The 56920-nt window shown below is 62.0% G+C and carries 54 protein-coding genes, 1 tRNA gene and 1 pseudogene (2 of these 56 only partly in view); 33 read left to right on the top strand and 23 right to left on the bottom strand.

Translation table 11 applies throughout. From position 1 onward, the window contains the following. Positions 1–34: the final stretch of an RHS repeat-associated core domain-containing protein gene (locus tag HU764_RS07145; RefSeq protein WP_186703716.1), read on the top strand. 4571 nt of this gene lie to the left of the window's left edge; 34 of the gene's 4605 nt are visible here — the last part of the coding sequence; the start codon falls outside the window, past its left edge; its stop codon occupies positions 32–34. Beyond that, positions 35–355 carry an Imm45 family immunity protein gene (gene imm45, locus HU764_RS07140; RefSeq protein ID WP_186680809.1) on the top strand — a complete coding sequence of 107 codons (321 nt, stop codon included), beginning with the start codon at positions 35–37 and terminating at the stop codon, positions 353–355. It begins immediately after the preceding gene. Between the two features lie 137 nt (positions 356–492). Here the strand turns inward: imm45 and HU764_RS07135 are convergent. From HU764_RS07135 to HU764_RS07100, 8 genes and pseudogenes are all read right to left on the bottom strand, one after another. Continuing rightward, positions 493–879 (bottom strand): annotated as a pseudogene (locus tag HU764_RS07135) (transposase); the annotation flags it as partial. A 358-nt stretch (positions 880–1237) separates the two neighbouring features. Next, a tRNA-Gly gene (locus tag HU764_RS07130) sits at positions 1238–1313 on the bottom strand. Between the two features lie 63 nt (positions 1314–1376). Then, entirely contained in the window at positions 1377–1937 is a 561-nt protein-coding gene (gene pgsA / locus HU764_RS07125; protein WP_027592792.1) for a CDP-diacylglycerol--glycerol-3-phosphate 3-phosphatidyltransferase, read from the bottom strand. 33 nt (positions 1938–1970) lie between these two features. Continuing rightward, the gene (uvrC, locus tag HU764_RS07120; RefSeq protein ID WP_186703715.1) at positions 1971–3794 is read right to left on the bottom strand and encodes an excinuclease ABC subunit UvrC; all 1824 of its coding nucleotides are present in this window, start codon (positions 3792–3794) and stop codon (positions 1971–1973) included. Positions 3795–3799: 5 nt separating this feature from the next. Continuing rightward, positions 3800–4438: a response regulator transcription factor GacA gene (gacA, locus tag HU764_RS07115; RefSeq protein WP_027592794.1), complete on the bottom strand. Its 639-nt coding sequence runs from the start codon at positions 4436–4438 to the stop codon at positions 3800–3802. A gap of 63 nt (positions 4439–4501) precedes the next feature. Next, positions 4502–4891 (bottom strand): helix-turn-helix domain-containing protein, encoded by a 390-nt coding sequence (locus HU764_RS07110; RefSeq protein ID WP_027592795.1) that lies wholly within the window; start codon positions 4889–4891, stop codon positions 4502–4504. 121 nt (positions 4892–5012) lie between these two features. After that, complete coding sequence (locus HU764_RS07105) at positions 5013–5444, bottom strand: GNAT family N-acetyltransferase (protein WP_186703714.1); 432 nt, start codon at positions 5442–5444, stop codon at positions 5013–5015. Positions 5445–5457: 13 nt separating this feature from the next. After that, positions 5458–5844: a DUF488 domain-containing protein gene (locus tag HU764_RS07100; RefSeq protein ID WP_027592797.1), complete on the bottom strand. Its 387-nt coding sequence runs from the start codon at positions 5842–5844 to the stop codon at positions 5458–5460. Between the two features lie 128 nt (positions 5845–5972). Here HU764_RS07100 and HU764_RS07095 point away from each other — a divergent pair, with 128 nt between their 5' ends. Continuing rightward, positions 5973–7589 (top strand): inorganic phosphate transporter, encoded by a 1617-nt coding sequence (locus HU764_RS07095; protein WP_186703713.1) that lies wholly within the window; start codon positions 5973–5975, stop codon positions 7587–7589. A gap of 100 nt (positions 7590–7689) precedes the next feature. On the opposite strand, the gene HU764_RS07090 is transcribed toward HU764_RS07095, so the two are convergent. From HU764_RS07090 to HU764_RS07080, 3 genes are all read right to left on the bottom strand, one after another. Next, positions 7690–8385 carry a glutathione S-transferase N-terminal domain-containing protein gene (locus HU764_RS07090; protein WP_027592799.1) on the bottom strand — a complete coding sequence of 232 codons (696 nt, stop codon included), beginning with the start codon at positions 8383–8385 and terminating at the stop codon, positions 7690–7692. 87 nt (positions 8386–8472) lie between these two features. After that, on the bottom strand, positions 8473–8970 hold the full coding sequence (locus tag HU764_RS07085) for a PaaI family thioesterase (protein ID WP_099428755.1): 498 nt from the start codon (positions 8968–8970) through the stop codon (positions 8473–8475). A 103-nt stretch (positions 8971–9073) separates the two neighbouring features. Beyond that, positions 9074–10456 (bottom strand): amino acid permease, encoded by a 1383-nt coding sequence (locus tag HU764_RS07080; RefSeq protein ID WP_027592801.1) that lies wholly within the window; start codon positions 10454–10456, stop codon positions 9074–9076. Between the two features lie 255 nt (positions 10457–10711). On the opposite strand from HU764_RS07080, the gene gcvA reads away from it, so the two are divergent. Both gcvA and HU764_RS07070 read left to right on the top strand, forming a co-directional pair. Next, on the top strand, positions 10712–11608 hold the full coding sequence (gcvA, locus tag HU764_RS07075; protein ID WP_027592802.1) for a transcriptional regulator GcvA: 897 nt from the start codon (positions 10712–10714) through the stop codon (positions 11606–11608). Positions 11609–11740: 132 nt separating this feature from the next. Further along, positions 11741–12985 carry a 2-aminoadipate transaminase gene (locus tag HU764_RS07070; RefSeq protein WP_186680800.1) on the top strand — a complete coding sequence of 415 codons (1245 nt, stop codon included), beginning with the start codon at positions 11741–11743 and terminating at the stop codon, positions 12983–12985. A 3-nt stretch (positions 12986–12988) separates the two neighbouring features. On the opposite strand, the gene HU764_RS07065 is transcribed toward HU764_RS07070, so the two are convergent. After that, a complete protein-coding gene (locus tag HU764_RS07065) occupies positions 12989–13291 on the bottom strand; it encodes a hypothetical protein (RefSeq protein ID WP_186680798.1) in 303 nt (100 codons plus the stop codon). A 220-nt stretch (positions 13292–13511) separates the two neighbouring features. On the opposite strand from HU764_RS07065, the gene HU764_RS07060 reads away from it, so the two are divergent. Beyond that, positions 13512–13937, top strand: a complete 426-nt coding sequence (locus tag HU764_RS07060) for a hypothetical protein (protein ID WP_186680795.1) — start codon at positions 13512–13514, stop codon at positions 13935–13937. Between the two features lie 73 nt (positions 13938–14010). After that, positions 14011–16122 (top strand): elongation factor G, encoded by a 2112-nt coding sequence (fusA, locus tag HU764_RS07055; RefSeq protein ID WP_186680792.1) that lies wholly within the window; start codon positions 14011–14013, stop codon positions 16120–16122. Between the two features lie 129 nt (positions 16123–16251). Here the strand turns inward: fusA and HU764_RS07050 are convergent, their stop codons facing one another. Continuing rightward, the gene (locus HU764_RS07050; RefSeq protein WP_186703712.1) at positions 16252–17694 is read right to left on the bottom strand and encodes a SulP family inorganic anion transporter; all 1443 of its coding nucleotides are present in this window, start codon (positions 17692–17694) and stop codon (positions 16252–16254) included. A gap of 176 nt (positions 17695–17870) precedes the next feature. Between HU764_RS07050 and HU764_RS07045 the strand changes: the two genes are divergently transcribed. The 16 genes from HU764_RS07045 to nuoN all read left to right on the top strand — a co-directional run bounded on the left by HU764_RS07045 (position 17871) and on the right by nuoN (position 36665). Then, entirely contained in the window at positions 17871–18605 is a 735-nt protein-coding gene (locus HU764_RS07045) for a secretin N-terminal domain-containing protein (RefSeq protein ID WP_225935700.1), read from the top strand. 490 nt (positions 18606–19095) lie between these two features. Then, the gene (aceA, locus tag HU764_RS07040) at positions 19096–20421 is read left to right on the top strand and encodes an isocitrate lyase (protein WP_012273289.1); all 1326 of its coding nucleotides are present in this window, start codon (positions 19096–19098) and stop codon (positions 20419–20421) included. Positions 20422–20650: 229 nt separating this feature from the next. Further along, on the top strand, positions 20651–21313 hold the full coding sequence (locus HU764_RS07035; RefSeq protein WP_186680788.1) for a lysoplasmalogenase: 663 nt from the start codon (positions 20651–20653) through the stop codon (positions 21311–21313). 379 nt (positions 21314–21692) lie between these two features. Beyond that, positions 21693–22106 (top strand): NADH-quinone oxidoreductase subunit A, encoded by a 414-nt coding sequence (locus tag HU764_RS07030; RefSeq protein ID WP_003251427.1) that lies wholly within the window; start codon positions 21693–21695, stop codon positions 22104–22106. A 10-nt stretch (positions 22107–22116) separates the two neighbouring features. Then, positions 22117–22794 (top strand): NuoB/complex I 20 kDa subunit family protein, encoded by a 678-nt coding sequence (locus HU764_RS07025; RefSeq protein ID WP_012313769.1) that lies wholly within the window; start codon positions 22117–22119, stop codon positions 22792–22794. Between the two features lie 79 nt (positions 22795–22873). After that, entirely contained in the window at positions 22874–24655 is a 1782-nt protein-coding gene (gene nuoC, locus HU764_RS07020; protein WP_027592809.1) for an NADH-quinone oxidoreductase subunit C/D, read from the top strand. A gap of 2 nt (positions 24656–24657) precedes the next feature. After that, entirely contained in the window at positions 24658–25155 is a 498-nt protein-coding gene (gene nuoE / locus HU764_RS07015; RefSeq protein WP_003251433.1) for an NADH-quinone oxidoreductase subunit NuoE, read from the top strand. After that, positions 25152–26531, top strand: coding sequence for an NADH-quinone oxidoreductase subunit NuoF (gene nuoF / locus HU764_RS07010; RefSeq protein WP_027592811.1), 1380 nt, complete (start codon positions 25152–25154; stop codon positions 26529–26531). The genes nuoE and nuoF overlap by 4 nt, the downstream gene beginning before the upstream one ends. 132 nt (positions 26532–26663) lie before the next feature. Next, positions 26664–29378: an NADH-quinone oxidoreductase subunit NuoG gene (gene nuoG / locus HU764_RS07005; RefSeq protein ID WP_099454799.1), complete on the top strand. Its 2715-nt coding sequence runs from the start codon at positions 26664–26666 to the stop codon at positions 29376–29378. Beyond that, positions 29375–30382, top strand: a complete 1008-nt coding sequence (gene nuoH, locus HU764_RS07000; protein ID WP_027592813.1) for an NADH-quinone oxidoreductase subunit NuoH — start codon at positions 29375–29377, stop codon at positions 30380–30382. Before nuoG ends, nuoH begins: the two co-directional genes overlap by 4 nt. An 11-nt stretch (positions 30383–30393) precedes the next feature. Continuing rightward, positions 30394–30942, top strand: a complete 549-nt coding sequence (gene nuoI, locus HU764_RS06995) for an NADH-quinone oxidoreductase subunit NuoI (RefSeq protein WP_027592814.1) — start codon at positions 30394–30396, stop codon at positions 30940–30942. 10 nt (positions 30943–30952) lie between these two features. Then, positions 30953–31453, top strand: coding sequence for an NADH-quinone oxidoreductase subunit J (gene nuoJ, locus HU764_RS06990; protein ID WP_186680785.1), 501 nt, complete (start codon positions 30953–30955; stop codon positions 31451–31453). A gap of 3 nt (positions 31454–31456) precedes the next feature. Further along, complete coding sequence (nuoK, locus tag HU764_RS06985; protein ID WP_008096201.1) at positions 31457–31765, top strand: NADH-quinone oxidoreductase subunit NuoK; 309 nt, start codon at positions 31457–31459, stop codon at positions 31763–31765. Next, the gene (gene nuoL / locus HU764_RS06980; RefSeq protein ID WP_027592816.1) at positions 31762–33615 is read left to right on the top strand and encodes an NADH-quinone oxidoreductase subunit L; all 1854 of its coding nucleotides are present in this window, start codon (positions 31762–31764) and stop codon (positions 33613–33615) included. Before nuoK ends, nuoL begins: the two co-directional genes overlap by 4 nt. Before the next feature lie 40 nt (positions 33616–33655). Then, entirely contained in the window at positions 33656–35188 is a 1533-nt protein-coding gene (gene nuoM / locus HU764_RS06975) for an NADH-quinone oxidoreductase subunit M (protein ID WP_186680783.1), read from the top strand. 7 nt (positions 35189–35195) lie between these two features. After that, positions 35196–36665, top strand: coding sequence for an NADH-quinone oxidoreductase subunit NuoN (gene nuoN, locus HU764_RS06970; RefSeq protein WP_085272593.1), 1470 nt, complete (start codon positions 35196–35198; stop codon positions 36663–36665). A gap of 66 nt (positions 36666–36731) precedes the next feature. On the opposite strand, the gene HU764_RS06965 is transcribed toward nuoN, so the two are convergent. Next, positions 36732–36980 (bottom strand): Ogr/Delta-like zinc finger protein, encoded by a 249-nt coding sequence (locus tag HU764_RS06965; RefSeq protein ID WP_081717454.1) that lies wholly within the window; start codon positions 36978–36980, stop codon positions 36732–36734. Positions 36981–37181: 201 nt separating this feature from the next. Between HU764_RS06965 and HU764_RS06960 the strand changes: the two genes are divergently transcribed. Further along, on the top strand, positions 37182–37571 hold the full coding sequence (locus tag HU764_RS06960; protein ID WP_186703711.1) for a helix-turn-helix domain-containing protein: 390 nt from the start codon (positions 37182–37184) through the stop codon (positions 37569–37571). Here HU764_RS06960 and HU764_RS06955 read toward each other — a convergent pair. Genes HU764_RS06955 through HU764_RS06945 form a run of 3 tightly spaced genes read right to left on the bottom strand, consistent with a single transcriptional unit; the run spans position 37568 to position 38554 of the window. After that, positions 37568–37930 (bottom strand): hypothetical protein, encoded by a 363-nt coding sequence (locus HU764_RS06955; protein WP_186680776.1) that lies wholly within the window; start codon positions 37928–37930, stop codon positions 37568–37570. The two genes, HU764_RS06960 and HU764_RS06955, sit on opposite strands and share 4 nt — an antisense overlap. Continuing rightward, positions 37923–38294: a head completion/stabilization protein gene (locus HU764_RS06950; protein WP_186703710.1), complete on the bottom strand. Its 372-nt coding sequence runs from the start codon at positions 38292–38294 to the stop codon at positions 37923–37925. The genes HU764_RS06955 and HU764_RS06950 overlap by 8 nt, the downstream gene beginning before the upstream one ends. Positions 38295–38305: 11 nt before the next feature. Then, positions 38306–38554, bottom strand: a complete 249-nt coding sequence (locus HU764_RS06945; protein ID WP_186680774.1) for a helix-turn-helix domain-containing protein — start codon at positions 38552–38554, stop codon at positions 38306–38308. 218 nt (positions 38555–38772) lie between these two features. On the opposite strand from HU764_RS06945, the gene HU764_RS06940 reads away from it, so the two are divergent. Beyond that, positions 38773–40839, top strand: coding sequence for a TonB-dependent receptor family protein (locus tag HU764_RS06940; protein WP_186703709.1), 2067 nt, complete (start codon positions 38773–38775; stop codon positions 40837–40839). Positions 40840–40879: 40 nt separating this feature from the next. Here the strand turns inward: HU764_RS06940 and HU764_RS06935 are convergent, their stop codons facing one another. Beyond that, entirely contained in the window at positions 40880–41437 is a 558-nt protein-coding gene (locus tag HU764_RS06935) for an NADPH-dependent FMN reductase (RefSeq protein WP_027592823.1), read from the bottom strand. 157 nt (positions 41438–41594) lie between these two features. On the opposite strand from HU764_RS06935, the gene HU764_RS06930 reads away from it, so the two are divergent. Beyond that, positions 41595–41813, top strand: coding sequence for a hypothetical protein (locus HU764_RS06930; RefSeq protein ID WP_027592824.1), 219 nt, complete (start codon positions 41595–41597; stop codon positions 41811–41813). Here HU764_RS06930 and HU764_RS06925 read toward each other — a convergent pair. The 4 genes from HU764_RS06925 to HU764_RS06910 all read right to left on the bottom strand — a co-directional run bounded on the left by HU764_RS06925 (position 41797) and on the right by HU764_RS06910 (position 46169). Beyond that, complete coding sequence (locus tag HU764_RS06925) at positions 41797–44046, bottom strand: Orn/Lys/Arg family decarboxylase (protein ID WP_186680767.1); 2250 nt, start codon at positions 44044–44046, stop codon at positions 41797–41799. The genes HU764_RS06930 and HU764_RS06925 overlap by 17 nt on opposite strands. 71 nt (positions 44047–44117) lie before the next feature. After that, complete coding sequence (gene dnaQ, locus HU764_RS06920) at positions 44118–44876, bottom strand: DNA polymerase III subunit epsilon (protein ID WP_085272590.1); 759 nt, start codon at positions 44874–44876, stop codon at positions 44118–44120. A gap of 59 nt (positions 44877–44935) precedes the next feature. Beyond that, the gene (rnhA, locus tag HU764_RS06915; RefSeq protein ID WP_027592827.1) at positions 44936–45382 is read right to left on the bottom strand and encodes a ribonuclease HI; all 447 of its coding nucleotides are present in this window, start codon (positions 45380–45382) and stop codon (positions 44936–44938) included. Between the two features lie 13 nt (positions 45383–45395). After that, a complete protein-coding gene (locus tag HU764_RS06910; protein WP_186680764.1) occupies positions 45396–46169 on the bottom strand; it encodes a class I SAM-dependent methyltransferase in 774 nt (257 codons plus the stop codon). Positions 46170–46254: 85 nt separating this feature from the next. Between HU764_RS06910 and gloB the strand changes: the two genes are divergently transcribed. Together gloB and HU764_RS06900 are read left to right on the top strand one after the other, a co-directional pair. Beyond that, positions 46255–47034, top strand: a complete 780-nt coding sequence (gene gloB / locus HU764_RS06905; RefSeq protein WP_186703708.1) for a hydroxyacylglutathione hydrolase — start codon at positions 46255–46257, stop codon at positions 47032–47034. A gap of 100 nt (positions 47035–47134) precedes the next feature. Next, the gene (locus tag HU764_RS06900) at positions 47135–48568 is read left to right on the top strand and encodes a lytic transglycosylase domain-containing protein (protein WP_027592830.1); all 1434 of its coding nucleotides are present in this window, start codon (positions 47135–47137) and stop codon (positions 48566–48568) included. A gap of 304 nt (positions 48569–48872) precedes the next feature. On the opposite strand, the gene HU764_RS06895 is transcribed toward HU764_RS06900, so the two are convergent. Further along, entirely contained in the window at positions 48873–49931 is a 1059-nt protein-coding gene (locus HU764_RS06895) for an IS110 family RNA-guided transposase (protein ID WP_186683367.1), read from the bottom strand. A 251-nt stretch (positions 49932–50182) separates the two neighbouring features. Here HU764_RS06895 and HU764_RS06890 point away from each other — a divergent pair, with 251 nt between their 5' ends. The 5 genes in view from HU764_RS06890 to HU764_RS06870 are tightly spaced (at most 1 nt apart) and all read left to right on the top strand, a layout consistent with a single transcriptional unit that may run on beyond the window. Further along, positions 50183–52012, top strand: a complete 1830-nt coding sequence (locus tag HU764_RS06890; RefSeq protein WP_202885430.1) for an extracellular solute-binding protein — start codon at positions 50183–50185, stop codon at positions 52010–52012. Then, positions 52009–53844, top strand: coding sequence for an extracellular solute-binding protein (locus HU764_RS06885; RefSeq protein ID WP_186704247.1), 1836 nt, complete (start codon positions 52009–52011; stop codon positions 53842–53844). Before HU764_RS06890 ends, HU764_RS06885 begins: the two co-directional genes overlap by 4 nt. Before the next feature lies 1 nt (position 53845). Continuing rightward, the gene (locus tag HU764_RS06880) at positions 53846–54919 is read left to right on the top strand and encodes a microcin C ABC transporter permease YejB (protein ID WP_027592833.1); all 1074 of its coding nucleotides are present in this window, start codon (positions 53846–53848) and stop codon (positions 54917–54919) included. 1 nt (position 54920) lies between these two features. Next, positions 54921–55940, top strand: coding sequence for an ABC transporter permease (locus tag HU764_RS06875; protein ID WP_027592834.1), 1020 nt, complete (start codon positions 54921–54923; stop codon positions 55938–55940). 1 nt (position 55941) lies between these two features. Continuing rightward, on the top strand, positions 55942–56920 hold the 5' portion of the coding sequence (locus HU764_RS06870) for an ABC transporter ATP-binding protein (RefSeq protein WP_186680757.1). It continues 632 nt past the right edge of the window; the window shows 979 of its 1611 coding nt (coding positions 1–979); the start codon lies at positions 55942–55944; its stop codon lies off the right edge, out of view.

The following is a 56920-nucleotide window of genomic DNA, read 5'->3' as shown; positions in this document are numbered from 1 at the left end:
CCCTAGTGGCGGACATGACCTGAGAGTAAAATAAATGAACAAATTGATTGAGCACCCTGAAGGCATTGTATCAAATGGAACCATCTTACGCTTCCCTGCTAAATGGCCATATGAAGACACCGTAGATTTAATGCTTACCAGCATACCCGATGATGAGTCCGGATTCGGACTTGTCGTCACCACAGGGCAAAAGGCGGGACTAATTTTAGTTAGACTCCCTGCTGAATGCGAGTCACAGTTAGGGCGAGGTGTTCGCCTTGAGTGGCTGATAGCTAACTGGGAGAAATGGATATATCCAGAATGTAATGTTTCTGAAGTGCGCCTCCTGGAACACTATCCTGCTGCAAGCATATGAACACGACCCAGACCCGAAGCCAAGCTGCTTCGTCACATAGAGGATCCTATGCGGCGTAAGCTTGATCGCCAGCGCATCTCACGGCAGCGTCCATAGCTTAGTCAACTGGTGCGGTGTTTCAGAAATACCACTGAAAATTAACTGCTCAAAACTCGTGCCGCGCGGGTGACTGAGGCAAGGATGTCCTCGCCCTTTCTATGCCACCGATATGGCTTCGGGCTTTGGTTGTAGGTTTACAGGTAGTGCTCGATAGACGCTTCAAGCTCCTTGACGCTGACATGGGCCTGGCGCTTGATCCACCTCTCGCTCAGCGTTGAGAAAAATCGCTCAACCAAATTAAGCCATGACGCCGAAGTCGGCGTGAAGTAGATGTTGTAGCGCGGGCTCCCCGCAAGCCATGCCCTGACCTTTTCGATTTTGTGTGTTGCGTAGTTATCCATGATCAGGTGAATCGGCATCTCAGCAGGAACTGATGCGTCGATTTCCCTCAGGAACGCGAGGAATTCGGTGCTTCGATGCTGGCGCGATGACTTCACCGGTTGGGGCAGCGATGGCGATGAACAGCGGCTCCCCAAGACTACGACTCACACAAGCTCTGTCGTTTTGATTGAGGGTAACCTGGCTTGACCGAGCGAACAGGGGCAGCCCGCCCTCGGCTTCAGTGGGCAGAAAAATCCTGATTAGGCATGAAGCCATGCACACATGTAGTGCCCCGGGACGGCGTTACGGCCCACTACCACAGTCCGGCGCCCGAGCAAGCCAGCACCTACAAGCACAGGACAAACCCCACAGCGCGCGACCCAAACACCAAATCCCAGGCACAAAAAAAGAGGCCCTAAGGCCTCTTCTTTGTGATCCCAGCGACGCACTGAGGATCGAATTTGGAGCGGGAAACGAGACTCGAACTCGCGACCCCGACCTTGGCAAGGTCGTGCTCTACCAACTGAGCTATTCCCGCGTCGTGATGGGTGCCATTCTAGCGATATCTAAAACGGCGTCAACCCCTTGATTCAAAAAAGTTTTATTTTTGTTCCGAGCCTTCGCGCAAGTGCGGCCAGGCGGCCAGCAGGTAATGCGCCATCGACCACAGCGTCAGCCCTGCCGCCACCAGCAGCAGGCCGTAACCCAGAATCACCCACATCGTCACCGCAGGTGGGTTGCCCAGCAGAATGACCAGCGCCAGCATCTGCGCCGCGGTCTTCCACTTGCCGAGGTTGGACACCGCCACGTGCGCCCTCGCCCCCAGTTCGGCCATCCACTCGCGCAGCGCCGAAACGACGATCTCGCGGCCGATGATCACGGCTGCGGGCAAGGTCAGCCAGAAGTTGGCGTGTACCTGCACCAGCAGCACCAGCGCCACGGCGACCATCAGTTTGTCTGCCACTGGGTCCAGGAAGGCACCGAACGGCGTGCTCTGCTGCAGGCGACGCGCCAGGTAGCCGTCCAGCCAGTCGGTGGCGGCGGCAACGGCGAACACACTGCTGGCGGCCATATAGCTCCAGTGATAGGGCATATAGAACAGCAGGATGAAGATCGGGATGAGCAGGACGCGTAGAACGGTGAGCAGGTTTGGAATATTCATCGGTACGACTGGCTGCGGGTTGAGCCCGGCATTCTACTCGCTATGCAGGCTGGCATAAATCGACTCGGCAAGCTTTTTACTGATGCCGGGGGCTTTGGCGATCTCATCGATACTGGCGCGGTTGAGCTCTTGCAGGCCGCCGAAGTGTTTCAGCAGGTCGCGCCGGCGCTTGGGGCCGACCCCGGCCACGTCTTCCAGGCTGGACACGCGACGGGCCTTGCCGCGGCGGGCACGGTGGCCGGTGATGGCGAAGCGGTGGGCTTCATCGCGGATCTGCTGGATAAGGTGCAGCGCCGGTGAGTCGCCCTTGAGGGTGAACTCGTGGTGCACGTCGTTGAGGTACAGGGTTTCGAAACCGGCCTTGCGGGTCACGCCTTTGGCCACGCCGAGCAGGGTCAGGTCGGTGAAGGCCAGCTCCTGCATCACGTCGCGGGCCATGTTCAACTGGCCTTTGCCGCCATCTACCAGCAAGACGTCGGGCAACTTGCCCTCGCCGTCCTTGATGCGCCCGTAACGGCGGGTCAGGGCCTGGTGCATGGCGGCGTAGTCGTCACCGGCGGTGACGCCTTCGATGTTGAAGCGGCGGTAGTCAGACTTGATAGGGCCTTCGGGGCCGAACACCACGCAGCTGGCCACGGTGGCTTCGCCGCTGGAGTGGCTGATGTCGTAGCACTCCAGGCGCTGCGGCACTTCGTCCAGGCCCAGCACCTGGGCCAGGGCCTCGAAGCGCGCGGCCATGTGCTGGCGGTTGGCCAGGCGGGCGTTGAGGGCCTGTTCGGCGTTGGTCACGGCCAATTGCTGCCAGCGGGCCCGAGTGCCGCGCACCCGGTGGGTGATGGTCAGCTCGCGGCCGCGTAGGGTCTGCAGTGCTTCGCTGATGGCTTCGAAGTCTTCGTGCACCACGTTGACGATGAGTTCGCCAGGCAGTTCACGCTCAGCGTTGCCGACGTAGTACTGGGACAGGAACGCGGCCATGACTTCAGCCACCTCCTCCTCGATGCCCACCTGCGGGAAGAAGTTTTTGCTGCCCAGCACCCGCCCGCCGCGCACGCTGATCAGGTGCACGCAGGCGCCACCGGGGTTGACGAAGGCCGCGATGACGTCGACGTCGCCGGTACCGCCTTCGATGTACTGCTGGTCCTGCACGCGGCGCAGCAGGGCGATCTGGTCGCGCAGTTCGGCGGCCCTCTCGAAATTGAGGGCCATGGCGGCCTTCTCCATTTCGGCATTGAGCTCGTTGCCCAACTGTTGGCTGCGGCCTTCGAGGAACATCACCGAGTGGCGGATATCGTCGGCGTACTCGTCTTTATCCACCAGGCCGACACACGGCCCTTTGCAGCGTTTGATCTGGTACTGCAAGCAGGGCCGGGTGCGGTTGGCGTAGTAGCTGTCTTCGCACTGGCGCACCGAAAAGGCCTTTTGCAACAGGCTGAGGCTTTCGCGAATGGCGCCGGCGCTGGGGTACGGGCCGAAGTAACGGCCCTTGGCTTTTTTTGCACCGCGGTGGATGCCCAGGCGCGGGAAGTCGCCGTCAGACAGGAAGACATAAGGGTAAGACTTGTCGTCGCGCAACAGGATGTTGTACGGCGGCCGCCATTCCTTGATCAGGTTCTGCTCCAGCAGCAGCGCCTCGGTCTCGTTGGCGGTGATGGTGGTCTCGACCTGGGCGATACGGCCCACCAGCGCAGCGGTCTTGGGGGCCAGGCCGGTTTTGCGGAAATAGCTGGCCAGACGCTTCTTGAGGTTTTTGGCCTTGCCCACGTAGAGCAGCCGCGCCTCGGCGTCGAACATACGGTAAACGCCTGGGCGACCGCTGCAGGTCGCCAGGAACGCGCTGGCATCAAAAGCTTGGGACATGAGGTTTACAGGCTTGCGTCAACCATACCGTGGCGAACGGCCAGCAAGGTCAGTTCGACGTCGCTGGTGACCGAGAGTTTTTCAAAGATCCGATAACGGTAAGTATTGACGGTCTTGGGCGAGAGGCACAACTTGTCCGAGATGATCTGCACCTTCTGGCAGCCGACGATCATCAAGGCGATCTGGATTTCCCGCTCGGACAAGGCGTCAAACGGCGAGCCTTGCGGCTGGAACGACTTCAGCGCCAATTGCTGGGCGATTTGCGGGCTGATGTAGCGCTGGCCGGCAAAGGCCAGGCGAATGGCCTGGACCATTTCGTCGAGCCCGGCGCCCTTGGTCAGGTAACCGGCTGCGCCGGCTTGCAGCAGGCGCGTGGGGAATGGGTCTTCCTCGCACACGGTGACCGCGACCACCTTGATGTCGGGGTGGCTGCGCAACAATTTACGGGTAGCCTCCAGGCCACCGATGCCCGGCATTTTCACGTCCATCAGGACGACGTCCGGCTTCAGTTCCCGGGCCAGCTTAAGCGCCGCCTCCCCTGAATCCCCCTCACCCACCACCTGCAAGCCGTCGATGTCGGCCAGCATGCGTGTAATACCGGTTCGTACCAGATCGTGATCATCGACCACTAAGACCCTAATCAAGCACACACCTCGTCTACAGGGCGATTGGATCCCGCCACCTTAACAAAATTTTTCATGGCGGGCCTAACGCAAAACTTCTGTCAGATAGGCCTGACGGCCAAGTGTGAAAGGCCTCACTGTTTCGCGGCTTTTAACCTCACCTGACAAACGCCCCAGCAAGTGCCAGAGCGCTGCTTGATCGGCGAGCGGCAATTGCCGAAAGGCCCCCAGCAATTCGGCCTCATCCTGGGTCATGTTTTCCAGCGGCGCCGGGGTGCGCACACCGCTGAGCACGTAGAGGGCATCCACGCCATGGGCGGCCACTGCGGCCAGGTAATCGGCACGCGGCGTGCGTTCGCCACTTTCGTATTTACCCTGGGCATTGGGCTCGACTCCGCCAATGTCACCAAACACCCGCTGGGTCATCCCCAACCGCTCACGTTCTTCCCGCAGTCGCGGACCGAATCCATTCATAGGGTGCATCTCCTTAGTCCCTAGACATCATCCAACGCCGCTCACCTTCCTGTAAGCAGCTGTAAATTCCTGGGTCCACTATGCCCATGGTCACCGGCCACGACAAGCCATCACTGAGCTATCAGTCGATTGCGCGCTGCATGCGCACGAAGCACTCATCCTCGCCCATTTCGACAAAGCCCCTGCGCTGATACAACTGCCTGGCCGGGTTGCTGCGGAACACCATCAAACGCAGCAGTGGCAGGCGCCGCTGCTGCGCCCAACCGGCGAGCGCCTCCAACACCCAACTGCCAATACCGCGCCCGCGGTGCTCGGGCAACAGGTGCAACTCGCGAATGAACAGTGCCTGGCGGTCTTGGCTGAGGCTGCAGTAGCCCAGCACCGTGTCACCGTCCATCACCAGCCATTGCTCGCGCCAGCCCCAGGCCTGATCGAACGCGTCTTCGAGCCACAACAGGTCGAACTCACGGTAGTACGGCAGCATGGCCCGGCGCGTAAGGTCGCGGGCAAAGGTGCGGTGGGCGTCGGTGGCAGGTACGAGGTTCATGGCCATTATTGTGCACTGCTCAGGTGGCGTAGCACACCGGCGAACTGCCTGGGCCACGGCGTTCCAGCTCATCCTCCAGCCACTCGGCGAGCACCTGGGCATTGTTGTGCTCGGTGTTTTTGGCGGCATAAAGCAAGGTCAGCGGCCCTTTGGCCGCCAGGTCCAGCAGTGGGTACCAGTGCTCGGGGTGCGCGGCCAGCTGTTGCTGGTAGCGCTGGGTGAAACCGGCGAAATCCACCTCCCCCTGGTGAAACGCCCTGCGTAATTCATCCGAGGGTGCCACCTCGCGCAACCATTGGCCCTGCAGGTCTTCCTTGCGTTTGTTGCGCGGCCACAGGCGGTCGACCAGCACGCGCTGGCCATCTTCGTCGGCGGCTGCTTCGTAGACACGTTTGCAGCGGATCATGGCTTTCTCCCGCATTTACCGTCTGTCTTGAGCCTAGTGAATTCATTGACCGAGGTCACGGACCGGTCACGAATTGCTCCTAAGCTCACAGCCTTCGGCACCTTCGCCCGACGCCAACCGGAGCCCCCATGGCAACCCCGTCCCTGGCCAGCCAGCCGCCACTGGCCCAACGCGATTCCCGCCCGCAGCTGTCCCACAAGCCCGGGCGTGCCACCCTGGTTTTGTTCTTCGGCCTGCTACTGGCAGGCATCGCCTACACCGCCTGGAGCCTGAAACAGGACGTCAGCGCCAGCGGCACGGTGATCACCACCGTCACCCCCTTCCTGTTGTTGGGCCTGGCGCTGCTGATTGCCCTGGGCTTCGAGTTCGTCAACGGTTTCCATGACACCGCCAACGCCGTCGCCACGGTTATTTACACCCACTCTTTGCCGGCACCGGTGGCTGTGGTCTGGTCGGGGTTGTGCAACTTCCTGGGGGTGCTGCTTTCCAGCGGCGCGGTGGCCTTTGGCATCATTGCCTTGTTGCCGGTAGAGCTGATTTTGCAGGTAGGTTCTTCGGCCGGTTTCGCCATGGTCTTCGCCCTGCTGCTGGCCGCGATCATCTGGAACCTGGGCACCTGGTGGCTGGGCCTGCCGGCGTCCTCCTCGCACACGCTGATCGGCTCGATCATCGGCGTAGGCGTGGCCAATGCGCTGATGCATGGGCGCGACGGCACCAGCGGCGTGGATTGGACCCAAGCCAGCAAGGTGGGGTATGCCCTGCTGTTTTCGCCACTGATCGGCTTTGCCTGCGCGGCCCTGTTGCTGCTGGCGCTGCGCGCACTGGTAAAGCGCAAAGAGCTGTACCAGGCGCCAGAAGGCCAGACGCCGCCACCGTGGTGGATCCGCGGCGTACTGATCCTGACCTGCACCGGGGTATCGTTTGCCCATGGCTCCAACGATGGGCAAAAAGGCATGGGGCTGATCATGCTGATTCTGGTCGGCACGCTGCCGATGGCGTATGCGCTGAACAAGACCATGCCCAGCGAGCAGGCCCTGCAGTTTTCGGCCGTGGCCGAAGTGACGCGCCAGGCCCTGGTGCGCCATGACCCGCAAGCGGCGCCCGCAGACCCGCGCCAAACCTTGACCGCGTTCATCGCCGAACCCAAGCCCAACCCGCAACTGGTACCAGCCCTGGCCGCCCTCACCGGCATGATCGGCGAAGAGGTGAAGGGTTACGGTTCGCTCAAGCGCGTGCCGGCCGAAGCCATGGCCAACGTGCGCAATGACATGTACCTGACCAGCGAAGCCATCCGCTTGCTCGACAAGCACCAGCTGACAACCTTCGATGCCGACACCCGCAGCCATGTGCAACTGTTCAAGACACAGCTGGACGATGCCACGCGCTACATTCCCCTGTGGGTCAAGGTGGCCGTGGCCATTGCGCTGGGGCTGGGGACCATGGTCGGCTGGCGACGCATTGTGGTGACGGTGGGCGAAAAGATCGGCAAGACCCACCTGAGCTATGCCCAAGGTGCATCGGCGGAGGTGGTTGCGATGTGCACCATTGGGGCGGCCGACATGTTCGGGCTGCCGGTCTCGACTACCCACGTGCTGAGCTCGGGTGTGGCTGGGACCATGGTCGCCAACGGCTCGGGGATTCAGCAGCGTACGTTGATCAACTTACTGATGGCCTGGGTGCTGACCCTGCCCGCGGCAATGCTGCTGGCAGGTAGCCTGTACTGGCTTCTTAACCAGATTTTCTAGGCTGCAATTAAAGAACCTGTGGGAGCGGGCTTGCCCGCAAATGCGATGGTGGACCTACCACAGCATTCGCGGGCAAGCCCGCAGGTTCAAGGATGCCCGATCACCCCGGGATTTTCAGGCCACGCTGAACCGCCGGCCGCTCCAAAAACGTCGCCAGCACCCGCTGCACTTCCTTGAACGCATCGAACCCGACCAGCTCACGGGCGTTGTAGCGCTCCACAAGGTTGCGCACCCAAGGGAAAATAGCGATGTCGGCGATGCTGTATTCGTCGACCATCCACTCGCGGCCTTGCAGGTGGCGGTCCAGCACACCCAGCAAGCGCTTCGATTCGTTGACGTAGCGATCCCGCGGGCGTTTGTCTTCGTATTCCTTGCCCGCAAAGAAATGGAAGAACCCGACCTGGCCGAACATCGGCCCGATGCCGCCCATCTGGAACATCAACCATTGCAGGGTCTGGTAACGGGTGGCGGGGTCCTGGCTGAGCAACTGCCCGCTCTTTTCCGCGAGGTACTGCAGGATCGCGCCCGACTCGAACAACGGAAGCGGCTGGCCGCCAGGGCCGTTCGGGTCGAGGATGGCGGGGATCTTGTTGTTGGCGCTGAGGGAAATGAACTCCGGGCTCAACTGGTCATCGTTGTCGAAGCTGACTTTGTGCGGCTCGTACGCCAGGCCGATCTCTTCGAGCATGATCGACACTTTGACCCCGTTCGGCGTCGGCAACGAATACAGCTGCAGGCGCTCGGGGTGCTGGGCGGGCCATTTGCGGGTGATGGGGAATGCGCTCAGATCGGTCATGGTCAACCTTGCCTGGGGAATGGAGCTGTTACTTTAGTGACATCCCGCGTGGCTGACCATCACCGACCCTTCATCGGCACAGGCGGCTCAAGCCTGGCCGTGGGCCTTGAGCTTGAGCTTTTCGGTGTCGACCCGAACGAACACCGAGTCCGCCGTCACCGTGAGTACATCGTCTGCCCAGACCTCGCAGATAACCCGGCTCTTGCGCCCGACGTCGCCTTCTACGCGTGCCTTGAGCAGCAACTCGACACCCATGGGGGTCGGTTTCAGGTAGCTGAGGTTGAGTGTGCCCGTGACGCAGTCGATACGCGGCAGGCTGCCCGGTTCGCGGCCTTCGTTGCGGTAGTGGTAGGCCATGGCGGTCCAGTTGGAGTGGCAATCGACCAGCATGGCCAGTAAGCCGCCATAAACCAGGCCGGGCCAGCCAATGAAGGTGCTGTCGGGTGCATGGCGGCACAGCAGGTGGATGCCGTCGGCGTCCCAATGGCTTTGCAGGTGCAGGCCGCTGGGGTGGGAGCAGCCGCAGCCGTAGCAGGTGCCTTCCGGTGCAGCCAACTGCTGGAGGGAAAGGGTGTGCTCGTTCATACGCTTCCTGTGCTTGTTGGAATGGGAAGTGAGGCAAGCGTCGATGGTAGCGCCGCGCTGGGCCAGCGCCAATGAGAAAGGGGCGCTAAGCGCCCCCTCTGGATCAAGCAGTCTGTGCGACCACCTTGCCGCGCCGCTGGGTCAGCGACACCAGCAGAATGAACAGCGTCACCCCGGCAGTCATCAGCGTCTCGTAGCGGTAGGCATCGCTGAACAGCATGTAGCCCAGGACCATGACGATGGTGCCGATCACCAGCCAGGTCAGATAAGGGAACAGCCACATCTTAAGCTCCAGCGGCGTGCCCTCACGGTCTGCACGGGCCCGCATACGCAGCTGAGACACGGCGATCACCAGGTACACCAGCAAGGCAATGGCGCCGGTGGTGGATAGCAGGAAACCGAACACCTTGCCGGGGAACACATAGTTGACGAAGCAACCGGCAAAGCCTGCCAGGGTCGAGAAGATGACCGCTACCGTTGGCACGCCAGCACCCGAAATGCGCTTGGTCATGCTCAGCGCCTGGCCACGGGCACCCAGGGAGTAGAGCATCCGCGAGGCCGTGTACAGGCCGGAGTTCATGCAGCTGGTGACCGCCACCAGCACCACCAGGTCGACCAGCAGCTTGGCGCCCGGCACATTGAGCACTTCCAGCACCCGCTGGAACGAGCCCACGGCTTTCAGGGCCGGGTCGTTCCAGGCCACCAGAGACACCACCAGGAAGATCGAGGCCAGGTAGAAGATCGCGATGCGGTACACCACCAGGTTGGTGGCACGGCGGATCTTGTCTTTCGGGTTGGCTGTTTCGTCAGCGGCAATGGTGACGATCTCGGCGCCGAAGAACGAGAAGATGGTGATCAGCACGCCACCCAGCACAGTGCCGAAGCCATTGGGCATGAAGCCGCCATTGTCCCACAGCCGGCTCACGCCCGAGACCTCGGCCAACGGCCAGAAGCCGAACACGGCCAGGCTGCAGACGATGATGAAGGCAACGATGGCAACCACCTTGACCAGCGCGAACCAGTACTCGAAGGCACCGAAGTTCTTCACGCTGATCAGGTTGGTACCCGACAGCACGACCATGATCAGGAAGGCGAACAACCACGATGGCACGCCGGGGAAGTAGGCATGCAGGATGTCTGCGCCAGCAATCGCCTCGACCGGGATGATCAGCACCCAGAACCACCAGTACAACCAACCGATGGTGAAGCCTGCCCAAGGGCCGATGGCCTCGGAAGCGTACGTGGAGAACGAGCCGCTGTTGGGGTTGGCGATGGCCATTTCGCCCAGCATACGCATCACCAGCAGCACCAGCAGGCCGGTCATGGCGTAGGAGATGAGGATGGCCGGGCCGGCGGTGGCAATGGCGTTGGAGGAGCCGATGAACAGGCCGGCGCCGATGATGCCGGCGATGGAGATCATGGACACCTGACGGGACGTCAGGCCGTGCTGCAAGGACCGCTGTTTCTTGTTTTCTAGCGAAGCCATGGAGAACCCTCGAATGGGTCGCCGTCGTGGGACGGCTAAAAAATGGAGCAGAATTCTTATTAATTTCGGGTGTGCGTTTTTTGTTGTTTTGTAGATGCCGGCGGTGGCTACTTCCCTCCTCTTCGCACGACCGGTTGTAATCGTTGATCCAGGTCAGTATTAATCTATAGGCCTGGGTCAACAAACGACCTTTTCGAAGCACATGATTCCAATACGGAATGAACTTCTTCCTTTTTTGCTCGGTACGCGCCTGTCATGTCCAAACGCCTGATGCCCTCGACCACCGCCCTCCAGTGCTTCGAAGCGGCTGCCCGCCACCTGAGCTTCACCCGCGCGGCGCAAGAGCTGCACCTGACCCAGAGCGCGGTCAGCAAACAGGTCGCGCAACTGGAGGACATGCTGTCGCACTCGCTGTTCCAGCGCATTCGCCGGCGCCTGCACCTGACCCCGGCCGGTGCGCTGTACCTGACCGAGGTGAACAAGATCCTCACCCAGATCGACATCTCCAGCCGCTACATCCTCAGCTATGGCGATGAGACCGAAGTGCTGCGCATCGCCACCCAGCCGACCTTCGGCGCGCGCTGGCTGGTGCCCAGGCTAAAGGGGTTTGGTGATCGCTATCCGCGTATTCACCTGGATATCCGTAACGAGCTGGAACCCTTCGACCTGGTGCAGTCCAAGGCCGACATCGCCTTCTTCTTCGGCCAGGGCACCTGGCCTGGGGCGACGTGTATCGAGTTGTTCAGCGAAGAAGTGGTGCCGGTGTGTGCCCCAGAGCTGCTCGCCAACCACCGTTTCACCAGCGCCGAGGCGCTGACCGAGCACCGCCTGCTGCAGTGTGTATCGCGCCCGGAGGCCTGGCATGAATGGTTTTTGGGGCTGGGGTTGCACAGCCAAAACAGCTACCACGGGCCGCGCTTCGACACGTTCTACCTGTGCATCCGGGCTGCAATCGCCGGCTGTGGCATTGCCCTGATTCCGCGGTACCTGGTGGCGGAGGAGTTGAACGAAGGCAAGCTGGTGGTGGCCTGGGACCACCCGGTGCCGAGCAATGGCAGGCACTTCATCGCCCATGCCGAGCATGCGGCGGAGGTGCCGAAGGTCAGGGCCTTCGTGCAGTGGATTCGCGAGCGGGTGGCTGAAGGGGATTGAGGTCAGTGCAGGTAACACAAAATCTTAGAAGATCACGAATCCAAGGAATGATCGCAATCAAATAATTCGTTTGCGCAATACAGCCCCGGCACGCTTCGATAGTGGGAAACTCGAACAAGGTCCGCGTGCACCATGAATCAGGAAAGTATCAGCCAGTCCATTGCCATCGTTCACCCAATTACACTTTCCCACGGCAAGAATGCGGAAGTCTGGGACACCGACGGCAAACGTTATATCGACTTCGTCGGCGGTATCGGCGTACTCAACCTGGGCCATTGCAACCCAGCCGTGGTCGAAGCGATCCAGGCCCAGGCCACCCGCCTCACCCACTATGCCTTCAACGCAGCCCCCCACGGCCCGTACCTTGCCCTGATGGAGCGCCTCAGCGAGTTTGTCCCGGTCAGCTACCCGCTGGCCGGCATGCTCACCAACAGTGGCGCGGAAGCGGCGGAAAACGCCCTAAAAGTGGCCCGTGGCGCCACCGGCAAGCGCGCGATGATTGCATTCGACGGTGGCTTCCATGGCCGCACCCTGGCAACCCTGAACCTCAATGGCAAGGTCGCCCCGTACAAGCAACGCGTCGGCGATCTGCCAGGCCCGGTCTACCACCTGCCCTACCCCAGTGCCGACACCGGCGTCACCTGCGAACAGGCACTCAAGGCCATGGACCGGCTGTTCAGCGTCGAACTGGCGGTTGAAGATGTGGCAGCTTTCATCCTCGAACCGGTCCAGGGTGAAGGCGGCTTCCTCGCCCTCGACCCAGCATTCGCCCAGGCACTGCGCCACTTCTGCGACAAGCACGGCATTTTGATCATCATCGACGAGATCCAGTCGGGCTTTGGCCGTACCGGCCAGCGCTTTGCCTTCCCGCGCCTGGGCATCGAGCCCGACCTGCTGCTGCTGGCAAAAAGCATCGCAGGCGGCATGCCACTGGGTGCGGTCGTGGGCCGTAAAGAATTGATGGCATCACTGCCGAAGGGTGGCCTGGGCGGGACCTATTCGGGCAACCCGATTGCCTGCGCAGCGGCGCTGGCGAGCCTGGCGCAGATGACCGACGAGAACGTCGCCACCTGGGGCGAACGCCAGGAACAGGCGATTGTCAGCCGCGTCGAGCGCTGGAAAGCCCAGTACCCGTTCATCGGGAGGCTGACCGGTGTCGGCGCGATGCGCGGCATCGAATTCGTCAACGCCGACGGCAGCCCGGCACCGGCCCAGTTGGCCAAGGTCATGGAAGCAGCGCGCGGCAAAGGCCTGTTGCTGATGCCCAGTGGCAAGGCGCGGCATATCATCCGCCTGCTCGCACCACTGACCATCGAAGCCGAGGTGCTCGAAGAAGGCTTGGATATCCTCGAGCAGTGCCTGGCAGAGTTGAACTGAGGCTTACAGGCCCAGCTCTTCAGGGGTGAGCATGTCGGACTCGAAGGCGATCCAGCCACCTTCGAGTTCGGCGTGGCCGTTGACGATCGGGCCGTAGTAGGTCAGGCCGTTTTCCAGGGTAACGCAGATGTGCGTGGCCGGCTTTTCGGGAGCTGCGAGCGTACCGACGAAATGCACCTTCTTCAGGGTTTCGGTCACCGCTTCAAGGCCCACGCGCATGCTGGGGTTTTCCGAGGCCTCGATGTCGCCCCCGCGGTCTTCAGCGCTGATGGTCACGGTGGCGGTGTACGGGTACTTGCTGCTCAAGCGGGGTTACCTCAATTAGATGTGTAGGCGTTTTGGCGCGTAGAGTACGGCAGCCTTTGCCTGTTGTCTCTACTGGCCTCTTCGCGGGTGAACCCGCTCCCACAGGTACAGCGTCATGCCTGGCACCTGGGTGGCCGTCATCAACAGATCAAAATGGCCTCACCCGCCCCGATCTGTTAGGGTGCCCGCCGATGCACGCCACACCACACGAGGATCCCGAGTGAGCGCCGAAGAACCCCTGATCGCCGACCTGTTCGAGGTCGACAAACGCCTGTCCCTCAAGCCCGTCGTGGACTTCAACACTTACCTGCGCAACGCGTTCGCCGAAGGCCCGTGCCAGTGCCATCGCTGCCGTGACGGTGGCGACCAGAGCAGCTACAGCCACGCGCACAATTTCACCCTGGAAGGCCGCCCGCTCAACCGCCGCTTCGCCAACACCGCAGGCAGCGATGTGCTGCTGGTGCTGAAAAAAGCCTGGCTGTCGTACCACAAAGAAGACCTCAACCTGGTCGGCGCGCTGGACATGGCCAAGCTCAAGACCTTCACCGACGACGCCCTGCACGAGCGCTTGCTGGCCCTGCTGCCTGCTAGCGGCCTGGCCCGTGAAGTGGACGGCCAATGGCTGCTACAGGCTCAGGTCGACTGACGGCCCGGCGGTAAAGCAGGATTCTTCCGGTCTGCTAACGTGGGAGAATCCGCCCATCCGCAGGTAGTCCGCCATGGCCCGTACAACGCCCATCGAGCTGTATCGCAATATCGGCATCGTCGCCCACGTGGATGCCGGCAAGACCACCACCACCGAGCGCATCCTGTTTTACACCGGGGTCAATCACAAGATGGGCGAGGTGCACGATGGCGCCGCGACCATGGACTGGATGGCCCAGGAACAGGAGCGCGGCATCACCATCACCTCGGCAGCCACCACGGCCTTCTGGCAGGGCTCGACCAAGCAGTTCCCCGACAAGTACCGCTTCAACATCATCGATACCCCTGGCCACGTCGACTTCACCATCGAGGTAGAACGCTCGCTGCGTGTGCTCGACGGCGCGGTGGTGGTGTTCAGCGGCGCCGACGGGGTCGAACCGCAATCGGAAACCGTGTGGCGCCAGGCCAACAAGTACCACGTGCCGCGCCTGGCCTACATCAACAAGATGGACCGCCAGGGTGCCGACTTCCTGCGCGTGGTCAAGCAGATCGACAAGCGCCTGGGGCATCACCCGGTGCCGATCCAGCTGGCCATCGGCAGCGAAGAGCACTTTGTCGGCCAGATCGACCTGGTGAAGATGAAGGCCATCTACTGGAACGATGCCGACAACGGCACCACCTACCGCGAAGAAGCGATCCCTACCGAGCTCCAGGCGCTCGCCGACGAATGGCGCGCGCACATGATCGAAGCCGCGGCAGAGGCCAACGATGAGCTGACCACGAAGTTTCTCGAAGGCGAGGAACTCAGCATCGACGAGATCAAGGCCGCCCTGCGCCAGCGCACCATTGCTAATGAAATTGTGCCGACCATCCTTGGCTCGTCGTTTAAGAACAAGGGCGTGCCGCTGATGCTCGATGCGGTCATCGACTACCTGCCCGCACCGTCGGAAATCCCGGCAATCAAGGGCACCCACCCGGACGATGAAGAACAGCACCTTGAGCGCCACGCCGACGACAAAGAGCCCTTCTCGGCCCTGGCCTTCAAGATTGCCACTGATCCGTTTGTCGGCACCCTCACCTTTGCCCGAGTGTATTCCGGGGTGCTCAGCTCCGGTAATGCCGTGCTCAACTCGGTCAAGGGCAAGAAGGAACGCATCGGCCGCATGGTGCAGATGCACGCCAACCAGCGCGCCGAAATCAAGGATGTGTGCGCCGGCGACATCGCCGCATTGATCGGCATGAAGGATGTCACCACCGGCGATACTTTGTGCGACATCGATAAGCCGATCATCCTAGAGCGCATGGACTTCCCCGACCCGGTGATCTCCGTAGCCGTGGAGCCTAAGACCAAGGCCGACCAAGAAAAAATGGGCATAGCCCTGGGCAAGCTGGCCCAGGAAGACCCGTCGTTCCGCGTGCGCACCGATGAGGAAACCGGCCAGACCATCATCTCCGGCATGGGCGAGTTGCACCTGGACATCATCGTCGACCGCATGCGCCGCGAGTTCAACGTCGAGGCCAATATCGGCAAGCCGCAGGTGGCCTATCGCGAGAAGATCCGCAACACCTGCGAGATCGAAGGCCGCTTCGTTCGCCAATCCGGCGGGCGCGGCCAATACGGCCACTGCTGGATCCGCTTCGCCCCGGGCGACGAAGGCAAGGAAGGCCTGGAATTCATCAACGAGATCGTCGGTGGCGTGGTACCCCGCGAGTACATCCCGGCCATCCAGAAAGGTATCGAAGAGCAGATGAAGAATGGCGTGCTCGCCGGCTACCCACTGATCAACTTGAAGGCAGCGGTGTTCGACGGCTCCTACCACGACGTCGACTCCAACGAAATGGCCTACAAGATAGCCGCGTCCATGGCCACCAAGCAGCTGTCGCAAAAAGGCGGGGCAGTGCTGCTAGAGCCGGTGATGAAGGTTGAGGTGGTGACCCCAGAGGAATACCAGGGCGACATCATGGGCGACCTGAGCCGGCGTCGCGGGATGATCCAGGATGGCGACGAGACGCCAGCCGGCAAGGTGATACGCGCCGAAGTGCCGCTGGGCGAAATGTTCGGCTATGCCACTTCCATGCGCTCGATGACCCAGGGCCGCGCCAGCTACACGATGGAGTTCATCCGCTATGCCGAGGCACCGGCCAGCATTGCTGACGGGATCGTGAAGAAGAACCGCGGGGAATAATTCATTCACCTGTGCCGGCCCCTTCGCGGGCAAGCCCGCTCCCACAGGAACTCCATTCGCCTTGAATCCGGTGGCATACCTGTGGGAGCGGGCTTGCCCGCGAAGGGGCCGGTGCAGGTAATAACCTTCTCAGAGCTGCTCGCCAGCCCGCTTCAACAGCTTCTTGCACCGCTCCGACAAGTGCACCACGCGCAAATGCTTGCCCGCCTTGGTATACCGCTCACGCAAGGTTTTCAGCGCCGCAACTGCCGAATAATCGACAAAGCTCAAATGCTGGCAGTCCAGCGTAACCTGCGCCGGATCCTTCGCCGTATCGAACTGGTTGAGGAACGAGGCGGTCGAGGCAAAGAACAACGTGCCATGTACCTGATAACGCTTGCCGCCGCCCGCTTCCTCGTGGCTGTCGGCATACAGCTCCCGCGCATGCTGCCAGGCAAAGTTCACCGCCGCGATGACAATACCAAACAGTACCGCTACGGCCAGGTCGGTGAACACCGTGACGATGGTCACCGCAATGATCGCCAGCACATCGTTCACCGGCACCTTGTGCAACACGCGCAACGAGGCCCAGGCGAAGGTCTGCTGGGCAACCACGAACATCACCCCCACCAGGGCTGCCAGCGGAATACGCTCGATCAGCGGCGACAAGAACAACACGAACAGCAGGATCATCACCCCGGCAACCACGCCCGATAGCCGGCCGCGGCCATTGGAGCTGAGGTTGATCACCGTCTGCCCGATCATCGCGCAGCCGCCCATGCCACCGCACAGGCCCGAAACCATGTTGGCGGCGCCCAGGGCCACGCACTCACGGTCTGGGAAGCCACGGCTTTCGGTGATTTCGTCGGTGAGGTTAAGCGTCAGCAGGGTCTCCAGCAGGCCGACCATGGCCATCAGAACCGCGTAGGGTGCGATGATCTTGAACGTTTCAAGGTTCCACGGCACATCCGGCAGCGTTACTTGCGGCAGGCCACCGGCGATGTGCGCCATGTCGCCAAGGGTGCGGGTCGGCAAACCCAGCAGGTACACCAATAGGCCTACCCCCAGGATGGCCACCAGCGCGGGCGGTACGGCACGGGTCAGCTTGGGCAGTATGTAGACCACCAGCATGGTCAGCGCCACCAGGCCGACCATCAGGTACAGCGGCGAACCGCTGAGCCACTGACCGCCCTGCTTGAAGTGCTCCAACTGAGCCAGGGCGATGACGATCGCCAGGCCGTTGACGAAGCCCAGCATCACTGGGTAAGGCACCAGGCGCACCAGCTTGCCCAGGCGCAGCAGGCCAAACAAGATCATCACCACCCCGCCAAGCAGCACCGTGGCCAGCAAGTACTGCACCCCGTGTTGCACCACCAGCGCGATGATCACCACCGCCATCGATCCGGCAGCACCAGAAATCATGCCCGGACGGCCGCCGAACAGTGCAGTCAGGGTACAAATGATGAAAGCGCCATACAGGCCCATCAGCGGGTTGAGGTGCGCCACTAAGGCGAAGGCGATGCACTCAGGCACCAGGGCGATCGAAGTGGTCAGGCCGGCGAGCAGGTCGGCGCGCAGTCGTACGGGTTTCATGAAGTTCCTGTGAGGCGGTCCAGGCGGAGGGGCTGGCAATCGAGGGGCGCGATGTTACGGAATTTGTCTGACAGCGGCCACCGCTCAAACGTGCAGGATGCCGCCCCTTGATGCATAACCTGCACAACCTGGGCAAATTTGCCATCATGTTGATACCCACTGCGGAGATCATGGACATGCCGCTACGCCCGCTTTTCACTTCCTTGCTGCTGGCTGCCACCCTCAGCGCTCACGCCGCCACCGAAGTCCTCCCCTTGCAGTACCGCAGCAGCGCCGAACTGCTGCCCGCTGCGCAATCGTTCATCGGCAAGGACGGCACCGTCAGCGCCTTCGAGAACAAGCTGATCGTCAATGCCAGCCCCGAGCGCATCGACGACCTGCGTAGCCTGCTGCAACAGTTGGACACCGCGCCCAAGCGCCTGCTGATCAGCGTCGACAACAACGACAGCAACTTCCAGGACACCCGCGGCAACGCTCACGTCATCCGCTACGGCACCAGCAACCGCGAAGGCGGCATGCAGCAGGTTCAGGCCAGCGAAGGCCAGGCCGCGCTGATCCAGGTTGGCCAGAGCATCCCGGTCACCAGCACCAGTACCGACGGTTATGGGCGCATTCAAAGCAACACCGAATACCGCAATGTGACCCAAGGTTTCTACGTTACCCCCAGCCTGAGCGGCGAAACGGTTCGTCTGCAAATAAGCACCAATAATGATCGCATCAGCCAGGAACGTGCAGATGTAGTGAAAGTACAAAGCACCGACACGACAGTCACCGGCAAGCTCGGGGAATGGATCACCTTGGCGGGGTTCAACCAGCAGAGCCAGTCCGATCGTAGCGCGTCAAGCCACACTTACAGTACCCAGCGCGGTGAAAACATGACTTTACGTGTAAAAGTCGACCTTCTGGACTGATCCCAGGCAATTCAAGGCCTCGACCAATGGCCTAGAAACTGACTGCCGAGTCGTATTAGACCAAAGATGTAGTAAGTGAAAAAAGTCACTACAAAACATTTGACAGGTACTTTTTCTCAAGGGCATGATGGCCTCGCTCCCGCTAATCAGGGGCCCTGGCAAGGGCCTTCGAGGCGTGCTCCTCCCACCCCTGGAGGCGCCTCGTGTCTATACGGCCCACAAGGCGGTTCGACGGGATTGCGACTGCAACGAAGAAGTTGTCCCGAGGGACGGAAGCGCATCACCGCAGTTCTGGCAATCGCGTAGCACCGCAGCAAGGCAACCACGAGCCGACCTGCAGCGCACACCTTCGCCTGGCCTGCACCCCCTTCCCCTTCGAGCCTTCGCGTTCGCCGCCGCACGCCCCCGAACAGGACAGCCGCCAGGCCTCTGATCTGCACCCGAGCATCAGCACAATTACCCCAAGATCGATGCGACGAGGTTTATTTCCATGGCACTGACACGCGAACAGCAAATTGCAGCCCTCGAGAAAGACTGGGCCGAAAACCCGCGCTGGAAAGGCGTGACCCGTACCTATACCGCCGCTGATGTCGTTCGCCTGCGTGGCTCCCTGCAGCCGGAGCACACCCTGGCCCGCCAGGGCGCAGAAAAACTGTGGAAGCTGGTCACCCAGGGTGCCCACCCGTCCTTCCGCCCAGAAAAAGATTTCGTCAACTGCATGGGCGCCCTGACCGGCGGCCAGGCAGTACAACAAGTCAAAGCCGGCATCCAGGCTATCTACCTGTCTGGCTGGCAAGTTGCCGCCGACAACAACTCGGCCGAGTCCATGTACCCCGACCAGTCGCTGTACCCAGTCGACTCGGTACCGACCGTGGTCAAGCGCATCAACAACTCGTTCCGCCGCGCCGACCAGATCCAGTGGAAAGCCGGCAAGAACCCAGGCGACGAAGGCTACATCGACTACTTCGCGCCAATCGTAGCTGACGCCGAAGCCGGTTTCGGCGGCGTACTGAACGCCTACGAGCTGATGAAGAACATGATCGAAGCGGGCGCTGCCGGCGTGCACTTCGAAGACCAGCTGGCCTCGGTTAAAAAATGCGGCCACATGGGTGGCAAGGTACTGGTACCCACCCAGGAAGCTGTACAGAAGCTGGTTGCCGCGCGCCTGGCAGCTGACGTTTCGGGCGTACCGACCATCATTCTGGCCCGTACCGACGCCAACGCCGCCGACCTGCTGACCAGCGACTGCGACCCGTACGACCAACCGTTCGTGATCGGCGAGCGCACCCGTGAAGGCTTCTACAAAGTGCGTGCAGGCCTCGACCAGGCAATCTCCCGCGGCCTGGCCTACGCACCGTATGCCGACCTGATCTGGTGCGAGACCGCCAAGCCGGACCTGGACGAAGCCCGCCGCTTCGCTGAAGCGATCAAGAAGGAATACCCGGACCAGATCCTGTCGTACAACTGCTCGCCTTCCTTCAACTGGAAGAAAAACCTGGACGACGCGACCATCGCCAAGTTCCAACGCGAGCTGTCGGCCATGGGCTACAAACACCAGTTCATCACCCTGGCTGGCATTCACAACATGTGGCACGGCATGTTCAACCTGGCGCACGACTACGCCCGCAACGACATGACTGCCTACGTCAAGCTGCAGGAGCAGGAATTCGCTGATGCCAGCAAAGGCTACACCTTCGTTGCGCACCAGCAGGAAGTGGGCACTGGCTACTTCGATGACATGACCACCGTGATTCAAGGTGGGGCTTCGTCGGTGACTGCGCTGACCGGTTCGACTGAGGAAGAGCAGTTCCACTGATAACAGCGGGCTGTTGAAGGAAGGCCCAGGACTCGCAAGCGTCTCGGGCCTTCTTTTTTACCTGCCCTGGCCTCTTCGCGGGCAAGCCCGCTCCCACAGGTTCTGCGCCTATTTCAAGCATGGCGCGATACCTGTGGGAGCGGGCTTGCCGGCGAAGAGGCCAGCGCAGACGAAAGCAAAACCCAGGATCCGGACTATGCTTGTGGCAGCACAGTAGCAAGGACTGCCCATGCTTCGTCCAAGCCACCTGATCACAATCGCCGTCGCAGCCGCTGCTTTTTATCTCTATGCACTGGCCAGCGACAATGCCCTGCTTGGCCTGCTGGTCAAACCCGTTCCGGTACTGGCACTGATCGCCTGGCTCTACCAGGGACCCGACACTGTATACCGCCACTGGATCGTCATCGGCCTGGGTTTCTCGGTACTGGGTGACGTACTTCTGGCCGTCCCAGCCGACCTGTTCGTGTTCGGTTTGGCAGCGTTTCTCTGCGCCCACCTGGCTTACCTGCGTGCCTATTGCAACCTGACGTTACGCCCGGCCCTGCCAGCTCTGCTGCTGAGCGCGGCGACGGGCTCGACGCTGCTGGGGGTGCTGGCCAGCCACGGCCTCGGCCCGCTCCTGGCCCCAGTGGCGCTGTATGCCTTGGCGATCAGTGCCATGCTCTGGCGCGCTCTGGCATGCGGCGGTATCGCCGGGCTCGGCGCGTGCATGTTCGTATTTTCTGACAGCCTGATCGGTATCGACCGCTTCGTCAGCCCGTTCGCTGCTGCGCCTTACCTGATCATCGTCGCTTACTGGCTGGGCCAGTGGGCAATCGCTTCATCGGCCCGCCACGGCTTAACCGATAAAGTATTGACCCAGAGCGGTGCGCAAGGCGCTGGAAGCTGTTAGAACGAGCCTTTTTCGCATTTGCAAGTAGCCAACCCGCCCGGGCAACTTTGCAAGGCTCACAAGAGGAGAATTTCACCGCACCAGTCTCAATGCGATTAATTATCATTACATAATTAGGAATTCGTTACATCGCGCAAGAAACATAATTAACAAAAACGCGCGCAATGCCCGAAATTCAAGGCTTTCAGCCAGTTACGAAAGATTTTTGTTCTTAATCCTACGAATAAATTGCCACAGAAATTTTACTTGCACCGGGTTTACCCATAAAATCAGCGCGATTGATTCAGCTGCGACATTTGGTCACTGCATGTGCGACACCAGGTCGCCGCTCTACTTATTTCAGACTGCAGAGCTGGGTCTCTGTATAAGGATCTCTAGCATGTCCGATTCGGCAGGACTCATCGCCCACAACTGGGGCTTTGCCATCTTCCTTTTGGGTGTCGTCGGCCTGTGTGCCTTCATGCTCGGTCTGTCCAGCCTGCTCGGTAGCAAGGCCTGGGGCCGCGCCAAGAACGAACCCTTCGAATCCGGCATGCTGCCCGTCGGCAGCGCCCGCCTGCGTCTGTCCGCCAAATTCTATCTGGTCGCGATGCTGTTCGTGATCTTCGATATCGAAGCCCTCTTCCTCTTTGCATGGTCTGTGTCCGTCCGCGAAAGCGGCTGGACCGGGTTCGTCGAAGCGCTCGTTTTCATAGCAATTCTGTTGGCAGGTCTTGTCTACCTTTGGCGCGTCGGTGCTCTTGATTGGGCTCCCGAAGGTCGCCGCAAGCGGCAAGCGAAGCTGAAACAATGAGGCTTTGGCAATGCAATACAATCTCACCAGAATCGATCCGGATGCGCCCAACGAGCAGTACCCGGTAGGTGAACGGGAAACCGTCACCGACCAACTGCTCGAGGACCAGGTCCACAAGAACATCTACATGGGGAAACTCGAAGATGTGCTGCGTGGCGCGGTCAACTGGGGTCGCAAGAACTCCCTCTGGCCGTATAACTTCGGCCTGTCCTGCTGCTACGTGGAAATGACCACGGCCTTCACGGCGCCCCACGACATCGCCCGCTTCGGCGCCGAAGTCATCCGGGCCTCGCCGCGTCAGGCCGACTTCATGGTCATCGCCGGTACCTGCTTCATCAAGATGGCGCCGATCATTCAGCGCCTGTACGAGCAGATGCTCGAGCCGAAGTGGGTCATCTCCATGGGTTCGTGCGCCAACTCCGGTGGCATGTACGACATTTACTCGGTCGTTCAGGGGGTCGACAAGTTCCTCCCCGTGGATGTTTACGTGCCTGGCTGCCCGCCTCGCCCTGAAGCGTTCCTGCAAGGCTTGATGCTGCTGCAGGAGTCGATTGGCCAGGAGCGACGCCCGCTTTCCTGGGTTGTTGGTGATCAAGGCATTTACCGTGCCGAGATGCCTGCCCAGAAAGACCTGCGTCGTGAACAGCGTATCGCGGTAACCAACCTGCGCAGCCCCGACGAAGTCTGATCCAGCGACCTGCCGCCCGCTCCCCAAGGAGCCGGCGGCCTGGCTTCATTCTCTACGTTGACTCAAAGCGACCGAGACCATGACAGCGGACACCGCTATTTATATTCCGCCTTACAAGGCTGACGACCAGGATGTGGTCGTCGAATTGCACAACCGTTTTGGTGCCGACGCCTTCGTCGCCCAGGAAACCCGCACCGGCATGCCGGTGCTGTGGGTAAAACGTGCACAGCTCAAAGAAGTACTCAGCTTCCTGCGCAACGTCGCCAAGCCATACAGCATGCTGTACGACCTGCATGGCGTCGACGAGCGCCTGCGCACCCAGCGCCGCGGCCTGCCCGCTGCCGATTTCAGCGTGTTCTACCACCTATTGTCGGTCGAGCGTAACAGCGACGTGATGATCAAGGTGTCGCTCAGCGAAGGCGACCTGAACCTGCCGACCGTGACCGGCATCTGGCCTAACGCCAACTGGTACGAGCGCGAAGTCTGGGACATGTTCGGCATCGACTTTGCCGGCCACCCGCACCTGAGCCGCATCATGATGCCGCCCACCTGGGAAGGCCACCCGCTGCGCAAGGACTACCCAGCCCGCGCCACCGAGTTCGACCCCTACAGCCTGACCCTGGCCAAGCAGCAGCTTGAAGAGGAATCGGCACGTTTCAACCCGGAAGCCTGGGGTATGAAGCGCCAGGGCGCCAACGAGGACTACATGTTCCTCAACCTCGGCCCCAACCACCCCTCTGCCCACGGTGCGTTCCGTATCGTCCTGCAGCTGGACGGTGAAGAGATCGTCGACTGCGTCCCGGACATCGGCTACCACCACCGTGGCGCCGAGAAGATGGCCGAGCGCCAGTCCTGGCACAGTTTCATCCCCTACACCGACCGTATCGACTACCTCGGCGGGGTGATGAACAACCTGCCGTACGTACTGGCGGTAGAGAAGCTGGCCGGCATCAAGGTGCCGCAGAAGGTCGACGTGATTCGCATCATGCTCGCCGAGTTCTTCCGCATCACCAGCCACCTGCTGTTCCTGGGTACCTACATCCAGGACGTCGGCGCCATGACCCCGGTGTTCTTCACCTTCACCGACCGCCAGCGCGCCTACACCGTGATCGAAGCCATCACCGGTTTCCGCCTGCACCCGGCCTGGTACCGCATCGGTGGCGTCGCCCACGACCTGCCGCGCGGCTGGGACAAGCTGGTCAAGGACTTCGTCGACTGGCTGCCTAAGCGCCTCGACGAATACACCAAGGCCGCCCTGCAGAACAGCATCCTCAAGGGCCGTACCGTCGGCGTCGCCGCGTACAACACCAAGGAAGCGCTGGAATGGGGCACCACCGGTGCCGGCCTGCGTTCCACCGGTTGCGACTTCGACCTGCGTAAAGCGCGCCCGTATTCCGGCTACGAAAACTTCGAGTTCGAAGTACCGCTGGCCCACAACGGCGATGCCTACGATCGCTGCATGGTCCGTGTCGAGGAGATGCGTCAGAGTATCCGCATCATCGACCAGTGCCTGCGCAACATGCCGGAAGGCCCGTACAAGGCGGATCACCCGCTGACCACGCCGCCGCCGAAAGAGCGCACCCTGCAGCACATCGAAACCTTGATCACACACTTCCTGCAAGTCTCGTGGGGCCCGGTCATGCCGGCCAACGAGTCGTTCCAGATGATCGAAGCGACCAAGGGCATCAACAGTTACTACCTGACGAGCGATGGCGGCACCATGAGCTACCGCACCCGGATCCGTACCCCGAGCTACCCGCACCTGCAGCAGATCCCTTCGGTGATCAAAGGCAGCATGGTCGCCGACCTCATTGCGTACCTGGGCAGTATCGACTTCGTTATGGCTGACGTGGACCGCTAAGCATGAACAGCACGCTTATCCAGACAGACCGTTTCGCCCTGAGCGAAACCGAGCGCTCGGCCATCGAGCACGAGATGCATCACTACGAGGACCCGCGCGCGGCGTCCATCGAAGCCTTAAAGATCGTCCAAAAGGAACGTGGCTGGGTGCCGGACGGCGCCATTCACGCCATCGGCGAAGTGCTGGGCATCCCGGCCAGTGACGTCGAGGGCGTGGCTACGTTCTACAGCCAGATCTTCCGTCAGCCGGTCGGCCGCCACATCATCCGTGTGTGCGACAGCATGGTCTGCTACATCGGTGGCCACGAGTCGGTGGTCAGCCAGATCCAAAGCGAACTGGGCATCGGCCTCGGCCAGACCACCGCCGACGGGCGCTTCACCCTGCTGCCGGTCTGCTGCCTGGGCAACTGCGACAAGGCCCCGGCCCTGATGATCGACGATGACACCTTTGGCGACGTGCAGCCTGCTGGCGTTTCCAAACTGCTGGAGGGTTACGTATGACCATTACTTCCTTCGGCCCGGCCAACCGCATCGCGCGTTCGGCCGAAACCCACCCACTGACCTGGCGTCTGCGTGACGACGGCGAGCCGGTGTGGCTTGCCGAGTACCAGGCCAAGAACGGTTACGCTGCTGCCCGCAAGGCACTGAGCGAGATGTCGCAAGACGACATCGTGCAGAACGTCAAAGACTCCGGCCTCAAGGGCCGCGGCGGCGCAGGCTTCCCCACGGGTGTGAAGTGGGGCCTGATGCCTAAAGACGAATCCATGAACATCCGCTACCTGCTGTGCAACGCGGACGAAATGGAGCCGAACACCTGGAAGGACCGCATGCTGATGGAGCAACAGCCCCATCTGCTGGTCGAGGGCATGCTGATCAGCGCCCGCGCCCTGAAGGCCTACCGCGGCTACATCTTCCTGCGTGGCGAGTACACCACCGCAGCGAAAAACCTAAACCGCGCCATCGACGAAGCCAAGGCCGCTGGCCTCCTGGGCAAAAACATCCTGGGCTCGGGCTTTGACTTCGAGCTGTTCGTGCACACCGGTGCCGGCCGCTACATCTGCGGTGAAGAAACCGCACTGATCAACTCGCTGGAAGGCCGTCGCGCCAACCCACGCTCCAAGCCGCCCTTCCCTGCCGCCGTTGGCGTATGGGGCAAGCCGACCTGCGTGAACAACGTCGAGACCCTGTGCAACGTGCCGGCCATCGTCGCCAACGGCAACGACTGGTACAAGTCGCTGGCCCGCGAAGGCAGCGAAGACCACGGCACCAAGCTGATGGGCTTCTCCGGCAAGGTGAAAAACCCTGGCCTGTGGGAACTGCCATTCGGCGTCACCGCCCGTGAGCTGTTCGAAGACTACGCCGGCGGCATGCGCGACGGCTTCAAGCTCAAGTGCTGGCAGCCAGGTGGCGCCGGTACCGGCTTCCTGCTGCCCGAGCACCTCGACGCACAGATGTACGCCGGCGGCATCGCCAAGGTTGGCACCCGGATGGGGACTGGCCTGGCCATGGCGGTCGACGACAGCATCAACATGGTCTCGCTGCTGCGCAACATGGAAGAGTTCTTCGCCCGCGAATCGTGCGGATGGTGCACCCCATGCCGTGACGGCCTGCCGTGGAGCGTGAAAATGCTGCGCTCGCTGGAGCAAGGCCAAGGCCGCGCCGAAGACATCGAGACCCTGCTGGGCCTGGTCAACTTCCTCGGCCCAGGCCGTACCTTCTGTGCTCACGCACCGGGTGCCGTCGAGCCGTTGGGCAGTGCCATCAAATACTTCCGCTCCGAGTTCGAGGCCGGTGTCGCCCCAGCCAGTGCTGCCGATGCCCTGCGCCCGAACCTGGCCAAGCCAGTACCGAGCGGGCCGATCGTGGTCGGCGCATAACAAGATGAGCTGCGGGTGGTCCGTGCCACCCGCCAGCCTGCAGGCCGGCCCGAACGATTCGCGGCGGGCCGCAGGCGTACAGATTTCCATTAGCCACGCCCGCTCACGCGGGCCAACGAAGAACTTTGAACAATGGCCACTATCCACGTAGACGGCAAAGCGCTCGAAGTCAACGGTGCAGACAACCTGTTACAGGCGTGTCTGTCGCTCGGCCTCGACATCCCTTATTTCTGCTGGCACCCCGCGCTAGGTAGCGTTGGCGCCTGCCGGCAGTGCGCGGTCAAGCAGTACACCGACGAAAACGACACCCGTGGTCGTATCGTCATGTCCTGCATGACCCCTGCCTCCGACGGCACCTGGATCTCCATCGAAGATGAAGAGTCCAAGGCGTTTCGCGCCAGCGTCGTCGAATGGCTGATGACCAACCACCCGCACGACTGCCCAGTGTGCGAGGAAGGCGGTCACTGCCACCTGCAGGACATGACGGTAATGACCGGCCACAACGAGCGCCGCTACCGTTTCACCAAGCGTACCCACCAGAACCAGGACCTCGGCCCGTTCATCGCACACGAGATGAACCGCTGCATCGCCTGCTACCGCTGCGTGCGCTACTACAAGGACTACGCAGGCGGTACCGACCTGGGTGTCTATGGCGCCCACGACAACGTGTACTTCGGCCGCGTTGAAGACGGCGTGCTGGAAAGCGAGTTCTCCGGCAACCTGACCGAGGTCTGCCCGACCGGCGTGTTCACCGACAAGACCCACTCCGAGCGCTACAACCGCAAGTGGGACATGCAGTTCGCACCGAGCATCTGCCACGGCTGCTCCAGTGGCTGCAACATCAGCCCCGGCGAGCGCTACGGTGAACTGCGTCGCATCGAAAACCGCTTCAACGGCTCGGTCAACCAGTACTTCCTGTGCGACCGCGGCCGCTTCGGTTATGGCTACGTCAACCGCACCGACCGCCCCCGCCAGCCACGCCTGGCCGATGGCACCAAGCTGAGCCTGGACGCCGCACTGGACAAGGCCGCCGACCTGCTGCGCGGGCGCACCATCGTCGGTATCGGCTCGCCGCGCGCCAGCCTCGAAAGCAACTACGGCCTGCGTGAGCTGGTCGGTGCCGACTACTTCTATTCGGGCATGGAAGCGGGCGAACTGGCCCGTGTGCGCCTGGCCCTGAACGTGCTGAACAACAGCCCGCTGCCGGTGCCGACCCTGCGCGACATCGAAGACCACGACGCTGTGTTCGTGCTTGGCGAAGACCTGACCCAGACCGCCGCCCGCGTTGCCCTGTCCGTACGCCAGGCCACCAAAGGCAAGGCCGAAGCCATGGCCGAGGCGATGAAAGTGCAGCCTTGGCTGGACGCCGCGGTGAAAAACATCGGCCAGCACGCGCTGTACCCGCTGTTCATCGCCAGCCTGGCTGAAACCAAGCTGGATGACGTCGCTGAAGAATGCGTACACGCAGCCCCGGCTGATCTGGCCCGCATCGGCTTCGCCGTGGCCCACGCCATCGACCCGAGCGCCCCGGCCGTTGCAGGCCTGGACGAAGAAGCCAAGGCCCTGGCCCAGCGCATCGCCGATGCCCTGGTTGCGGCCAAGCGCCCATTGGTAGTTGCCGGTACCTCGCTGGCCGACCCGGCGCTGATCGAAGCCGCCGCCAACATCGCCAAGGCCCTGAAGCTGCGCGAGAAAAACGGTTCGCTGAGCCTGGTCGTGCCTGAAGCCAACAGCTTCGGCCTGGCGATGCTGGGCGGTGAGTCCGTCGATGCCGCGCTGGACGCGGTCATCAGCGGCAAAGCCGACGCCATCGTGGTCCTGGAAAACGACCTGTACACCCGCGTCTCGGCCGCCAAGGTCGATGCCGCCCTGGCTGCAGCCAAAGTCGTGATCGTTGCCGACCATTCCAACACCGCCACCCTGGAACGCGCTCACCTGGTGCTGCCGGCAGCCTCGTTCGCCGAAGGCGACGGCACCCTGGTCAGCCAGGAAGGCCGCGCCCAGCGCTTCTTCCAGGTGTTCGACCCGCAATACCTGGACAGCAGCATTCTGGTCCACGAAGGCTGGCGCTGGATGCACGCCCTGCGTGCGACCCTGCTGAACAAGCCGGTCGACTGGACCCAACTGGACCACGTCACCAGCGCCTGCGCCGAAGCCGCCCCACAACTGGCTGGCATCGTCAACGCAGCGCCTTCCGCCGCGTTCCGCATCAAGGGCATGAAACTGGCCCGTGAGCCGCTGCGCTACTCCGGCCGTACCGCCATGCGCGCCAACATCAGCGTGCACGAGCCGCGTACCCCGCAAGACAAGGACACCGCGTTCGCCTTCTCGATGGAAGGTTACTCGGGCTCCGTCGAACCGCGCCAACAAGTGCCGTTCGCCTGGTCGCCGGGCTGGAACTCGCCGCAAGCCTGGAACAAGTTCCAGGACGAGGTCGGTGGCCATCTGCGTGCCGGTGACCCGGGCGTGCGCCTGATCGAATCGCAAGGTGATCGCCTGAACTGGTTCAACGCCATCCCGGGCGCATTCAACCCGGCCCGTGGCACCTGGACCGCCGTGCCGTTCTTCCACCTGTTCGGCAGCGAAGAGAACTCCTCGCGCGCCGCCCCGGTACAAGAGCGCATCCCAGCTGCCTACGTTGGCCTGGCCAAGTCCGAAGCGGACCGCCTGGGCGTCAACGAAGGTGCGCTGCTCAGCCTCAACGTGGCGGGCGTGGCACTGCGTCTGCCGCTGCGCATCAATGAAGAGCTGGGCGCTGGCCTGGTCGCGCTGCCGAAAGGCCTGGCTGGCATTCCGCCTGCCATCTTCGGTGCACCCGTCGAAGGCCTGCAGGAGGCAGCACAATGAGCTGGTTCACCCCCGAAGTGATCGATGTGATCATCCAGGTCGTCAAGGCTATCGTGGTGCTGCTGGCCGTAGTCGTCTGCGGTGCGCTGCTCAGCTTCGTCGAGCGCCGCCTGCTGGGCTGGTGGCAGGACCGCTACGGTCCTAACCGTGTCGGCCCGTTCGGCATGTTCCAGATCGCCGCCGACATGCTGAAGATGTTCTTCAAGGAAGACTGGAACCCGCCCTTCGTCGACAAGATGATCTTCACCCTGGCGCCGGTCGTGGCCATGAGCGCCCTGCTGATCGGCTTCTCGATCATCCCGATCACACCGGGCTGGGGCGTCGCCGACCTGAACATCGGCCTGCTGTTCTTCTTCGCCATGGCCGGCCTGTCGGTGTACGCCGTGCTGTTCGCCGGTTGGTCGTCGAACAACAAGTACGCGTTGTTGGGCAGCCTGCGGGCCTCGGCACAGACCGTCTCGTACGAGGTGTTCCTGGGCCTGGCGCTGATGGGCGTGGTGGTGCAGGTGGGTTCGTTCAACATGCGCGACATCGTTGAATACCAGGCCCAGAACCTGTGGTTCATCATTCCGCAGTTCTTCGGCTTCTGCACCTTCTTCATCGCTGGCGTCGCCGTGACTCACCGTCACCCGTTCGACCAGCCGGAAGCGGAACAGGAACTGGCCGACGGCTACCACATCGAGTATGCCGGCATGAAATGGGGCATGTTCTTCGTCGGTGAGTACATCGGCATCATCCTCATCTCGGCGCTGCTGGTGACCCTGTTCTTCGGCGGCTGGCACGGTCCGTTCGACCTGCTGCCTCAGGTGCCGTTCCTGTGGTTCGCGCTGAAGACCGCGTTCTTCATCATGCTGTTCATCCTGCTGCGCGCCTCGATCCCGCGCCCACGCTATGACCAGGTGATGGACTTCAGCTGGAAGTTCTGCCTGCCGCTGACCCTGATCAATTTGCTGGTGACCGCTGCGATCGTGCTTTACAACACGCCAGCCGTCGCGGCCCAGTGAGGATTTGACCCATGTTCAAGTATATCGGCGACATCGTTAAGGGCACCGGCACTCAGCTGCGCAGCCTGGCCATGGTGTTCTCCCACGGGTTCCGCAAGCGCGACACCCTGCAGTACCCCGAAGAAGCGGTGTACCTGCCGCCGCGCTACCGCGGCCGCATCGTCCTCACCCGCGACCCCGACGGCGAGGAGCGCTGCGTAGCGTGCAACCTCTGCGCGGTGGCCTGCCCGGTCGGCTGCATTTCGCTGCAGAAGGCCGAGACCGAGGACGGTCGTTGGTACCCCGAGTTCTTCCGCATCAACTTCTCGCGCTGCATCTTCTGCGGCCTGTGCGAAGAGGCGTGCCCGACCACCGCGATCCAGCTGACTCCGGATTTCGAAATGGCCGAGTTCAAGCGTCAGGACCTGGTGTACGAGAAAGAAGATCTGCTGATCTCCGGCCCCGGCAAGAACCCTGACTACAACTTCTACCGTGTTGCGGGTATGGCGATCGCTGGCAAGCCGAAAGGTTCTGCACAGAACGAAGCCGAGCCGATCAACGTGAAGAGCTTGCTCCCATAAGGACAGAAAGATGGAATTCGCTTTCTACTTCGCATCCGGGATCGCCGTGGTCTCCACCCTTCGGGTGGTGACCGGCACCAACCCCGTGCACGCCCTGCTCTACCTGATCATTTCGCTGATTTCCGTGGCAATGATCTTCTTCGCCCTGGGTGCGCCGTTCGCCGGCGCCCTGGAAGTGATCGCCTACGCCGGCGCCATCATGGTGCTGTTCGTCTTCGTGGTAATGATGCTCAACCTGGGGCCGGCGTCGGTCGCCCAGGAGCGCGGCTGGCTCAAGCCTGGCATATGGGCCGGGCCGGTGATCCTCGCCGCCCTGCTGCTGCTCGAGCTGCTGTACGTGCTGTTCGTCACCCCAAGCGGCGCAGCCATCAGCGGTACCACCGTGGACGCCAAGGCCGTGGGCATCAGCCTGTTCGGCCCGTACCTGCTGGTGGTCGAACTGGCGTCGATGCTGCTGCTCGCCGCAGCCGTCACCGCCTTCCACCTGGGCCGCGTTGAGGCGAAGGAGTAAATCATGGGTGCTATCCCTCTCGAGCATGGTCTGGCGGTCGCCGGCATCCTGTTCTGCTTAGGTCTGGTTGGCCTGATGGTCCGCCGCAACATCCTCTTCGTGCTCATGAGCCTGGAAGTCATGATGAACGCCTCTGCCCTGGCGTTCATCGTCGCCGGTGCCCGTTGGGTCCAACCCGACGGCCAGGTGATGTTCATTCTGGTGATCAGCCTGGCAGCCGCCGAGGCCAGTATTGGCCTGGCTATCCTGCTGCAGCTGTATCGCCGCTTCCACACTCTCGACATCGATGCTGCCAGTGAGATGCGCGGATGAACCTTATCTTCCTGACTTTCGTCTTCCCCCTGATCGGCTTCTTGCTGTTGTCGTTCTCGCGCGGGCGGTTCTCGGAGAACCTGTCCGCCCTGATCGGCGTCGGCTCGGTGGGCCTCTCGGCCGCGACAGCCGCCTACGTCATCTGGCAGTTCAATGTCGCCCCGCCTGAAGGCGGTGCGTACAGCCAGCTGTTGTGGCAGTGGATGTCGGTGGACGGCTTTGCGCCGAACTTCACCCTGTACGTGGACGGCCTGTCGGTCACCATGCTCGGCGTGGTCACCGGCGTAGGCTTCCTGATCCACCTGTTCGCGTCCTGGTACATGCGTGGCGAAGCCGGTTACTCGCGCTTCTTCTCGTACACCAACCTGTTCATCGCCAGCATGCTGTTCCTGGTGCTGGGCGATAACCTGCTGTTCATCTACTTCGGCTGGGAAGGCGTGGGCCTGTGCTCGTACCTGTTGATCGGTTTCTACTACAGCAACCGCAACAACGGTAACGCAGCACTCAAGGCCTTCATCGTCACCCGTATCGGCGACGTGTTCATGGCTATCGGCCTGTTCATCCTGTTCGCCCAGCTGGGTACCCTGAACGTGCAGGAACTGCTGGTGCTGGCACCGCAGAAGTTCCAGGCGGGTGACACCTGGATGGTCCTGGCTACCCTGATGCTGCTGGGTGGCGCGGTCGGTAAATCGGCCCAGCTGCCGCTGCAGACCTGGCTGGCCGACGCAATGGCGGGCCCGACCCCGGTTTCGGCACTGATCCACGCCGCAACCATGGTGACCGCGGGCGTATACCTGATCGCCCGTACCAACGGCCTGTTCCTGCTGGCGCCGGACGTCCTGCACCTGGTCGGCGTAGTCGGCGGTGTGACCCTGGTACTGGCCGGCTTCGCCGCGCTGGTTCAGACCGACATCAAGCGTATCCTCGCCTACTCGACCATGAGCCAGATCGGCTACATGTTCCTGGCCCTGGGCGTTGGCGCCTGGGACGCGGCGATCTTCCACCTGATGACCCACGCCTTCTTCAAGGCCCTGCTGTTCCTTGCCTCCGGTGCGGTGATCGTTGCCTGCCACCACGAGCAGAACATCTTCAAGATGGGCGGCCTGTGGAAGAAACTGCCGCTGGCCTACGCCAGCTTCGTGGTCGGTGGTGCCGCCCTGGCTGCCCTGCCGATCGTCACCGTGGGCTTCTATTCCAAGGACGAGATCCTCTGGGAAGCCTTCGCCAGCGGCAACACCGGTTTGCTGTACGCCGGCCTGGTCGGTGCGTTCATGACCTCGCTGTACACCTTCCGCCTGATCTTCATCGCCTTCCACGGCGAAGCCAAGACCGAAGCCCACGCGGGCCACGGCATCAGCCACTGGCTGCCGCTGGGCGTGCTGATCGTGCTGTCGACCTTCGTAGGCGCCTGGATCACCCCGCCACTGGCCGGTGTACTGCCTGAAAGCGCCGGCCATGCCGGTGGCGACGCCAAGCACTCGCTGGAGATCGCCTCGGGTGCCATCGCCATCGCCGGTATCCTGCTGTCGGCCCTGCTGTTCCTGGGCAAGCGTCGTTTCGTCAGCGCCGTCGCCAACAGCAGCATCGGCCGCGTCCTGTCGGCCTGGTGGTTCGCTGCCTGGGGCTTCGACTGGATCTACGACAAGCTCTTCGTCAAACCTTACCTGCTGATCAGCCACATCCTGCGCAAGGACCCGGTTGACCGCAGTATCGGCCTGATCCCTCGGATGGCCCGTGGCGGCCACGTCGCCATGAGCAAGACCGAGACCGGCCAGCTGCGTTGGTACACCGCCTCGATCGCCGTCGGCGCCGTGCTGGTACTCGGCGCTGTGGTAGTGGCCGCGGTATGACTATGAATCTTGCGACTTTGCCAAAGGAAACCAACCCGTCATGATTTTGCCTTGGCTGATCCTGATCCCCTTCATCGGCGGCTTCCTGTGCTGGCTGGGTGAGCGCTTCGGCGCCACCCTGCCGCGCTGGATCGCGCTGCTGACCATGTCCCTGCTGCTCGGCATCGGCCTGTACCTGTGGGGCACCGGCGACTACACCCTGGCCCCTGCTCCGGGCGCCGAACCTGCCTGGGCACTCGAATACAAAGTCGAGTGGATCAAGCGCTTCGGCATCAGCATCCACCTGGCCCTCGACGGCCTGTCGCTGCTGATGATCCTGCTGACCGGCCTGCTCGGTGTACTGTCGGTACTGTGCTCCTGGAAAGAGATCCAGCGCCACGTCGGCTTCTTCCACCTCAACCTGATGTGGATCCTGGGCGGTGTGGTCGGTGTGTTCCTGGCCCTGGACCTGTTCCTGTTCTTCTTCTTCTGGGAAATGATGCTGGTGCCGATGTATTTCCTCATCGCGCTCTGGGGTCACAGCTCCGCAGACGGCAAGAAGACCCGGATCTACGCTGCAACCAAGTTCTTCATCTTCACCCAGGCCAGCGGCCTGATCATGCTGGTGGCGATCCTTGGCCTGGTGCTGGTCAACTACAACACCACCGGCGTACTCACCTTCAACTACAGCGATCTGCTCAAGGCCGAACTGCCGGCCGGTGTCGAGTACGTGCTGATGCTGGGCTTCTTCATCGCCTTCGCGGTCAAGCTGCCGGTGGTGCCGTTCCACTCCTGGCTGCCTGATGCGCACGCCCAGGCACCGACTGCAGGTTCCGTGGACCTGGCGGGTATCTTGCTGAAGACGGCGGCCTACGGCCTGCTGCGCTTCGCCCTGCCGTTGTTCCCGAACGCCTCGGCCGAGTTTGCGCCGATCGCCATGACCCTGGGCCTGATCGGTATCTTCTACGGTGCCTTCCTGGCCTTCGCGCAAACCGACATCAAGCGCCTGATCGCCTTCTCCAGCGTTTCGCACATGGGCTTCGTGCTGATCGGTATCTACTCCGGCAGCCAGCAAGCCCTGCAAGGCGCGGTGATCCAGATGCTGGCCCACGGCCTGTCGGCAGCCGCGCTGTTCATCCTGTCCGGCCAGCTGTACGAGCGCCTGCACACCCGTGACATGCGTCAAATGGGCGGCCTGTGGCACCGCATCGCCTACCTGCCTGCGATCAGCCTGTTCTTCGCCGCCGCATCGCTGGGCCTGCCAGGCACCGGCAACTTCGTCGGCGAGTTCCTGATCCTGATCGGCAGCTTCGCCAGCGTGCCGTGGATCACCGTGATCGCCACCACCGGCCTGGTCTTCGGCTCGGTCTACTCGCTGATCATGATCCACCGCGCCTACTTCGGCCCAAGCAAAAGCGACGCCGTGCTGGCCGGCATGGACGGCCGCGAGCTGATCATGGTGCTGGGCCTGGCAGTGCTGCTGATCGTGCTTGGTGTGTACCCGCAGCCGTTCCTCGACACTTCTGCCGCCACCATGAGCGGTGTGCAGCAGTGGCTTGGTTCCGCTTTCACTCAACTCGCTTCGGCCCGGTAAGAGCGCTATGGAATTCACCACTCAACACTTCATCGCATTGGCGCCGATGCTGATCACCACCATCACCACGGTGGTGGTGATGCTGGCGATCGCCTGGAAGCGCAACCACTCGCAGACCTTCCTACTGTCCACCGTGGGCCTGAACCTGGCCTTGCTGTCGATCTTGCCAGCACTGAAGGTCGCGCCCCTGGCGGTGACCTCGCTGATCACCATCGACAAGTTCGCCTGCCTGTACATGGCGATCATCCTAGTGGCCACGCTGGCCTGCGTCACGCTGGCCCATGCCTACCTTGGCGAAGGCGCCAAAGGCTTCCCGGGCAACCGTGAAGAACTCTACCTGCTGCTGCTGATGTCGGCACTGGGTGGCCTGGTGCTGGTCAGTGCCAACCACCTGGCCGGCCTGTTCATCGGCCTGGAGTTGCTGTCGGTGCCGGTCTATGGCCTGGTGGCGTATGCCTTCTTCAACAAGCGTTCGCTGGAAGCCGGCATCAAGTACATGGTGCTGTCGGCTGCAGGTTCTGCCTTCCTGCTGTTCGGCATGGCATTGCTTTACGCCGATGCCGGTAGCCTGAGCTTCGACCAGATCGGTAAAGCCCTGGCAGCCACCAACATGCCAAGCCTGGTCGCACAACTGGGCCTGGGCATGATGCTGGTCGGCCTGGCCTTCAAGCTGTCGCTGGTGCCGTTCCACCTGTGGACCCCGGACGTGTACGAAGGTGCTCCGGCGCCCGTCGCTGCGTTCCTGGCCACCGCCAGCAAGGTTGCGGTATTCGCCGTGGTCGTGCGCCTGTTCATGCTCTCCCCTGCTGCCAGCAGCGGCGTGCTAAGCACCGTTCTGGCGGTGATCGCGGTGGCTTCGATCCTGGTCGGTAACCTGTTGGCACTGACCCAGAGCAACCTCAAGCGTCTGCTGGGTTACTCGTCGATCGCCCACTTCGGTTACCTGGTCATCGCCCTGGTCGCCAGCAAGGGCCTGGCCCTGGAAGCCATGGGCGTGTACCTGGTCACCTACGTGATCACCAGCCTGGGTGCCTTCGGCGTCATCACGTTGATGTCCTCGCCTTACGGCGGCCGTGATGCTGACGCCCTGTACGAGTACCGTGGCCTGTTCTGGCGCCGTCCGTACCTGACTGCCGTGCTGACCGTGATGATGCTGTCGCTGGCCGGCATCCCGCTGACTGCAGGCTTCATCGGCAAGTTCTACATCATCGCCACCGGCGTCGAGTCGCACCTGTGGTGGCTGGTCGGCGCCTTGGTGATCGGTAGCGCCATCGGTGTTTACTACTACCTGCGCGTCATGGTCACCCTGTACCTGGTCGAGCCAAACCTGCGTCGTCACGATGCCCCGCTGAAGTGGGAACAGCGCACCGGCGGCGTCATGCTGCTGGCCATCGCTATCCTGGCCTTCGTGCTCGGTGTGTACCCGCAACCGCTGCTGGAAATGGTTCAGCAGGCCGGCCTGCAACTGATCGGCTGATCAGCCCTGCAAGACAAAACACCCCGCTCATGCGGGGTGTTTTTTTTTCTGCGCCAAAGGGGCTGTCTACTCGACCGCTTCAGGCAATGCGGCCCTGCGCAGGTCGCCATTGGCCGATGGCAGGTGGACTTCAGGGTTGGGCATACCGCTGGGAGAAAGTTCATGGGTCATTTCAAACTCGGCTCGCACTGACCAGCCACAGGCCTCGGTGGTGCATTGCAGGTAGGCGACCCGAAGAAATATATGGCGCCCCTCACTGGTACGTATGCGCATACGGCTGTTGCAATGCGGGCAGACCAGCTTATACGTACTCACGATAGGCACCTGCTGGCATTACATACGCTGTTGATCTGTGAGAATGATCGTTTAGTTGTGTCAGTATTTACTGCATAAGTGACTGTATTCTTCGGTTTGATGCTTCTCATTGCAGAAATGCTCCTTAAAAACGCAGGGCTGTATTCATAGCGATTAGTTTAAGCCCATGGAATATCATTAAACCAGACATGGATATTTGTTATGAGTACTAACTTGCTCTCGCCTGTACTTGCGCGCCTGAAGCTTTTGATGGGGTGCAAGACCGATGCTGAGCTATCCAGAGCGCTGGCCATCAGCCCGCAGACGTTGAGCAGCTGGAAGGTTCGCGACAGCATTCCATACTCAATATGCATAGAAATCGCCAGGCAGCATGCGTGCTCCCTCGACTGGCTGCTGCTGGGTGAACCTGTTCAACATCGCAACGCTGAAAAGGATGACTGGGAGTGGGACATGCTCGAGCGGCTACGCACGCTTTCTGCAGACGACCGCCAGGCGGTGCTGCTGCTCATCCAGGACAAACAACGTATCCAACAACTGGAACAGCAACTGAGCGCGCTTGCCAAACACCTGCCTGAAACCCTCAGCCGTTAACCTCTGCGTCGCCAACGCTGGATGATTTCCTTCGGGTCCAGCGCATCCAGCGAAGCCATGACCTTTAGGCTGATCGGGATTACCACCACGGCTGCCACGAAGGCAGCCATGCCACGGGTAAGCATGGGTGCCAGGGACGTCACCAAGGGCTCGAACAGGTGGCCCACACCTACGGTCACGAACACCAGCAGCCCTTTCTTGCAGATCGTAAGCCGCCTGGATGTGTTGGTGATCAAGCGGTCTCGGGCCGCGCTGACCAACAGGGCCCCCAACAACGCGCTGAACAGGACCGTGCCATCCATGCCCACTAGCTCCAAAGCGGCCACGAACAGGCCCTCGAACAATGTGCATTCACGCATAAGCACCTCCCCTGCGCGACGCCTTCCGGTGGGGAACTTCGCGCAGATCTCGCAGGATCGAGGCCTCTACAAAGCGCGTGTAACAAACCAGCAGTGCCCGCCCATGATCGTGCCCAGACACATCCTCCAGACGCTTATAGCCCCGCTCACGCAGTGCCGCGCGCCAACGCGCGAACTCTCGCGCTGCATCGATAGCGGCGCATTGTGCTGCAACCTCGAAATGCGCCTGGCTGGTATCGGGCCGAAGCTGCAAGCGCTCACGCAATGCCGACAGCTCCAGGCGCGGCCAGAACGGGTCATGGCAGTCTGGGAACCGGGGCCCTTCGGCAGTAGGTTCAAGATGAGTTGCTGGACGCTGATTCATGTTCATCCCCCTCACTGCTCGGCGAGCATGCCGTAGCGAATCGCCCTGATGACGGCCGCCACGCGTGTAGGCACATCGAACTTGCGCAAGATATTGGCAACGTGAAAGTTCACCGTTGACTCCTTGCACTCCAGTATCTGGCCAATTTCCCACGAGCTCTTGCCGTAGGCACACCACAGCAATACCTGCCGCTCACGCGGCGTCAGGTGGATGGGTGAATCCGAGAGGGATTCGAGCGAGTGTCGTGCGTTGTCATTCATCGTTGAACTCCACGAGTGTTTGAGAGAGGCATCACTGCCGATCTGCAAACACCTTACGAAGCACCCCGCCCCCCTCCAGCCGAGCAACTTGTAAAGAACTTGCCTACAAAACCGTCTGACGAAGGTTGCGCGAGATTTACTGCAGTTCTTCGTGCTCCAAGCGCCGTTTCGCTCGTCTCAACGCCGTTGTCCATTCGCCTTTCGCCTGGAGTCGTACGATGCGTTCCGTTTTACCCCTCTCGTCTTGCCTTGGCCTGCTGGCTGCCATCACCGCCACGCCACCGGCCCTGGCCGCACAATCGGTCGAGTTGGGCCAGGTGCTGATCACCGACGAGGAGCAAAGCGAACTGACGGCCGCCAGCGAGCGTTTGCGCGAAATCCCAGGCGCCAGCAACCTGGTGGACATGCAGCGTGTGGGGCAAGGCCGGGTCGCCAGTAACCAGGATGTACTCGCCTACCAGCCTGGCGTGTTCGCGCAGTCGGCGGGCAATGACGGTATCAAGCTGTCGATCCGTGGGTCGGGCATCAACCGGGCACCCGGGGCGCACGGCTCCGGGGTCTATACGATGTTCGACGGTTTGCCGCTCACCGGCCCAGGCGGTACCCCATACGAGCTGTTCGAGCCCCTGTGGCTGAGCCGTGCCGAGGTTTTGCGCGGGGCCAATGGCTTCGATCAAGGCGCCCTGGCCCTGGGGGGCGCCATCAACTACGTCACCCATACCGGCTACGATGCCGCGCCCTTGCAGGTGCGATACGAGGTCGGCAGCCGCGGCTATCAGCATCGGCACATCAGCTCTGGGCAGGTGCTGGGCAACCTCGATTACTACGTGGCGCTGACCGACTCGGAATACGACGGCTATCAGGTGCACAGCAGTGGCAGTGCCAAAGGTATTGCCGCGAACGTCGGCTACCGTTTCAACCCGAACCTGGAAACGCGTTTCTACCTGCGCTACCGGGAAACCGAGAACGACCTGGCCGGGCGCCTGACCAAGGACCAGATCAAGCATGACCCGCGTGCCGCCAACGCGGCCTACCTGGCGCGCGACGACAGCCGCCCGCAACCGGGCAGCACCTGGGTGGCCAACAAGACCACCTTCTACCTCAAGGACGATGCCCGGGTGGAAGCCGGGCTGGTCTATCACGACTTCCCAATGGACCTGCGCGAAGGCCCGATGCGCCTGAAGGTCGCTTACACCGATGTCAGCGGCACCCTAAACTACTTCCGCCGCGACACCCTGCTGGGTCGCGAGAGCAAAACCACCCTAGGCTGGCGAACCACCAAACACCTGCCCAACAGTGGTGCTTCGCAATTTGCCCGCACCAGCGGCGATAACTTCGGCGCACGCAGCCGCGACTTCAGCTACCAGGGCTCGGACACCGTGTTACATGCAGGCAACGATCTGGAGCTGATCCCGGACCTGTGGCTGACCACCGGCCTGGCGATGATCTATACCCGCCGCGAAAGCGACGTCAGCTACCCGCTCACGGGTGGCAAGGTCAGCCAGCATGACTGGGACTACGCGCCGCGCCTGGGCCTGCGCTACGACATCAGCCCGCAACTGCAGGTTTACGGCAACCTGAGCCGCTCGGTCGAGCCGCCCCACCCCTGGTCGCTGATCTGGAGCTCACCGGTAGCGACGCAGCCGATCGACCTGCAAAATCAGACAGCCACCACGCTGGAGCTCGGCGCGCGCGGCGACTCGGCGTTGGGGCGTTGGGACCTGGCCTGGTATTACTCGCAAGTGCGCCACGAACTGTTGGCCGTGGAAATCGTGCCAGGCCTGCCGGCCAAAGAGATCAATGCCAGCGCCACCGTGCACCAGGGTGTCGAGGCAGGCCTGGACACTACGCTGTGGGAGCAAGCAGGCACAGGCAAGCTGAGCCTGCGCCAGGCCTACACCTTCAGTGACTTCCACTACCGTGACGACGAGCAGTTCGGTGACAACCGCCTGCCAGGCATCCCCATGCACTACTACCAGGGTGAGCTGCGTTATGACTGGCCCAACGGCTTCTATGCCGGGGTCAACACGCAGATGGCGTCGAAGGTGCAGGTGGATTATGCCAACAGCTATCACGCCGACGCCTATGCCTTGCTGGGCGCGCGCCTGGGCTGGGACTCACCGAAACAGGACTGGCAGACCTGGCTGGACCTGCGCAACCTGACCAACAAACGCTACGCCGCGACAGTAACGCCAGGCTACAACGACGCCGGGCAGGACATTGCCCGCTCGACGCCGGGTGAAGGGTTTGGGGTTTATGCGGGGGTTTCCTACAGCTTCCGATAAACGCCGGGGCCGCCATGCGCCCCCGCACCTGAACAGGGCTTCAGACCGCCCTGTTCAACTTCACCCACGCAGCGAACTTGTCGACAAACCCCTGCAGAAACGGCCGCGTCTTATCGTTGAGTTTGCCGGATTCCTCGAACAGGTTCGCCGCGCCCCCTAGGTACGCCTCAGGCATCTGCATGCAAGGCATATCGAGAAACACCAGCGACTGGCGCACGGCATGGTTGGCACCAAAGCCGCCAATGGCCCCCGGCGACACACTCACCACTGCCGTCGGCTTGCCGCTCCAAGCGCTTTCGCCATAAGGGCGTGAGCCAACATCGATTGCGTTCTTCAGGCAACCCGGCACCGAACGGTTGTACTCCGGCGTGACGAACAGCACTGCGTCACTGCGGCTAATCTCGTCACGAAAGCGCTTCCAGGACGCTGGCGCGGTGGCCTCGACGTCTTCGTTATATAGGGGCAGATCGCCAATCTCGACAATCTTCAAGGCAAGGCTGGACGGCGCCAGCTCCGAAAGTGCGCGGGCTACCTTGCGGTTGTAGGAATCCTTGCGCAAGCTGCCGACGACGACCGCTACCGAATACACCTGGCTCATGGCGATTTCCAACCTTTGCTGGCTAAGAGGACGTTGTAGTTATAGATGACCGTTTCTCGGCGCTTTGGTTTTTTTTCCACCCGGCGAAAACTTCCGGGTATCTTGTACGGTCTATGTTTCCAGACATTTCTTACGTAATTCAGAGGTTTTCACCCAAATGGCAGCAGTAATGGTCGGCCAATTCCACGCCCGTGACGCCGAAGGCCGCATCTACCCCGTCCACGAGTTCCAAGAGTCGACCCTCCAGGTCGACGGCAGCACATTGGGCGCGCCAATCACTACCTATCGCCTGGCCATCGGCGATCGGGTCAACCACCTGGGCGAAAACCGTTTCGAGCTGGCACAGACCGGCGTCGAGATCATTCGTATTCCTTGATGCAATCCACGGTGTAGCGACCGTTTTCGTTCTGCAGGCCATGCACGTCGGCGACAAATCCGGGGAAGCCATCGTTGAACGCCCGGGCAAATGCCAGGTAGTCGAGTATCGAGCGGGTCGCTTCGGTGAACCGCTCTCCCGGCATGATCAACGGAATGCCCGGCGGATACGGCACCAGCATCACCGCCGCTACCCGTCCCAGCAGGGCCTCGATCGGGACGGCCTCCACTTCGCCGCGCACCATCTGGTCATACGCCCGGGCCGGGCTGACAGCCACCTCCGGCAAACGCGTGAACAGCCGCTTGAGCTGCTTGGCCGTGGCATTGGCGCGGTAGCATTCGTGCAACTGGTCACACAGGTCGCGCAGCCCTATCCCCTGATAACGTGAGGCATCGGCTGCCACCACACTGGGCAGGCAGGCGCTCAACCGCGTGTTGCCATCGTAGTGGCGCTTGAACTCCAGCAACTCGGTCAGCAAGGTGCTCCATTTGCCCTTGGTGATGCCCATGGAGAACAGCACCAGGAAGCTGTACAGGCCGGTCTTTTCTACCACCAGCCCACGCTCCCAGAGAAACTTGCTGACCACCGCTGCCGGAATACCCTGTTCGCCCAGCACACCGCCTGCGCTCAAACCGGGCATGACCAAGGTCACCTTCAGCGGGTCGAGCAGCACGTAGTTGCCCGCCACCTCCCCAAAACCATGCCACTCTGCCCCTGGCTGCAGCAGCCAGTCCTGCGCGGCCAGGTGCTGGATGCCTTCTGCCGTCGGCGGCTGCCAGATGCTGAACCACCAGTCGGCGGCAGCGATGTGCGTACGCAAATTGGCCAGCGCGCGGCGAAAGCTCAGCGCCTCGTCGAACATTTCTTGCAACAGCGAGCGCCCGGCCGGCCCTTCCATCATGGTCGAGGCCACGTCCAGCGACGCCAGGATGCTGTACTGCGGCGAGGTCGAGATGTGCATCATGAACGCTTCATTGAAGCGGTCCCGGTCCAGCTGGCGCCTGGCGCCGTCCTGCACATGAATCATCGACGCCTGGCTGAACGCCGCCAGCAACTTGTGCGTGGAATGGGTGCTGAACACCAGCGGGCTGTCGGCCGCGCAAGCCGTGCCCATGGCGTAGCGCCCCTCGAAGAACTCATGAAACGCCGCATAAGCGAACCAGGCCTCGTCAAAGTGCAGCACCTCGACGCTGGCACCGAGCGTCTGCTTGATCAGCCCGGCGTGATAGCACAGTCCGTCGTAGGTGGAATTGGTCACCACCGCCAGCTTGATGCGCTGCCCGCGGTCACGGGCCAGGGGGTTGGCCTGGATCTTTGCCTGGATCGAAGCTGGGCTGAATTCACTGAGCGGGATCGGGCCGATGATGCCCAACTCATTGCGTTCCGGGCAAAGATAGATCGGGATGGCCCCGGTCATGATGATCGCGTGGACCACCGACTTGTGGCAGTTGCGGTCCACCAGCACCAGGTCATCACGGCCGACCATGGCGTGCCAGACGATCTTGTTGGCGGTGGAGGTGCCGTTGATCACGAAGAAGGTGTGGTCGGCACCAAAATTACGCGCGGCCCTGGCCTCTGCCTGGGCCAGCGGGCCGGTGTGATCAAGCAACGAACCCAGCTCTGGCACCGAGACTGACAAGTCCGAGCGCAGGGTGTTTTCCCCAAAAAACTGATGGAAGGCTTGGCCAACAGGGCTCTTGTGATAGGCCACGCCGCCGCCGTGGCCCGGTGTATGCCAGGAGTAATTGGATTGCGCGGTGTGCTGCACCAGGGCTTTGAAAAAGGGCGGCAGCAGGCCGTCGAGGTAGCCGTGGGCAGCGCGGGCCACCTGGCGTGCGAGAAACGGCACGGTGTCTTCGAACAGATACAGAATGCCGCGCAACTGGTTCAGCTCGCTCATGACCTCGGCGGGGGCGTTTTCCAGGGTGACCTGTTCGCCCAAGGCGAAAATCGGCAGGTCTGGCGCGCGCAAGCGGGCCAGGCGAATCAGCTCGGCCATGTTCTGCAGCAGGTGGGTGTTTTCGCCCACGCCTTCGGCTGCGATCAGCATGCAGGCAAGGCCGTGGTGGGTGGCGGCGACCAGTCGCGCTTCGGCGTGGTCCGCTGCGGCCAAAATGGCAAAGCCATCCTGGCTCAACTCTTCGGCAATCCCCCGTATGCGGTCACCGGCGACGCTGTCGGCCTTGATCGCACGGTGGACGATGAGGATGGGGAACTTGAGGTCCTTGTACATCAGGCAACTACCTCTGAAGGACGGGCTGTCCTTTTCAGGGTAGTTGCAGGTGCGGCCTTGTGTGCTGGGGTTTAGCCCGCAGAGGCCTCGGTCAACGCCTGCCACATCGAAGGCGCCCCGGCCGACTTGGCAATTGCCGCCAACCGCTCGGCATGCGCCTCGAGCTCTTCGGCACTGGCCATGATCACCCGCCCGGGCGCACGGCCGGTAATGCGGCGAATCTCGCTGCCGCCACTGCCCTGCCCTTCGTTATCACCTTCAGCGCCATTGCCAGCCAGCGACAGGCTGGTCTGGCCACCGGTCATCGCCAGGTAGACGTCGGCCAGCAGTTCCGAGTCGAGCAAAGCGCCGTGCAGCTCACGGCCCGAGTTGTCGATGTCGTAGCGTTTGCACAGGGCGTCGAGGCTGTTGCGCTGCCCCGGGTGCCGGGAACGCGCCAGCAGCAGGGTATCGAGTATGGTGCAATGCTGCGAAAGGTCGGCGCGGTCGTGCTGGCCCAGCAGGGCGAACTCGTTGTTGATGAAGCCGACGTCGAACGCCGCGTTGTGGATGACCAGCGTGGCGCCCTGGATGAATTCGAAGAACTCCTCGGCGACCTCGGCGAACCGCGGCTTGCCGATCAGGAAGGTGTCGGTGATGCCGTGAACACCAATGGCGCCTTCGTCACTCTCGCGATCGGGTTGCAGGTAGACGTGGAAATGCCGCCCGGTCAGGCGACGGCCAATGACCTCGACACAACCGATCTCGATGATGCGATGGCCTTCACTGACCGGCATACCGGTGGTTTCGGTATCGAGAATGACCAGGCGTTTATCTTGCTGCTGCTCCACGCGGGGGCTCCCACTTGCTTCAGTGACAAAAGTGACAAAGCCGAGGATTGTACCCCAGCTCAGCGCGCGGCGCGCACCTCATCCACCCCACGGTTGGCCAGCTGGTCGGCGCGTTCGTTGCCCGGGTGGCCAATGTGGCCGCGCACCCACTTCCAGCTCACCTTGTGCCGGTTGACCTGTTCGTCGAGCAGTTGCCAAAGGTCGGCGTTTTTCACCGGCTCCTTGGCGGCGGTCTTCCAGCCGCGCTTCTTCCAGTTGACCATCCATTCGTTGATGCCCTTCATCACGTACTGCGAGTCGGTGGTCAGCACCACCTCGCATTCACGCTTGAGCGACATCAGGCCCTGGATCGCGGCCATCAGCTCCATGCGGTTGTTGGTGGTCTCGCGTTCGCCGCCCCACAGTTCCTTCTCGACGCCCTTGTAGATCATCAGCACGCCCCAGCCGCCAGGGCCCGGGTTGCCCTTGCAGGCGCCATCGGTAAACATTTCGACGCTATCGCTCATGTACCACTCTTGTTCAGTGCTTTTCAGAATCAGGATTGGCCGCCGTACGGTTGACCTTGGCCAGCGGCAGCGGCAGCAGTTTGCCCATGGGTTCGCGGCGCTCCAGGCGCAACGGCCGCAGGCCGACCACCATCTTGCGCGCCACCAGCAGGTAGACGCCGCCGCCCGAGGTTTGCCAGTTGCCTGCCGCGCGTTCCCAGCCCGCCAGGCGTTGCTGCCAGGCCGGCGAGGCAAGCGGCGGACGATAGCACCCGAAGCGGCGTTTCTCCAGCGCGAAGCCCAGCAGGTTGAGCCAGTCGCCCACCCGCGACGCCGAGATACAGCGCGCCTTGCGCAGGGCGCCATGGCTGAACAGGTGGCGCATGCCCCACCCGCTCCAGGGGTTGATACCGATGATCAGCAGATGCCCACCCGGGCGAACGGCGCTGGCGGCCTCGCGCAACAGGCCATGGGGTGACAGGCTGAAGTCCAGGCCATGCTGCAGCACCACCACGTCGGCGGCGTGCTCGCTCAACGGCCAGGCTTGCTCCTCACAGACGATCTCCACCCCCGGCAGCGGTGCCCCGAGGCGCACGTTGCGTTGCACCTGAGGGGCGCTGGGCGGCGCTTCGGCGCAGGGCCCATAGTGCACCAGGTAACCGCCAAAGAAGCGCCCGAGCTCTTCTTCCAGCAGTTTTTCTTCTTCCTTGAGCATCAGTTGCCCGAGCGGGCCGTTGAACCACTCACGGGCCAGGCTGATCAGCTCGACCCAGTCGGGGTCGGCCTGGGCAAAGGCTTGGTCGGTCATTGCGTTCTCCCTCGAAGGTTCTCGCGCCACGCCATCGCGGCTAAGATGCCCTCATGTCCCACGCTTGGCGATACGGATCCGCACCATGATACAGATCGATGCTCTCCCCGCTTTCTCCGACAACTACATCTGGTTGTTACAGGATACTGCCAAACGCCGCTGTGCGGTGGTCGACCCTGGCGATGCCGGCCCAGTGGAACGATGGCTGGCCGCCCACCCCGACTGGGTGTTGACCGATATTCTGGTCACCCACCACCACAACGACCATGTCGGCGGTGTCGAACGGCTCAAGCAACTGACCGATGCCAAGGTCTACGGCCCGGCCAACGAGCGCATCCCCGCCCGCGATGTAGCGCTGGCGGACGGCGATGAAATCACGGTACTCGGCGTGCCCTTCCAGATCATCGGCGTGCCCGGGCACACCCTTGGCCATATCGCCTTCTATTCGGCGCAACCGGCAACGCCCCTGCTGTTCAGTGGCGATACCCTGTTCGCGGCCGGCTGTGGGCGCATGTTCGAGGGCACCGCCGAACAGATGCACCCGTCGCTGCAGCGCCTGGCCGCCCTGCCCGAGCACACCGAGGTGTATTGCGCCCACGAATACACGCTGAGCAACCTGCGTTTTGCCAAAGCCGTCGAACCGCAAAACCTGCACGTTCTGCAACGCTTCGACGAGGTTACCCAGCTGCGCGCCGAAAATCGCATCACATTGCCATCAACGATCGGCTTGGAACGCCTGACGAACCCCTTTATTCGCACGACTGAAACATCCGTTAAACAAAAAGCAGACGAATGGAAGGGACATTCAAACACCACGCATGTCGCTGTTTTTGCTGCCTTGAGGTCTTGGAAGGACACCTTCTGATAACCTCAAGATATATCGCATGTGCGGCACAACGGTTGACCCGGCGGGTAGCGGTTTCTAGAATCGCCAAAATTTTTCGCCCGGAAACCTGTCCCAGCCGATGCCTTCCCGTAGCCGCAGAACCTCTCATTCCGTCGCCCTGACGCGCCTGGCCCAGATCAGTGCGCTGGCCCTGGCCGCCACCTTGGTGGGCTGCCAGAGCACCCGTCAGCTCGACGAATCCGATAGCGTTCGCGCGCACAACTACCAGGCGCGGATCAAGCACAAACCGGCACCGCTGCTGGTCAAACCAGCCGAGCAGGCGCCGCAGGACGTGTGGGAACGCATGCGCCAAGGCTTCGCCCTGCAGGACAGCATCGACGTCAACCCGCGCATCGAACAGCAGCGCCTGTGGTTTGCCAGCAACCCACGCTTCATCGAAAGCGCGGGCGAGCGTGGCAGCCTCTACCTGCACTACATCGTCGAACGCCTCGAAGAGCGCGACATGCCGCTGGAACTGGCCCTGCTGCCAGCCATCGAAAGCGCCTACAACCCGATGGCCTACTCCCGTGCCCATGCAGCGGGCATGTGGCAGTTCATCCCGTCCACCGGGCGCCACTTCAACCTGCGCCAGACCAATTTCTACGACGGCCGCCGCGACGTGACCGCGTCGACCAACGCCGCACTGGACTACCTGAGCCGCCTGCACGACATGTTCAACGGTGACTGGCTGCTGGCCCTGGCGGCCTACAATGCCGGTGAAGGTACCGTCAGCCGTGCGATCGAACGCAACGAACGGCTCGGCCTGCCGACCGACTACTGGAACCTGCCACTGCCGCAGGAAACCCGCGACTACGTGCCCAAGCTTTTGGCCCTGTCGCAGGTGGTGTCCACGCCTGACGCCTATGGCGTCAACCTGAACCCGATCGCCAACGAACCCTACTTCGAGGCGGTGGCCATCAATGATCGCCTCGACCTGTCGCGCGTTGCCGCCTTTGCCGACATCGACGAAGACGAACTGATCCAGCTCAACCCGGCCTTCAAGAAGCGCATGACCGTGGACGGCCCCCAGCAGCTGCTGGTACCGACTGCCAAGGCGCAATTGCTGTCCGCCAGCCTGTCCAATCTCAAGCCTGAGCAATTGGTCAGCCTGCAACCGAACAAGGCCGTGTTCGCCCGCGCCGTGGCCGAAGCCAAGGCACCCGCGACGGCCGCGCGCAGCTACCGGGTAAAACGGGGCGACAACTTGGGCAGCATCGCCAAGGCCAACCGCGTGTCGGTCCGGGACATCAAGCGCTGGAACCGCATGTCGGGCAACAGCCTGAAGGCAGGCCAGGTATTGGCACTGCGCGGTGGTAATGCGCCGAGCGCCGCGGGCAACCGGGTAGCGGCGTCTTCGCAGCGTTCAACCCAATACAAGGTGCGCAAGGGCGACTCGCTGTACCTCGTGGCCAAGCGCTTCAATGTCGAGATGAAGCACCTCAAACGCTGGAACCCGCGCAGCGGGCATGCGCTAAAACCCGGTCAGACGCTGACGGTTTACCTGTCGCATTGATGTAACGCCAGGGGCCGCGCAGCGGCCCTTTCGCGTCGCAAGGCTGCTCCTATGTATGGACTCGCCCACACTGTCTAGCTGCTTTTGAACTTAGGAACCCGGTTGCATCTATGTATCAGGCCTATTCGAGGAAGCTTTTTGCTTCTGGCCAACATCGTGGTGAGCTCGCAGCGTGCCGTTTACATTGAGGCCATTCATCAGGCCTGTAGGAGCAGAGGCATCTGTCTGCGACGGTCTTACCAGGGGTCAATGTTCACTAGCAGGGGTTGGAGCGCTCGGCGCCCCGGTGGCATTGCTCGGTTGATCAGAGGCTCATAGCAGCCTCCGAGTTGCTGTTCGGTTTGCGCTGATATACCTGATCGCTCTGCAACAAGGCCCAGATAATGCGCAGATTTCGATTAGCCAGTCTGATCGCCGCCTCCTTGCGTCCAAGGCGGGATAGCCAGCGCAAAAGGCGGTGATCGTCTGGCTGATCGGAATCAGGCCTTAGCTGACTCAAGACAGCATGCGCCCCTTGGATCATCAGGCTGCGTATGTAGCCATCACCTCGCTTGCTCATCCTGCCCAGCCTGATTTTGTTTCCGCTGCTGTGCTGGTCGGGCACGATACCGAAGAAGGCGGCATACATTCGGCCACTGGCGAAGCGGCTAGGCTCGGTCTGTTTCGCCACGATCGCCGTGGCAATGATTGGGCCCACGCCACGAATGGTGATCAACCGCTGTGCGACCTTATCTTCCTGGGCTGTCGCTTCAAGCCGCCTACTCAGCGTCGCAATGCGTTCACCCAGAGAGAGCCAGTCAGTCAGCAGCTCATCGAGCAACTCGCGCAACAAGTCGGGCAGAGGTAAAGAGGCATCTTCAAGAGCCCGTGGCACATGCGAATTGATCGCCGCATCGCCTTGAGGCATGGAGACGCCATGCTCTAGCAGCAGGCCACGTATCTGATTACCCAGCGCTGTATGCCGCTTGATGTTGCCGCGCCGGACACGGTGCAGCGCTTGAATAGCCAGTGCTGTAGTGCTCTTGATCGGGATTGAGGCAATACTGGTATCGCGACCGGCACGCAAAATGGCATGGGCGTCGTTACGGTCATTCTTCGCGCCGCTGCGGTGTTCGGCAACGCGTTGCGCAGGCAGGATCCGAACCGGATTACCCTTGGCCTGCAGTAGTCTGGCCCAGGCTTGCGCACCAGGACCGCACTCCATTAAGACAGTCACCGTCACTGGCAGCTTGATTAGAAAATCATGGAAATTTTGACGGGATTTGATGCGATTTTCGTAGATCACCCGACCGGTAGCATCCTCGCCTGCTAACTGGAAGACCTGTTTGGCCAGGTCTACGCAGAGGGTTGTGCAAAGCTCCACATCAGTGGAAGACAGGGGATCGTGCTTCGAACTATGCTTCTTCATGGTCTCGCCCTCGCTGCCGTTGGCTTCTTTGAACGCCACCGTGGCACTGTGATGCCTCGGCGGGGGCGAGTCCATCGATTACAGGTACAGCGTTACCTGCACTGGGCTTTCCCGCCAATACCGCCTTCAAAACCTCTCTTTTTCCAACCCCACCAAGCTGTTACTGTACTCGATCAAAGCCCAACGCCTCTGGATCGGATGCCGACTTGATACGTCCCCTCCTGCTGTCAATCAGCCTGGCCTTGAGCTTTCCCGCCGTCGCGATGGTGAGCGAAAGCCACGGATACGCGCAGTTCGGCACGCTCAAGTACCCAGCTACATTCACCCACTTCGACTGGGTCAACCCGCAAGCGCCTAAAGGCGGCACCTTGCGGGCTATGGCATTCGGTACCTTCGACACGCTCAACCCTTACACCTTCAAGGGATCGAGCCCGATTACCACGCCAAACTTCCAGCAATATGGCATCAGCGAGCTGAACGAGCCGTTGATGATCGGCACCGGGCAGTACGACCCGTCGGGCGACGAACCGACCTCAAGCTACGGCCTGATCGCACGCTCGGTGGAGTACAGCGAGGACCGCAGCTGGGTCGTGTTCAACCTGCGCCCGCAGGCACGCTTCCATGACGGCCACCCGATCACCTCGGCGGACGTCGCGTTCTCCTATCGCACGCTGCTCAAGGATGGCCACCCCCTCTACCGCACCAACCTGCAGGAAGTGCAACGGGTAGACATACTTGGCCCCTTGCGCATCCGCTTCGTCTTCAAGCGCGCCGGCAACCCGCTGCTGATCCTGCGCCTGGGCGAAATGCCGGTGCTGCCCAAGCATTACTGGCAGGGCCGCGACTTCAAGGCGACCACCTTCGAGCCGCCGCTGGGCAGCGGCCCCTACCGCATTACCCAGGTTGAGCCTGGCCGGCGGCTGGTGTTCGAACGGGTGAAGAACTACTGGGGCAAGGACCTCGCCGTCAACCGTGGCAAGTACAACTTCAAGCGGGTCGAATACGAGTTCTACCGTGACGCCACCGTGGCGTTCGAAGCGTTCAAGGCCGGCGAATTCGATATCTATATCGAACACCAGGCCAAAAACTGGGCCAATGGCTACAACTTCCCGGCGGTGCGCCGCGGCGAGGTGATCAAGGCACAGATCCCGCACCGTATTCCGACCCAGACCCAAGGCCTGTTCATGAACAGCCGCAGGGCCACGTTCAGCGACCCGCGCGTGCGCCAGGCACTGGGCCTGATGCTCGACTTCGAGTGGACCAACCGCGCCCTGTTCAGCAGCGCCTACCGCCGTTCGACCAGCTACTACCCCAACAGCGAATTCGCCGCCAGCGGCCTGCCCACCGGCAAGGAATGGCTGCTGCTGGCACCGTTCCGCGACCAACTGCCCGAAAAGCTCTTCAGCGAGCCCTACAAGGTCAGCCAGACCGATGGCCGCGGCATCAACCGCCAAACCCTGCGCCAAGCCCTGGCCCTGCTCGGCGAAGCGGGCTGGAAGCTCAACGGCCAGCGCCTGGTGGACAGCAAAGGCCAGCAGTTGCGCCTGGAGCTGCTGCTGGTAAACCCGAACCTCGAACGTATCCTGCAACCTTATGTCGAAAATCTGTCCAGCATCGGTATCGACGCACGCTTGCGCACCGTGGACCGCGCCCAGTACAAACAACGCCTGGACCAGTTCGATTTCGACATGATTCTGATGACCCTGAACCAGACCTTGAGCCCAGGCCTAGAACAGTGGCTGTACTTTCACTCAAGCCAAGCCGCGACCAAGGGCAGCAAGAACTATGCTGGGGTCAAGGACCCGGTGGTCGACCACCTGCTCGACACCTTGCTCGCCGCGCGCACCCGCGACGACCAGGTCGCCGCCGCCCGCGCCTTGGACCGCGTGCTTTCATGGCAGTACTACATGATCCCCAACTGGTATCTCGACAATCACCGCCTGGCCTACCGCAACCGGTTCGCCTTTGTCACCACGCCGCCCTACACCCTCGGGCTGAACAGCTGGTGGATCAAGCCTTCGGAGAAAGCCAAATGATGCCAACGCACCGCCTGCGCCAGCTGGCCGGCAGCCTGCTGCTCGCGTGCCTAAGCCTGCCCACGCTGGCCGCCCCCCAACACGCACTGACGCTCTACGACGAGGCGCCGAAATACCCCGCCGACTTCAAGCATTTCGACTACGTGAACCCCGATGCGCCCAAGGGCGGCACGTTCCGCCAGTCCAGCTTCGGTGGCTTCGACAGCCTCAACCCCTTCATCAACAAGGGTGTGGCCGCCGAAAACATCAGCGTCATCTACGACACCCTGATGCGCCAGAGCCAGGACGAGCCGTTCACCGAATACGGCCTGGTTGCCGGCAAAATCGAAAAAGCCCCGGACAACAGCTGGGTACGCTTCTACCTGCGCCCCGAAGCCCGCTTCCATGACGGCCACCCGATGCGTGCCGACGATGTGGTCTTCACCTTCAATGCCCTGATCAAGGACGGCGCGCCGCTGTACCGCCAGTACTACGCCGACGTTGCCGAAGTGGTCGCCGAAGACCCGCTGCGGGTGCTGTTCAAGTTCAAGCACCAGAACAACCGCGAACTGCCGCTGATTCTCGGCCAGCTGCCTGTGCTACCCAAACACTGGTACGAAAACCGCGACTTCAACCGCGGCAACCTGGAAATACCGCTGGGCAGCGGCCCGTACAAGGTCGCCGAGGTCAAGGCCGGGCGTACCATCCGCTACGAGCGGGTCAAGGACTACTGGGCCAAGGACCTGCCGATCAACCGTGGTCAGTTCAACTTCGATGCCATGACCTTCGACGCTTACCGCGACACGGCCGTAGCGCTGGAGGCATTGAAGGCTGGGGCGTTCGACTACGCGCTCGAGGTAAGCGCAAAAAACTGGGCCACCGCCTACAACGTCCCGGCGGTCCGCGATGGCCGCTTGATCAAGGAAGAGCTGCCCAACGGCAACCCCACCGGCATGCAGGGTTTCATCTTCAACCTGCGCAAACCGGTCTTCCAGGACATCCGCGTGCGCCAGGCGCTGAGCCTGCTGCTGGACTTCGAGTGGACCAACAAGCAGCTGTTCAACGGTGCCTACACCCGCACCGGCAGCTACTTCGAAAACTCCGACATGGCCGCCAGGGGCGTGCCCTCCGCTGACGAGCTGAAAATACTCGAACCGCTGCGCGGCAAGGTGCCCGAGCAGGTCTATAGCGAGGCGTTCCACAACCCGGTCACCGACGCCAGCGGCATGATCCGTGAACAGCAGCGCCAGGCCTACAAGCTTCTGCAGGAGGCCGGCTGGAAAATCGTCGACGACAAGATGGTCGACAAGGACGGCAAGCCGGTGTCCATCGAGTTTCTGCTGGCCCAGACCGAATTCGAGCGCATTCTGCTGCCGTTCAAACGCAACCTTGCCGACTTGGGCATTGACCTGAACATCCGCCGGGTCGACGTTTCGCAATACATCAACCGCCTGCGCTCACGCGACTACGACATGATCGTCGGCGGTTACCCGCAATCCAATTCGCCGGGCAACGAACAGCGCGAGTTCTGGTCCAGCGCCGCCGCCGACAACCCCGGCAGCCGCAACTTCATCGGCCTGCGTGACCCGGCCATCGACCAACTGGTGGAACAGTTGATCAACGCCGACTCACGCCAGAGCCTGATCAACCACGCACGGGCACTGGACCGCGTACTGCTGTGGGGCTACTACGTGATCCCCAACTGGCACATCAAGACCTGGCGCGTGGCCTACTGGAACCACATCGGCCACCCGAGCGTCTCGCCCAAGTACGACATCGGCATCGACACCTGGTGGATCAAGCCTGGCGTGACCCCAGCCGTCACCGATGCCTCCGCGGGCGAGGCCAACTGAGATGCTGGCCTATATCCTGCGCCGCCTGCTGCTGATCATCCCGACCCTGTTCGGCATCCTGATCATCAACTTCATCATCGTCCAGGCCGCGCCCGGCGGCCCGGTCGAGCAAATGATCGCCAAGCTCGAAGGCTTCGAAGGCGCTACCAGCCGCATCGCCGGCGGCGGCGCCGAAGTCTCGGTGGCCGGTTCCAGCTACCGCGGCGCGCAGGGCCTGGACCCGGCGCTGATTGCCGAGATCGAGCGTATGTACGGCTTCGACAAGTCACCGCCCGAACGCCTCTGGATCATGATCAAGAACTACGCCCAGCTGGATTTTGGCGACAGCTTCTTCCGCGATGCCAAGGTCATCGATCTGATCATCGAGAAGATGCCGGTGTCGATCTCGCTAGGGTTATGGAGCACCCTGATCATGTACCTGGTGTCCATCCCCCTGGGCATCGCCAAGGCCGTGCGCCACGGCAGCCACTTCGACGTCTGGACCAGTTCGGCGATCATCGTCGGCTACGCCATCCCGGCGTTCCTGTTCGCCATCCTGCTGATTGTATTGTTCGCCGGTGGCAGCTACTTCGACTGGTTCCCGCTGCGGGGGCTGACCTCGAACAACTTCGATGAACTGTCCACCACCGGCAAGGTGCTCGACTACTTCTGGCACCTGGTGCTGCCGATCACCGCACTGGTCATCGGCAACTTCGCCACCATGACCCTGCTGACCAAAAACAGCTTCCTCGACGAGATCAACAAGCAGTACGTGGTCACCGCCAAGGCCAAAGGCCTGAGCCGCTCGCGGGTGCTGTACGGGCATGTGTTCCGTAACGCCATGCTGCTGGTGATCGCCGGCTTCCCCTCGGCCTTCATCGGCATCTTCTTCACAGGCTCGCTGCTGATCGAGGTGATTTTCTCGCTCGACGGCCTGGGCCTGATGAGCTTCGAGGCGGCCATCAACCGCGACTACCCGGTGGTCTTCGGCACCCTGTTCATCTTCACCCTGCTAGGGCTGGTGGTGAAACTGATCGGCGACCTGACCTACACCCTGGTCGATCCACGCATCGACTTCGCCAGCCGGGAGCACTGACATGGCACTGTCCCCTCTCAACCGCCGGCGCTTCGAGCGCTTCAAGGCCAACCGCCGCGGCTGGTGGTCGTTGTGGCTGTTCCTCATCCTGTTCGGCCTGAGCCTGGGCGCCGAGCTGATCGCCAACGACAAACCGATTGCCGTGCGTTACGACGGCGAGTGGTACTTCCCTGCGTTCAAGCGCTACCCGGAGACCACCTTTGGCGGCGAGTTCCCGCTGGAGGCCAACTACAAGAGCCCGTACATCCGCGAACTGCTGGCCAAGAAAGACAGCTTCGTGCTGTGGGCGCCAATCCCCTTCAGTTACCAAAGCATCAACTACGACCTCAAGGTCCCGGCCCCCGCCCCGCCTTCGGCGGACAACTGGCTGGGCACCGATGACCAGGGCCGTGATGTGATGGCGCGGGTGATCTACGGCTTCCGCGTGTCGGTGCTGTTCGCCCTGACCCTGACCATCCTCAGTTCCATCGTCGGCGTCATCGCCGGGGCCTTGCAGGGCTTTTATGGCGGCTGGGTCGACCTGGCCGGTCAGCGCTTTCTGGAGATTTGGTCGGGCTTGCCGGTGCTGTACCTGCTGATCATCCTCGCAAGCTTCGTGCAGCCCAACTTCTGGTGGCTGCTGGGGATCATGCTGCTGTTCTCGTGGATGAGCCTGGTGGACGTGGTGCGCGCCGAGTTCCTGCGTGGCCGCAACCTTGAATACGTGCGCGCCGCCCGCGCCCTGGGCATGCGCAATGGCGCGATCATGTACCGGCACATTCTGCCCAACGCGATGATCTCGACCATGACCTTCATGCCGTTCATCCTCACCGGCGCCATCGGCACGCTGACCGCCCTGGACTTCCTCGGCTTCGGCCTGCCCGCTGGCTCGCCGTCGCTGGGCGAACTGGTCGCCCAAGGCAAATCCAACCTGCAGGCGCCATGGCTGGGCATCAGCGCATTCGCCGTGCTGGCGGTGATGCTGAGCTTGCTGGTGTTCATCGGCGAATCCGCCCGCGATGCCTTCGACCCAAGGAAATGACATGAGCGAACACAACCTGATCGAAGTGCGTGATCTCGCGGTGGAGTTCGTCACCGGCGAGCAGGTCAACCGGGTGGTCGACGGCATCAGTTTCGACATCCGCAAGGGCGAGACCCTGGCCCTGGTCGGCGAGAGCGGCTCGGGCAAATCGGTGACCGCCCACTCGATCCTGCGCCTGCTGCCCTACCCCCTCGCCCGCCACCCCAGCGGCAGCATCCGCTACGAGGGCAAAGACTTGCTGCAGCAGAGCGAGAAGGCCTTGCGGCATATCCGTGGCAACCGCATTGCCATGATCTTCCAGGAGCCGATGACCTCGCTGAACCCGCTGCACTGCATCGAGAAGCAGATCAACGAAATCCTGCTGCTGCACAAAGGCCTGACCGGCAAGGAAGCCACCGCACGCACGCTGGAGCTGTTGGAACTGGTTGGGATTCCCGAACCGCGCAAGCGCCTCAAGGCCCTGCCCCACGAGCTGTCGGGTGGGCAGCGGCAGCGGGTGATGATCGCCATGGCGCTGGCCAACGAGCCAGAACTGCTCATTGCCGACGAACCCACCACCGCGCTGGACGTGACCGTGCAGTTGAAGATTCTCGACCTGCTCAAGGAGCTGCAGGCGCGGTTGGGCATGGCGCTGCTGTTGATCAGCCATGACCTGAACCTGGTGCGGCGCATTGCCCACCGCGTGTGCGTGATGCAGCGCGGGCAGATTGTCGAGCAGGCGGATTGCGCGACGCTGTTCAGTGCGCCGCAGCATCACTACACGCAGATGCTGATCAATGCCGAACCCAGCGGCCAACCTGCCCACAACCCAGTCGGCGCGCCGTTGCTGGAAGTGGATGACCTCAAGGTCTGGTTCCCCATCAAAAAAGGCTTCTTGCGGCGCACCGTGGACCATGTGAAGGCGGTGGACGGCATCAACTTCAGCTTGCCCCAGGGGCAGACGCTGGGGATTGTCGGCGAGAGTGGCTCGGGCAAGTCGA

The sequence above is a fragment of the Pseudomonas kermanshahensis genome (assembly GCF_014269205.2).
GTDB lineage: Bacteria > Pseudomonadota > Gammaproteobacteria > Pseudomonadales > Pseudomonadaceae > Aquipseudomonas > Aquipseudomonas kermanshahensis.
This window is presented reverse-complemented; position numbering and strand designations above follow the sequence as displayed.

Bases quoted from the DNA above. Each gene is read 5' to 3' on its own strand.
- imm45 (WP_186680809.1), top strand. From the start codon at position 35: ATGAACAAATTGATTGAGCACCCTGAAGGCATTGTATCAAATGGAACC.
- pgsA (WP_027592792.1), bottom strand. From the start codon at position 1,937: ATGAATATTCCAAACCTGCTCACCGTTCTACGCGTCCTGCTCATCCCG.
- uvrC (WP_186703715.1), bottom strand. From the start codon at position 3,794: ATGTCCCAAGCTTTTGATGCCAGCGCGTTCCTGGCGACCTGCAGCGGT.
- HU764_RS07110 (WP_027592795.1), bottom strand. From the start codon at position 4,891: ATGAATGGATTCGGTCCGCGACTGCGGGAAGAACGTGAGCGGTTGGGG.
- HU764_RS07105 (WP_186703714.1), bottom strand. From the start codon at position 5,444: ATGGCCATGAACCTCGTACCTGCCACCGACGCCCACCGCACCTTTGCC.
- HU764_RS07100 (WP_027592797.1), bottom strand. From the start codon at position 5,844: ATGATCCGCTGCAAACGTGTCTACGAAGCAGCCGCCGACGAAGATGGC.
- HU764_RS07095 (WP_186703713.1), top strand. From the start codon at position 5,973: ATGGCAACCCCGTCCCTGGCCAGCCAGCCGCCACTGGCCCAACGCGAT.
- HU764_RS07090 (WP_027592799.1), bottom strand. From the start codon at position 8,385: ATGACCGATCTGAGCGCATTCCCCATCACCCGCAAATGGCCCGCCCAG.
- HU764_RS07085 (WP_099428755.1), bottom strand. From the start codon at position 8,970: ATGAACGAGCACACCCTTTCCCTCCAGCAGTTGGCTGCACCGGAAGGC.
- HU764_RS07080 (WP_027592801.1), bottom strand. From the start codon at position 10,456: ATGGCTTCGCTAGAAAACAAGAAACAGCGGTCCTTGCAGCACGGCCTG.
- gcvA (WP_027592802.1), top strand. From the start codon at position 10,712: ATGTCCAAACGCCTGATGCCCTCGACCACCGCCCTCCAGTGCTTCGAA.
- HU764_RS07070 (WP_186680800.1), top strand. From the start codon at position 11,741: ATGAATCAGGAAAGTATCAGCCAGTCCATTGCCATCGTTCACCCAATT.
- fusA (WP_186680792.1), top strand. From the start codon at position 14,011: ATGGCCCGTACAACGCCCATCGAGCTGTATCGCAATATCGGCATCGTC.
- HU764_RS07050 (WP_186703712.1), bottom strand. From the start codon at position 17,694: ATGAAACCCGTACGACTGCGCGCCGACCTGCTCGCCGGCCTGACCACT.
- HU764_RS07045 (WP_225935700.1), top strand. From the start codon at position 17,871: ATGCCGCTACGCCCGCTTTTCACTTCCTTGCTGCTGGCTGCCACCCTC.
- aceA (WP_012273289.1), top strand. From the start codon at position 19,096: ATGGCACTGACACGCGAACAGCAAATTGCAGCCCTCGAGAAAGACTGG.
- HU764_RS07035 (WP_186680788.1), top strand. From the start codon at position 20,651: ATGCTTCGTCCAAGCCACCTGATCACAATCGCCGTCGCAGCCGCTGCT.
- HU764_RS07030 (WP_003251427.1), top strand. From the start codon at position 21,693: ATGTCCGATTCGGCAGGACTCATCGCCCACAACTGGGGCTTTGCCATC.
- HU764_RS07025 (WP_012313769.1), top strand. From the start codon at position 22,117: ATGCAATACAATCTCACCAGAATCGATCCGGATGCGCCCAACGAGCAG.
- nuoC (WP_027592809.1), top strand. From the start codon at position 22,874: ATGACAGCGGACACCGCTATTTATATTCCGCCTTACAAGGCTGACGAC.
- nuoE (WP_003251433.1), top strand. From the start codon at position 24,658: ATGAACAGCACGCTTATCCAGACAGACCGTTTCGCCCTGAGCGAAACC.
- nuoF (WP_027592811.1), top strand. From the start codon at position 25,152: ATGACCATTACTTCCTTCGGCCCGGCCAACCGCATCGCGCGTTCGGCC.
- nuoG (WP_099454799.1), top strand. From the start codon at position 26,664: ATGGCCACTATCCACGTAGACGGCAAAGCGCTCGAAGTCAACGGTGCA.
- nuoH (WP_027592813.1), top strand. From the start codon at position 29,375: ATGAGCTGGTTCACCCCCGAAGTGATCGATGTGATCATCCAGGTCGTC.
- nuoI (WP_027592814.1), top strand. From the start codon at position 30,394: ATGTTCAAGTATATCGGCGACATCGTTAAGGGCACCGGCACTCAGCTG.
- nuoJ (WP_186680785.1), top strand. From the start codon at position 30,953: ATGGAATTCGCTTTCTACTTCGCATCCGGGATCGCCGTGGTCTCCACC.
- nuoK (WP_008096201.1), top strand. From the start codon at position 31,457: ATGGGTGCTATCCCTCTCGAGCATGGTCTGGCGGTCGCCGGCATCCTG.
- nuoL (WP_027592816.1), top strand. From the start codon at position 31,762: ATGAACCTTATCTTCCTGACTTTCGTCTTCCCCCTGATCGGCTTCTTG.
- nuoM (WP_186680783.1), top strand. From the start codon at position 33,656: ATGATTTTGCCTTGGCTGATCCTGATCCCCTTCATCGGCGGCTTCCTG.
- nuoN (WP_085272593.1), top strand. From the start codon at position 35,196: ATGGAATTCACCACTCAACACTTCATCGCATTGGCGCCGATGCTGATC.
- HU764_RS06960 (WP_186703711.1), top strand. From the start codon at position 37,182: ATGAGTACTAACTTGCTCTCGCCTGTACTTGCGCGCCTGAAGCTTTTG.
- HU764_RS06955 (WP_186680776.1), bottom strand. From the start codon at position 37,930: ATGCGTGAATGCACATTGTTCGAGGGCCTGTTCGTGGCCGCTTTGGAG.
- HU764_RS06950 (WP_186703710.1), bottom strand. From the start codon at position 38,294: ATGAATCAGCGTCCAGCAACTCATCTTGAACCTACTGCCGAAGGGCCC.
- HU764_RS06945 (WP_186680774.1), bottom strand. From the start codon at position 38,554: ATGAATGACAACGCACGACACTCGCTCGAATCCCTCTCGGATTCACCC.
- HU764_RS06940 (WP_186703709.1), top strand. From the start codon at position 38,773: ATGCGTTCCGTTTTACCCCTCTCGTCTTGCCTTGGCCTGCTGGCTGCC.
- HU764_RS06935 (WP_027592823.1), bottom strand. From the start codon at position 41,437: ATGAGCCAGGTGTATTCGGTAGCGGTCGTCGTCGGCAGCTTGCGCAAG.
- HU764_RS06930 (WP_027592824.1), top strand. From the start codon at position 41,595: ATGGCAGCAGTAATGGTCGGCCAATTCCACGCCCGTGACGCCGAAGGC.
- HU764_RS06925 (WP_186680767.1), bottom strand. From the start codon at position 44,046: ATGTACAAGGACCTCAAGTTCCCCATCCTCATCGTCCACCGTGCGATC.
- rnhA (WP_027592827.1), bottom strand. From the start codon at position 45,382: ATGAGCGATAGCGTCGAAATGTTTACCGATGGCGCCTGCAAGGGCAAC.
- HU764_RS06910 (WP_186680764.1), bottom strand. From the start codon at position 46,169: ATGACCGACCAAGCCTTTGCCCAGGCCGACCCCGACTGGGTCGAGCTG.
- gloB (WP_186703708.1), top strand. From the start codon at position 46,255: ATGATACAGATCGATGCTCTCCCCGCTTTCTCCGACAACTACATCTGG.
- HU764_RS06900 (WP_027592830.1), top strand. From the start codon at position 47,135: ATGCCTTCCCGTAGCCGCAGAACCTCTCATTCCGTCGCCCTGACGCGC.
- HU764_RS06885 (WP_186704247.1), top strand. From the start codon at position 52,009: ATGATGCCAACGCACCGCCTGCGCCAGCTGGCCGGCAGCCTGCTGCTC.
- HU764_RS06880 (WP_027592833.1), top strand. From the start codon at position 53,846: ATGCTGGCCTATATCCTGCGCCGCCTGCTGCTGATCATCCCGACCCTG.
- HU764_RS06875 (WP_027592834.1), top strand. From the start codon at position 54,921: ATGGCACTGTCCCCTCTCAACCGCCGGCGCTTCGAGCGCTTCAAGGCC.